This window comes from Sphingomonas sp. SORGH_AS_0879 (assembly GCF_030819175.1).
Lineage (GTDB): Bacteria > Pseudomonadota > Alphaproteobacteria > Sphingomonadales > Sphingomonadaceae > Sphingomonas.
The window spans coordinates 3,846,927-3,900,000 of sequence record NZ_JAUTBJ010000002.1; the positions used below are offsets into that span (position 1 = coordinate 3,846,927).

Annotated in this window: 40 protein-coding genes, 1 tRNA gene, 2 rRNA genes, 1 other RNA gene and 2 pseudogenes (2 of these 46 only partly in view); 24 read left to right on the top strand and 22 right to left on the bottom strand. The window is 66.6% G+C overall.

Features of this window, described 5'->3' with window-relative positions; translation table 11 throughout:
* Window positions 1-918, top strand: the 3' portion of a protein-coding gene (pyk, locus tag QE379_RS18010; protein WP_307002594.1) for a pyruvate kinase. 552 nt of this gene lie to the left of the window's left edge; the window shows 918 of its 1,470 coding nt (coding positions 553-1,470); its start codon lies off the left edge, out of view; it ends in the stop codon at window positions 916-918.
* Window positions 919-1,462: 544 nt separating this feature from the next.
* Window positions 1,463-2,014 carry a GNAT family N-acetyltransferase gene (locus QE379_RS18015; RefSeq protein ID WP_307002595.1) on the top strand — a complete coding sequence of 184 codons (552 nt, stop codon included), beginning with the start codon at window positions 1,463-1,465 and terminating at the stop codon, window positions 2,012-2,014.
* An 85-nt stretch (window positions 2,015-2,099) separates the two neighbouring features.
* Here QE379_RS18015 and QE379_RS18020 read toward each other — a convergent pair.
* Window positions 2,100-4,359: pseudogene (locus tag QE379_RS18020) on the bottom strand (NADP-dependent malic enzyme).
* A gap of 289 nt (window positions 4,360-4,648) precedes the next feature.
* Here QE379_RS18020 and mutS point away from each other — a divergent pair.
* A complete protein-coding gene (gene mutS, locus QE379_RS18025; protein ID WP_307003291.1) occupies window positions 4,649-7,219 on the top strand; it encodes a DNA mismatch repair protein MutS in 2,571 nt (856 codons plus the stop codon).
* A gap of 320 nt (window positions 7,220-7,539) precedes the next feature.
* On the opposite strand, the gene ssrA is transcribed toward mutS, so the two are convergent.
* Window positions 7,540-7,927: a transfer-messenger RNA gene (gene ssrA, locus QE379_RS18030) on the bottom strand.
* Between the two features lie 37 nt (window positions 7,928-7,964).
* On the opposite strand from ssrA, the gene QE379_RS18035 reads away from it, so the two are divergent.
* On the top strand, window positions 7,965-8,396 hold the full coding sequence (locus tag QE379_RS18035) for an Rrf2 family transcriptional regulator (protein WP_307002597.1): 432 nt from the start codon (window positions 7,965-7,967) through the stop codon (window positions 8,394-8,396).
* Between the two features lie 156 nt (window positions 8,397-8,552).
* Here the strand turns inward: QE379_RS18035 and mscL are convergent, their stop codons facing one another.
* Complete coding sequence (gene mscL, locus QE379_RS18040; RefSeq protein WP_307002598.1) at window positions 8,553-9,005, bottom strand: large conductance mechanosensitive channel protein MscL; 453 nt, start codon at window positions 9,003-9,005, stop codon at window positions 8,553-8,555.
* 107 nt (window positions 9,006-9,112) lie between these two features.
* On the opposite strand from mscL, the gene QE379_RS18045 reads away from it, so the two are divergent.
* Genes QE379_RS18045 through QE379_RS18060 form a run of 4 tightly spaced genes read left to right on the top strand, consistent with a single transcriptional unit; the run spans window position 9,113 to window position 11,804 of the window.
* Window positions 9,113-9,706 (top strand): LemA family protein, encoded by a 594-nt coding sequence (locus QE379_RS18045; RefSeq protein WP_307002600.1) that lies wholly within the window; start codon window positions 9,113-9,115, stop codon window positions 9,704-9,706.
* 10 nt (window positions 9,707-9,716) lie between these two features.
* The gene (locus QE379_RS18050) at window positions 9,717-10,607 is read left to right on the top strand and encodes a YgcG family protein (RefSeq protein ID WP_373461824.1); all 891 of its coding nucleotides are present in this window, start codon (window positions 9,717-9,719) and stop codon (window positions 10,605-10,607) included.
* 1 nt (window position 10,608) lies between these two features.
* On the top strand, window positions 10,609-11,274 hold the full coding sequence (locus QE379_RS18055) for a TPM domain-containing protein (RefSeq protein WP_307002602.1): 666 nt from the start codon (window positions 10,609-10,611) through the stop codon (window positions 11,272-11,274).
* Between the two features lie 11 nt (window positions 11,275-11,285).
* A complete protein-coding gene (locus QE379_RS18060; protein WP_307002604.1) occupies window positions 11,286-11,804 on the top strand; it encodes an NUDIX hydrolase in 519 nt (172 codons plus the stop codon).
* 270 nt (window positions 11,805-12,074) lie between these two features.
* Here QE379_RS18060 and QE379_RS18065 read toward each other — a convergent pair whose 3' ends face one another.
* The 3 genes and pseudogenes from QE379_RS18065 to QE379_RS18075 all read right to left on the bottom strand — a co-directional run bounded on the left by QE379_RS18065 (window position 12,075) and on the right by QE379_RS18075 (window position 16,153).
* Entirely contained in the window at window positions 12,075-12,356 is a 282-nt protein-coding gene (locus QE379_RS18065) for an ETC complex I subunit (protein WP_261269007.1), read from the bottom strand.
* Window positions 12,357-12,368: 12 nt separating this feature from the next.
* Window positions 12,369-14,819 (bottom strand): ATP-dependent helicase HrpB, encoded by a 2,451-nt coding sequence (gene hrpB / locus QE379_RS18070; protein WP_307002606.1) that lies wholly within the window; start codon window positions 14,817-14,819, stop codon window positions 12,369-12,371.
* Between the two features lie 322 nt (window positions 14,820-15,141).
* Window positions 15,142-16,153: pseudogene (locus QE379_RS18075) on the bottom strand (polyprenyl synthetase family protein).
* Window positions 16,154-16,263: 110 nt separating this feature from the next.
* On the opposite strand from QE379_RS18075, the gene QE379_RS18080 reads away from it, so the two are divergent.
* Window positions 16,264-16,542 (top strand): chorismate mutase, encoded by a 279-nt coding sequence (locus QE379_RS18080; protein WP_307002610.1) that lies wholly within the window; start codon window positions 16,264-16,266, stop codon window positions 16,540-16,542.
* A 1-nt stretch (window position 16,543) separates the two neighbouring features.
* Window positions 16,544-17,215 carry a thymidylate kinase gene (locus QE379_RS18085; protein WP_307002612.1) on the top strand — a complete coding sequence of 224 codons (672 nt, stop codon included), beginning with the start codon at window positions 16,544-16,546 and terminating at the stop codon, window positions 17,213-17,215.
* A 244-nt stretch (window positions 17,216-17,459) separates the two neighbouring features.
* Here QE379_RS18085 and QE379_RS18090 read toward each other — a convergent pair whose 3' ends face one another.
* Entirely contained in the window at window positions 17,460-18,053 is a 594-nt protein-coding gene (locus tag QE379_RS18090) for an NADPH-dependent FMN reductase (RefSeq protein WP_307002614.1), read from the bottom strand.
* A 77-nt stretch (window positions 18,054-18,130) separates the two neighbouring features.
* Window positions 18,131-18,979 carry a DUF4253 domain-containing protein gene (locus QE379_RS18095; protein ID WP_307002616.1) on the bottom strand — a complete coding sequence of 283 codons (849 nt, stop codon included), beginning with the start codon at window positions 18,977-18,979 and terminating at the stop codon, window positions 18,131-18,133.
* A 172-nt stretch (window positions 18,980-19,151) separates the two neighbouring features.
* On the opposite strand from QE379_RS18095, the gene QE379_RS18100 reads away from it, so the two are divergent.
* The 8 genes from QE379_RS18100 (at window position 19,152) to QE379_RS18135 (ending at window position 26,891) form a co-directional block, all read left to right on the top strand.
* Window positions 19,152-21,197 carry a carbon starvation CstA family protein gene (locus QE379_RS18100; protein ID WP_307002618.1) on the top strand — a complete coding sequence of 682 codons (2,046 nt, stop codon included), beginning with the start codon at window positions 19,152-19,154 and terminating at the stop codon, window positions 21,195-21,197.
* Window positions 21,194-21,376: a YbdD/YjiX family protein gene (locus tag QE379_RS18105; RefSeq protein ID WP_307002620.1), complete on the top strand. Its 183-nt coding sequence runs from the start codon at window positions 21,194-21,196 to the stop codon at window positions 21,374-21,376. The genes QE379_RS18100 and QE379_RS18105 overlap by 4 nt, the downstream gene beginning before the upstream one ends.
* A 488-nt stretch (window positions 21,377-21,864) precedes the next feature.
* Entirely contained in the window at window positions 21,865-22,062 is a 198-nt protein-coding gene (gene secE / locus QE379_RS18110; RefSeq protein WP_058715474.1) for a preprotein translocase subunit SecE, read from the top strand.
* Between the two features lie 10 nt (window positions 22,063-22,072).
* Complete coding sequence (gene nusG / locus QE379_RS18115; protein ID WP_261268998.1) at window positions 22,073-22,609, top strand: transcription termination/antitermination protein NusG; 537 nt, start codon at window positions 22,073-22,075, stop codon at window positions 22,607-22,609.
* Between the two features lie 381 nt (window positions 22,610-22,990).
* Window positions 22,991-23,422 (top strand): 50S ribosomal protein L11, encoded by a 432-nt coding sequence (gene rplK / locus QE379_RS18120; RefSeq protein ID WP_007407063.1) that lies wholly within the window; start codon window positions 22,991-22,993, stop codon window positions 23,420-23,422.
* Window positions 23,423-23,426: 4 nt separating this feature from the next.
* On the top strand, window positions 23,427-24,119 hold the full coding sequence (rplA, locus tag QE379_RS18125) for a 50S ribosomal protein L1 (RefSeq protein ID WP_058715478.1): 693 nt from the start codon (window positions 23,427-23,429) through the stop codon (window positions 24,117-24,119).
* A 448-nt stretch (window positions 24,120-24,567) separates the two neighbouring features.
* Window positions 24,568-25,563, top strand: a complete 996-nt coding sequence (locus QE379_RS18130) for an IS5 family transposase (protein WP_306997241.1) — start codon at window positions 24,568-24,570, stop codon at window positions 25,561-25,563.
* Window positions 25,564-25,725: 162 nt separating this feature from the next.
* A protein-coding gene (locus QE379_RS18135; protein ID WP_373461696.1) for an IS3 family transposase occupies window positions 25,726-26,891 on the top strand; the annotation gives its coding sequence in 2 pieces (ribosomal slippage) (window positions 25,726-25,987 and window positions 25,987-26,891; 1,167 coding nt in all).
* A 192-nt stretch (window positions 26,892-27,083) separates the two neighbouring features.
* Here the strand turns inward: QE379_RS18135 and QE379_RS18140 are convergent.
* Together QE379_RS18140 and QE379_RS18145 are read right to left on the bottom strand one after the other, a co-directional pair.
* Window positions 27,084-28,760 carry an alpha-L-fucosidase gene (locus QE379_RS18140; RefSeq protein WP_307002623.1) on the bottom strand — a complete coding sequence of 559 codons (1,677 nt, stop codon included), beginning with the start codon at window positions 28,758-28,760 and terminating at the stop codon, window positions 27,084-27,086.
* 175 nt (window positions 28,761-28,935) lie between these two features.
* Window positions 28,936-29,844: a sugar kinase gene (locus QE379_RS18145; protein ID WP_307002624.1), complete on the bottom strand. Its 909-nt coding sequence runs from the start codon at window positions 29,842-29,844 to the stop codon at window positions 28,936-28,938.
* A gap of 141 nt (window positions 29,845-29,985) precedes the next feature.
* On the opposite strand from QE379_RS18145, the gene uxuA reads away from it, so the two are divergent.
* Genes uxuA through QE379_RS18160 form a run of 3 tightly spaced genes read left to right on the top strand, consistent with a single transcriptional unit; the run spans window position 29,986 to window position 33,970 of the window.
* Entirely contained in the window at window positions 29,986-31,188 is a 1,203-nt protein-coding gene (gene uxuA / locus QE379_RS18150) for a mannonate dehydratase (RefSeq protein WP_307002625.1), read from the top strand.
* A complete protein-coding gene (gene uxaC / locus QE379_RS18155) occupies window positions 31,185-32,597 on the top strand; it encodes a glucuronate isomerase (RefSeq protein WP_307002627.1) in 1,413 nt (470 codons plus the stop codon). Before uxuA ends, uxaC begins: the two co-directional genes overlap by 4 nt.
* Window positions 32,594-33,970, top strand: a complete 1,377-nt coding sequence (locus QE379_RS18160; RefSeq protein ID WP_307002629.1) for a mannitol dehydrogenase family protein — start codon at window positions 32,594-32,596, stop codon at window positions 33,968-33,970. The genes uxaC and QE379_RS18160 overlap by 4 nt, the downstream gene beginning before the upstream one ends.
* Before the next feature lie 139 nt (window positions 33,971-34,109).
* Here QE379_RS18160 and QE379_RS18165 read toward each other — a convergent pair whose 3' ends face one another.
* From QE379_RS18165 to QE379_RS18185, 5 genes are all read right to left on the bottom strand, one after another.
* Complete coding sequence (locus QE379_RS18165) at window positions 34,110-34,646, bottom strand: transposase (protein ID WP_307002631.1); 537 nt, start codon at window positions 34,644-34,646, stop codon at window positions 34,110-34,112.
* Window positions 34,594-35,034 (bottom strand): transposase, encoded by a 441-nt coding sequence (locus tag QE379_RS18170; protein WP_307002633.1) that lies wholly within the window; start codon window positions 35,032-35,034, stop codon window positions 34,594-34,596. Before QE379_RS18170 ends, QE379_RS18165 begins: the two co-directional genes overlap by 53 nt.
* Before the next feature lie 162 nt (window positions 35,035-35,196).
* Entirely contained in the window at window positions 35,197-35,547 is a 351-nt protein-coding gene (locus tag QE379_RS18175) for a hypothetical protein (RefSeq protein ID WP_307002635.1), read from the bottom strand.
* Window positions 35,548-35,565: 18 nt separating this feature from the next.
* Window positions 35,566-37,095 (bottom strand): murein L,D-transpeptidase, encoded by a 1,530-nt coding sequence (locus QE379_RS18180; protein ID WP_307002637.1) that lies wholly within the window; start codon window positions 37,093-37,095, stop codon window positions 35,566-35,568.
* A 426-nt stretch (window positions 37,096-37,521) separates the two neighbouring features.
* A complete protein-coding gene (locus QE379_RS18185; protein WP_307002640.1) occupies window positions 37,522-38,541 on the bottom strand; it encodes a LacI family DNA-binding transcriptional regulator in 1,020 nt (339 codons plus the stop codon).
* A 173-nt stretch (window positions 38,542-38,714) separates the two neighbouring features.
* Here QE379_RS18185 and QE379_RS18190 point away from each other — a divergent pair, with 173 nt between their 5' ends.
* Entirely contained in the window at window positions 38,715-40,991 is a 2,277-nt protein-coding gene (locus QE379_RS18190; protein ID WP_307002642.1) for a glycoside hydrolase family 3 N-terminal domain-containing protein, read from the top strand.
* A gap of 196 nt (window positions 40,992-41,187) precedes the next feature.
* Here the strand turns inward: QE379_RS18190 and QE379_RS18195 are convergent, their stop codons facing one another.
* Window positions 41,188-41,937: a Crp/Fnr family transcriptional regulator gene (locus tag QE379_RS18195; protein ID WP_307002644.1), complete on the bottom strand. Its 750-nt coding sequence runs from the start codon at window positions 41,935-41,937 to the stop codon at window positions 41,188-41,190.
* 255 nt (window positions 41,938-42,192) lie between these two features.
* Here QE379_RS18195 and QE379_RS18200 point away from each other — a divergent pair, with 255 nt between their 5' ends.
* Window positions 42,193-42,480 (top strand): hypothetical protein, encoded by a 288-nt coding sequence (locus tag QE379_RS18200; RefSeq protein ID WP_307002646.1) that lies wholly within the window; start codon window positions 42,193-42,195, stop codon window positions 42,478-42,480.
* Between the two features lie 288 nt (window positions 42,481-42,768).
* Entirely contained in the window at window positions 42,769-44,730 is a 1,962-nt protein-coding gene (locus tag QE379_RS18205) for a bifunctional diguanylate cyclase/phosphodiesterase (RefSeq protein WP_307002648.1), read from the top strand.
* Here QE379_RS18205 and QE379_RS18210 read toward each other — a convergent pair whose 3' ends face one another.
* The 6 genes from QE379_RS18210 to QE379_RS18235 all read right to left on the bottom strand — a co-directional run.
* Window positions 44,731-45,657 (bottom strand): crotonase/enoyl-CoA hydratase family protein, encoded by a 927-nt coding sequence (locus QE379_RS18210; protein WP_307002650.1) that lies wholly within the window; start codon window positions 45,655-45,657, stop codon window positions 44,731-44,733.
* A gap of 94 nt (window positions 45,658-45,751) precedes the next feature.
* Window positions 45,752-48,304, bottom strand: coding sequence for a bifunctional diguanylate cyclase/phosphodiesterase (locus tag QE379_RS18215; protein WP_307002653.1), 2,553 nt, complete (start codon window positions 48,302-48,304; stop codon window positions 45,752-45,754).
* Window positions 48,305-48,427: 123 nt separating this feature from the next.
* Complete coding sequence (locus QE379_RS18220; RefSeq protein WP_307003295.1) at window positions 48,428-49,825, bottom strand: carboxylesterase/lipase family protein; 1,398 nt, start codon at window positions 49,823-49,825, stop codon at window positions 48,428-48,430.
* A gap of 461 nt (window positions 49,826-50,286) precedes the next feature.
* Window positions 50,287-50,363 (bottom strand) — tRNA-Met (locus tag QE379_RS18225).
* A 61-nt stretch (window positions 50,364-50,424) separates the two neighbouring features.
* A 5S ribosomal RNA gene (gene rrf, locus QE379_RS18230) occupies window positions 50,425-50,539 on the bottom strand.
* A 131-nt stretch (window positions 50,540-50,670) separates the two neighbouring features.
* Window positions 50,671-53,074: ribosomal RNA gene (locus QE379_RS18235) — 23S ribosomal RNA — on the bottom strand; it runs 419 nt beyond the window's last position.

Below are 53,074 nucleotides of genomic sequence, written 5' to 3' on the forward strand. Positions count from 1 at the left end.
GCCTTCGCGGTCGAACAGGGCGTGGACTGGATCGCGCTCTCCTTCGTCCAGCGACCCGAGGATCTGATGGAGGCGCGCGGCCTTATCAAGGGGCGCGCCGCACTGCTCGCCAAGATCGAGAAGCCGCAGGCGATCGACCGGCTGGAGGAAATCGTCGAGCAGTGCGACGGCGTGATGGTCGCGCGCGGCGACCTGGGCGTCGAACTGCCGCCCCAGGCGGTGCCGCCGCTCCAGAAGCGAATCGTCGAGGTGTCGCGCCGCATGGGCCGTCCGGTCGTCGTCGCGACGCAGATGCTCGAATCGATGATCCAGAGCCCCTCGCCCACCCGCGCCGAGGTGTCGGACGTGGCCACCGCCATCTATGACGGCGCGGACGCGATCATGCTGTCGGCCGAATCGGCGGCGGGTGCGTGGCCGGTCGAGTCGGTCGCGATGATGAACGCGATCGGCGTGTCGGTGGAGAATGATCCCGGTCACGGCGAGCGCATTCACTTCACCGCGATGACCCCCGACCCCACCACCGCCGACGCGCTGGCCGAGGCGGCGGCCCGGATCACCAACACCGTGTCGTCCAAGGCGATCATCTGCTTCACCTCCAGCGGATCGACCGCCCGCCGCGTCGCGCGTGAGCGGCCCTCGGTGCCGATCCTGGTCCTGACGCCGCAGTTGGAGACGGCACGCCGCCTGGGCCTGCTCTGGGGCTGTCACGCAGTCCACACCCGCGACGTCGAATCCTTCGAGGAAATGGTCGCCAAGTCCAAGCGCATGGCGCTGCGCCACGGCATCGCCGAGGCGGGCAACCAGGTCGTGCTGATGGCGGGCGTCCCCTTCCGCACGCCGGGGTCGACCAACGTGCTACACGTCACCCGCATCATGGGCGACGAACTCGCCAATTATGGGGATCGCAGCGAGGCGTAAGCGCCAAGTCCGCGCGGTGCGGGCGATCGGACAGACAAAGGGGCGGCGGCGCGGGGATGCGTTTGCCGCCCTTTTTAGGCTCAATCGACATTGCCCCTCTCCTCCTCTGGAAAGCGAGATGGAAGGCCGAAGGCCTGATGGAGGGGCGTCGCCCTTCCGATAGGGAAGTACCCCCCACCATTCTGCACATGGTCGCCTCTCCCGAAGCGGGCGTGGTGAAACGGCCTCAGGGCCGATCGGAAATCATTTTCACGCGAAGACGCGAAGGCGCGAAGATTATGTTCGCGCGGAGGCGCGGAGGACGCAGAGATGTCGTGCGCGGGGCGACAGGGGTTCATTCTTCATCTGACGATCAGTGAGGGGCACCGCCGCGCGAACTTGAATTCTCTGCGTTCTCCGCGCCTCCGCGCGCAAAAAGGCGTCTTCGCTTGAACTCTTGATTTGATAAAGGTCGATCCGCCCCAAAGCGCTCGGTAAGAACGCCCCTCGGCAAATGCGAACCGCGAAGGCATGATCCGGACCGATGCCTTGCAGAGAGCCTGTCATGCCAAGATTTCTCGATCACCGCCCCGACCTGCAAACGGAGCGACTGTCGCTACGCCGGCCAGCGGATCGTGACGTCGACGCCATCGTGAACGCGGTGGGAGACTGGGACGTCGCCCGTCGGCTGGCGCGCGTGCCCTATCCCTATACTCCGGACGACGCCCGATTCTTTCTCGAGCGGATCGTGCCTGCGGAATGGGTATGGGCCATCACCCTTCGCGGTTCCGATCATCTGGTGGGCGTGGTCGGACTGACGCCGCAAGAACATGCCGATATGGCCGAACTCGGCTATTGGCTGGCGCCCGCGCATTGGGGACACGGTCTGATGACCGAGGCCGCGCGGGCGGTCATCGCCTTCGGCTTCGACCATCTCGGCCTTCCCGCGCTGACCTCGGGATATTTCGAGGACAATCCCGCCTCGGGCCGGGTGCTTGCCAAGCTGGGCTTTGTCGAAACGGACCGCGCCCTGCGACCCTGTGTGGCGATCGGTGGGGATGTTCGCGCGGTGCGGGTGATCCTGGAGCGTCCCGCGGCTTGGACAGGGGCCGCCTGATCGCTTCGGCAAGCGACCGAACCTCGCACAAAAAGGGCCGGGCAAAACGCGCTGCCCGGCCCCTTTCCGTACCGTCCGATGAAAATCAGCGCGCGATGCCGCCCGCTGCCAGCACCGCCAGCGTCACCAGATCGCCCGCCGTCGAGGTCATCGGCGCGATCTGCACCGGCTTTTCCATACCGATCAGCATCGGGCCGATCATGGAATCGCCGCCCAGTTCGCGCAGCAGCTTGGCGGAGATGTTCGCCGACTGGAGCCCCGGCATGATGAGGACGTTCGCCGGGCCCGACAGGCGCGAGAAGGGGAAGTTCGCCATCTGCTTGGGGTTCAGCGCGACGTCGGGCGCCATGTCACCCTCATATTCGAAACCGACCTGCCGCTGGTCGAGCACCGCCACGCCGTCGCGGATATTGTCGATCCACTGGCCTTCCGGGTTGCCGAAGGTCGAATAGGACAGGAAGGCGACGCGCGGCTCATGCCCCATGCGGCGCGCGACGGCGGCGGTGCGCTCGGCGATGTCGGCCAGTTCCTCGGCGGAGGGACGCTCGTTGACCGTGGTGTCGGCGATGAACACCGTGTGGCTCTGCCCGACCAGCAGGTGGATGCCGAACGGCACCTTGCCATCGACGGGGTCGATCACACGCCGGATCTCGCGGAAGCTCTGCGCATAGGTGCGGGTGATGCCGGTGATCATCGCATCGGCCTGGCCCAGTTGCAGCATGACCGAGCCGAAGATGTTGCGGTCCTGGTTGATCAGCCGCTCGGCATCGCGGCGGAGATAGCCGCGCCGCTGGAGCCGCTCGTACAGGAAGTCGACCATCTGCGGCACCATCTCGGAGGTGCGGCTGTTATGGACTTCATATTCCTGCGGGTTGGTGACGCCCAGCGCCTTCAACCGGTCATAGACATCGTCGCGCCCGACCAGCACCGGAATGCCGTAACCACCTTCCTTGAAGGCGATGGCGGCGCGCAGCACGACTTCCTCTTCGCCTTCCGCGAACAGCACGCGCTTGGGATGCGCGCGCGCGCCCTCATAGGCGAGCGTCAGGACCGAGGTGGTCGGGTTCAGACGCGCACGCAGCTTCTGGCGATAGGCATCCATGTCGAGGATCGGCCGCGTCGCCACGCCCGAATCCATCGCCGCCTTGGCCACCGCCGAGGGGACCAGCTCCATCAGGCGCGGGTCGAACGGTGCAGGGATGATATATTCGGGGCCGAAGCTGTGCTGCGTGCCGTAGGCCAGCGCCACCTCTTCCGGCACGCGCTGGCGCGCCAGTTCGGCGATCGCGTTGGCGGCGGCGATCTTCATCTCGTCATTGATGCCGGTCGCGCGCACGTCGAGCGCACCGCGGAAGATGAAGGGGAAGCCGATGACGTTGTTGACCTGGTTCGGATAGTCCGAACGCCCGGTGGCGACGATCGCGTCGGGGCGCGCGGCCTTGGCGAGTTCGGGGCGGATCTCCGGCTCCGGGTTGGCCATGGCGAAGATGATCGGCGAGGGGGCCATGTCCTTGACCATCTCGGGCTTCAGCGCGCCCGCCGCCGACAGGCCCAGGAACACGTCCGCCCCCGACAGGGCTTCGGTCAGGGTGCGGCGGTCGGTGACGGCGGCATGCGCCGACTGCCACTGGTTGATATCCTCGCGGCCCTGATAGATCACGCCGGTCCGGTCGCACATGATGACGTTCTCGTGCCGGACGCCCATCGCCTTCATCAGCTCGGTGCAGGCGATCGCCGCCGCGCCCGCGCCGTTGACCACGACCTTGATCTCGTCCAGCCGACGCTTGGTCAGCAGGCAGGCGTTGATGAGGCCCGCCGCACAGATGATCGCGGTGCCGTGCTGGTCGTCATGGAACACCGGGATGTTCATCCGCTCGCGCAGGGTCTGCTCGATGATGAAGCATTCGGGGGCCTTGATATCCTCGAGGTTGATGCCGCCGAAGCTCGGCTCCATCAATTCGACCGCGTCGATGATCCGGTCGACATCCTCGGTCTTGAGTTCGATATCGATCGAGTCGACATCGGCGAAGCGCTTGAAGAGCACCGCCTTGCCCTCCATCACCGGCTTGAGAGGCGAGAGCGCCGAGATTGCCGAGGCCCAGGATCGCGGTGCCGTTGGAGATGACGGCGACCAGATTGCCCTTGGCGGTATAGTCATAGGCGGTGGCGGGGTCTTCGGCGATGGCGAGCACGGGCACCGCGACGCCGGGCGAATAGGCCAGCGCCAGGTCGCGCTGCGTCGCCATCGGCTTGGACGCGATGATCTCGATCTTGCCGGGGCGTCCCTCGGAATGGAACAGCAGGGCCTCGCGCTCGGAGAACTGGTCGGTGGGTTCGTCGGACATGCGCGCGGCCTTCGATGCTGTGAATACTAAGGACGTTAAGGCTCTTGAAGCTTTCGCGTACGGCTGACAACCCTGTCACGCGGCACTTTTGCCGCCCGGCCGGTCATGCCGCATCGCACCATCGGCCGGTCGCGGTGTGGAGCCACGGCTCCAAGCCTCGCCAGCCGATTGTCGGCCCGCTATAGCCCGACATCCCGCTCCACCTTGGGTCGTCGCCAACGGCTCGGCCTCTTTCGCCCTCGACGTTTTCGAATCTGGAACCGACGCCCCGATGACCACCCCCACCCCGATGATGGCGCAATATCTGACGCTGAAGGCCGAGGCCGAGGATTGCCTGCTCTTCTATCGCATGGGCGACTTTTTCGAACTGTTCTTCGACGATGCACGGATCGCGTCGGGCGTGCTCGACATCGCGCTGACCTCGCGCGGGGAGCATGGCGGCGAGAAGATTCCGATGTGCGGCGTGCCGATCCATGCCGCGACCGCCTATCTGCAACGGCTGATCAAGGCCGGGCACCGCGTCGCCATCGCCGAGCAGACCGAAACCCCCGCCGAGGCCAAGGCGCGCGGCGGGTCCAAGGCGCTGGTCGCGCGCGGGATCGTCCGCGTGGTGACGGCGGGTACGCTGACCGAGGAGGCGCTGCTCGACGCGAGGTCCGATAACTGGTGCGTCGCGATCGGCGAGGCGGGCGGCGCGGTGGCGCTGGCCGCCGCCGATATCTCGACCGGGCGGTTCGTGGTGATCGACGTGAAGGCCGATGCGCTGGGGGCCGAACTCGCCCGCCTCGCCGCCGCCGAGGTGGTCGCCGCCGAGAATGCGGCCCACGTCGATGCGGCCACCACGCTGCGTCCTTCCTCCACCTTCGACAGCGGGAGCGGCGAGGATCGCTTGAAGCGGCTCTATGGCGTGGCGACGCTGGACGGGTTCGGCCAGTTCAGCCGGGCGGGGCTGTCGGCGGCGGGGGGCTTGGTCGCCTATCTCGACCATACGGCCAAGGGTGCCCTGCCCTTCCTGCGCCCGCCCGTCCTGAGCCAAGCGGCCGGAGCCATGGCGATCGACGCGGCGACGCGCGAGAGCCTGGAACTGACCCAGACCGCCCATGGCCAGCGCAAGGGCTCGCTGCTCGACGCGGTCGACCGGACGGTGACGGGCGCGGGCGCGCGGGCGCTGGCGGGGGACATCGGCGCGCCGCTGATGGACCGCGATACGATCGAGGCACGGCTCGACCTCGTCCAGCATTTCCATGACGATGCCGCGCTTCGCGAACGGTTGCGGGCGGCGCTCAGGGCGTTGCCGGACATCGGCCGGGCGATCGGGCGGATCGCGGCGGGGCGTGGGTCCCCGCGCGATCTGGGGCAGTTGCGCGACGGGCTCGACGGGGCCTGGGCGCTGTCCGAGCAGCTGACCGACGGCCCGCCCCTGCTGCGCGAGACGACGCCTCGCTTGCGCGGGCATGGCGCGCTGATCGACCTGCTTCGCCGCGCGCTGGTCCCCTCGCCCCCGATCGAGGCGAGTGAGGGCGGCTATATCGCGGCGGGCTATGACGTGGCGCTCGACGATCTGCGCGATGCGGGCGCGGGAGGCCGCCGAGCCATCGCCGCGCTGGAGGCCGAGTTCCGCCAGAAGACCGGCATCACCGCGCTGAAGATCCGCCACAACGGCGTGCTGGGCTATCATGTCGAGGTGCCCGCGCGCTCGGCCGATGCGCTGATGAAGCCGGACTCGGGCTTCACCCATCGCCAGACGCTGGCGGGGGTGGTCCGCTTCAACACGCCGGAACTGCACGAGGTCGCGAGCAAGGTCGCGCAGGCCGGGGCCCATGCGCTCGCCGCCGAAGCCGCGCATCTGGAGGAACTGACCGCCGCCGCGCTCGCCTCGCGCGAGGGGATCGCCGCGACGGCGGACGCGCTCGCCCGGCTGGACGTGGCGAGCGGGCTGGCCGAACGCGCGGTCGAGGGTGGCTGGGTGCGGCCCGAACTGGTCGATCATGCGTGCTTCGACGTGACCGGGGGCCGCCATCCCGTGGTCGAGGCCGCCGTGGCGCGCTCGGGCGAGCGGTTCGTCGCCAATGACTGTTCGCTGTCGGAGACCTCGCGGCTCTGGCTGGTGACGGGGCCGAACATGGGCGGCAAGTCGACCTTCCTCCGCCAGAACGCGCTGATCGCGGTGCTGGCGCAAGCGGGGTCCTATGTGCCTGCGACGCACGCGAAGATCGGCCTGATCGACCGGCTGTTCAGCCGGGTCGGCGCGTCGGACAACCTCGCGCGCGGACGCTCGACCTTCATGGTCGAGATGGTCGAGACCGCCGCGATCCTGGCGCAGGCGACGCCGCGCAGCTTCGTGATCCTGGACGAAGTGGGGCGCGGCACCTCCACCTATGACGGCCTCGCCATCGCCTGGGCGGTGGTGGAGGCGATCCATGAGGATAATCGCTGCCGCTGCTTGTTCGCCACCCATTATCACGAACTGACCCGGCTGGCCGAACGGTGCGAGGCGCTGTCGCTTCACCATGTCCGTGCGCGCGAATGGAAGGGCGAACTGGTCCTGCTGCACGAGGTGTCGGAGGGGCCTGCGGATCGCTCCTACGGCCTGGCCGTGGCACGGCTGGCGGGCATGCCGCCCGCGACGGTGGCGCGCGCCAAGGCGGTGCTGGCCAAGCTGGAGGCGGGACGCGCCAAGACCGGCGGGCTGGCGGCGGGTCTGGACGACCTGCCCCTGTTCGCGGCCGCCGCACAGATCGAGGAGGAACAGTGCGACGCGATCCGGGCGGAGGTGGAGCGACTCGACGTCGATGCCCTGTCCCCACGTGAGGCGCTGGATGCGCTCTACCGGCTGAAGGCGCTGGCACGGGAGGTGTAAGCATCCCCCTCCCCCTTACCCTCTTTACCGCCCCCGGAGAAGGCCGGGGTCCAGGTTCGGCGCAGCCGATGGCGCGCTACGATGGTGAGGGGGAGGCAATTGGCATCCCGCCTTCGATGACTCACCGCAACGGGGCCCCGGCCTTCGCCGGGGTCGAAGAGTAGATGAGGCAAATCCCCCCACCCCGTTCAGCCTGAGCGAAGTCGAAGGCCACGCGTCTCCCCTCGCAAGCGCACCCCATGCACTTCGACTTCGCTCAGTGCGAGCGGACGATGGGGCCAGACCCGAGCTGACACCGATCCGCCTCTCAATAACAGGAAAGTGGGGAGCTTCTGTTGCCCGGTGCTCCCCGTACCGCTGGATTCCCCTTCTGTTGCCCGGTGGGGTCCGACCGCGCTATTTTGGTGTAATGTCAGGCCGTGAGGCCCTCAATTACGCCGCAATCGCGAGTGCTTCGTTATCGTTGGCACTTGTGAGTATGGGCCGTTGCGGTGGTCCCATTCCGAACGAAAACAGCGCTTTTCAACACACGTCGATCCTGGTTCGGCCCCGTCAGAAACGGTGTCCAAGTACACCACCTTTTATGGTGGAGCCGCCGGGTACTGCCCCCGGGTCCGCTGCGTCTATTACTCGCCGCAGTTTATCGTCATAGCCGGGTGAAACCCGGCACGGATGGATATAGGAAGCCGAACGACTTTACGCAAATGCCTTTCGCTCGCCCCATTTTGGGTCCATGGAGGCCTGCATGTTGACTCAGCGGTCCCGTTATGCGTTGCGCGCGATGCTGTTCCTGGCGGAGATGCCTGTCGCAGGGCCGCCGACCTCGATGACGCGAATCGCGACCGAGGCGAACGTGCCGCGCAAGTTCCTGGAGTTGATCCTCGCCGATCTGAAGGGCGCGCAACTGCTCGACAGCCAGCGGGGCAAGATGGGCGGCTATCGCCTCGCCCGGCCCGCGCATATGATCTCGCTGGGCGACATCATCCGCACGATCGAGGGCCCGCTGGCGCTCGTCCCCTGCGTCAGCCGCACCGCCTATCGCCCCTGCAACGACTGCAAGAGCGAAGCAGACTGCGCCATCCGCCATGCGATGATGCGGGTGCGCGACGAGACGGCGCGAATCCTGGACGGCACCAGCCTGGCCGATGCCACCGCCAAGAAGCTGGCGGCGGCGTAAATCCCCCTTACCTCATCCAACTCCGCGCCACCCCGGCGAAGGCCGGGGTCCAGTTGCGGTGAAGGATGACATTGCCTCCCACGCAACGTCATGGCGCGCCACGATCTTGGTGGCATCTGGGCCCCGGCCTTCGCCGGGGTGATTCAGGAAATTCAATCAAGAACGCCGCGCGCGCAGTTCGTCGCGGATTTCCCGGAGCAGCGCGATATCGGTCGGCTCGGCCTTGGGCTCTGCCGCCGCCTGCGCCTTTTCCTTCTCGAACAGCGTCGTCGCGCGATTCACGGTGCGGACCAGCAGGAAGATGATGAAGGCGACGATCACGAAGTTGACCGCCTGCGTCACGAACGCGCCATAACCGAGCAGCGGCACCCCCGCCTTCTTCAGCGCCGCATAGTCGCTCAGCGACCCCGCATAATTGGCCGGGACCGGCCCCATGCGCAGGAAATAGCTGGAGAAATCCAGCCCGCCGAAAACCTTGCCGATCACCGGCATCAGCACATCGTCGGTCAGCGAGGTGACGATCTTGCTGAACGCCGCCCCGATGATGACCGCCACCGCCAGGTCCAGCACATTGCCCCGCGCGATGAAGGCGCGAAATTCCTTGAGCATCGCCAAATCCCTCTGTTTGCTTTGCTTTAGGTTATCGTCGCTTTTCCCCTTCGCCAAGCGGTTGTGGCGTCTTATATGTGTCGGACAGTTGACGGAGGAATATTCGAATGCGTCGTCCCGTTCTTGCCCTGACCCCGGTCGTGATGGCCGTCGCTTTGTCCGGCTGCGGCATGAACAGCGTGCCCACGGCGGAGGAAAATGCGAAGGCGAAATGGGCCGATGTCCAGGCCGCCTATCAGCGCCGCGCCAACCTCATCCCCAATCTGGAAGCGACCGTGAAGGGCGCCGCCGCCTCGGAAAAGTCGATCCTGACCGAGGTGATCAACGCCCGCGCCAGGGCGACCTCGGTACAGGTCAGCGCCGACGATATTTCCGACCCCGCCAAGATGCAGCAATTCGCACAGGCGCAAGGGCAACTCAGCGGTTCGCTCGGCCGGTTGCTGGCGAATGTCGAGGCCTATCCGAACCTGAAGAGCCAGGACAATTTCCAGACCTTCATGAGCCAGCTCGAAGGCACGGAGAACCGCATCAACATCGCGATCGGCGATTACAACAAGGCGGTGCAGGACTATAACACCCGCATCCGCACCTTCCCCGATGCGATCGGCGCGAAGGTCTTCTATGGTGCAAAGCCGATCACCCCCTATCAGGCGACCACGCCGGGGGCCGAGAATGCGCCCAAGGTGAATTTCGGCGGCTGATCGGTCGCCCATGACCCGGTTGTTCCGCCCATTTCTCGGGTTCTGGCTGATCCTCTGCGCCATGCCGGTCATGGCGCAGACCTTTCCCAAGTTCGAGGGGCTGGTCGTCGATGCGGCGAACAAGATCGACCCCGCGACCAAGGCACAGCTCGAACAGAAGCTGGAGGCCCTGCAAAAGGATACCGGCCGCCAGTTGGTGGTCGCGACCATCCCCGACCTGCAAGGCTATCCCATCGAGGATTATGGCTATCGGCTGGGGCGTGCCTGGGGCGTCGGGCTGAAGGACGCGGACAATGGTGCGATCCTGTTCGTCGCGCCCAATGAGGGCAAGGGCCAGCGCGGTCCCCGGCTAGAGGTGGGTCGCGGACTGGAGCCGATCCTGACCGACGCCTGGTCGTCGCAGATGATCCGCACCCTGATGCTGCCTCGCCTTCGCGAGTCGAGCGACATTTCGGGCGCGCTGGGCGCCGGGGCGGACGCCGTCATCGCCCAACTCCGCGCTTCCCCCGAAGAGGCGCAGGCCAAAGTGGCCGAGGCCGCCAAGGAGTTCGACCGTCAGCATCGGCGCGGCGGCGGTGACGCCAACGGCTTTCCGATCCTCATCGTGCTGGTGGTGTTCGTCGGCGCTTTCGTGGTCCTGGCCTTGGTCCGCCGCAAACAGGGCCAGCGCTTCCACGACGATGACGACGACGATCGCGGTGGTGGCGGCGGACGGCGCGGCGGTGGCGGCTGGCCGATCATCCTGTGGGGCCCCGGCTGGGGCAGCGGCGGATCGGGCGGCGGCTGGAGTTCGGGCGGCGGATCGTCGGGCGGGGGCAGCGACGGATCGTGGTTCGGCGGCGGCTTCACCGGCGGTGGCGGGGGCGATTTCGGCGGCGGCGGCGCCTCGGGGGACTGGTGATATGCTGAGCGATACCGATAGCGATCTGGTCACTGCCGCCGTCGCGCGGGCGGAGGCGAGCACCGACGCCGAGATCGTGACCATCGTCGCCCGCCGGTCGGACGAGTATCGCGACGTCGCGCTCTGCTATGGCGCAGGCGCGATGCTGCTGGTGCCGTTGTTCGCGGCGCTCTTTCCCGGCCTGGGGTTGAAGCTGCTGGCGCTGGTCCATGACGGCTGGAGCGCGCCCGGCGAGGACCTGATCCTGGGGGTGTTGATGATCGCGCAGATTCTGGTCTTCGCCCTCGTCGTCGCCCTGCTCGGCCCGGTGAAGCGCCGCATCGCACTGGTGCCCCGGAGCATCCGCCATGCCCGCGTCCGGGCGCGCGCCGTCCTCCTCTTCCGCGTCTCGGCGGAGCGGCGGACCGACAGCCGCTATGGGGTGCTGCTCTACCTCTCGCAGGACGAGCATATGGCGGAGATCGTCGCCGACTCCGGCCTGACCGGGAAGGTCGGGCCGGAAACCTGGGGCCGGGCGATGGCGGTAATGCTGCCGCATGTCGCAAAGGGGAATGTCGGCGAAGGCTTGAGCGCGGCGGTCGAGCGGATCGGGCTTGTGCTGGCCGAGCATTTCCCCAAGACGGCGGCCGACACCAACGAACTGCCGGACAGACCCATTTCGCTATGACCGATCCCCGTATGGACGCCCCCCTCGAAACGCTGGCCGAGGGGCGCTTCCTCGCTTTGTGCAAGCGCGGCACCTGGGAATATGCCCACCGTCCGCGCGACATCCGCGCCGCCGTCATTCTGGCGGTGGAGGACGGCCATATCCTGCTGGTCGAGCAATTCCGCGTGCCGCTGGGCGCGCCATGCCTGGAAATGCCCGCCGGGCTGATCGGTGACCAAAGCGAGGGCGAGGCGGTGCTGGACGGGGCCGCGCGCGAACTGGAGGAGGAAACCGGCTATCGTCCTTCGCGGATCGAGGCTTTGGGCGAATTTTGTTCGTCGCCGGGCATGACGTCGGAGCGCTTCACCTTGGTTCGCGCGACCGGTCTGGTGAAGGTCGGCGAAGGCGGCGGCGATTCGGACGAGCGGATCACCGTCCACCGGGTGAAGCTGTCCGATGTCCCCGCCTTCATCGCCGAACGCCGTGCGGCGGGGGTGGCGGTGGATGCCAAGATGCTGTTGCTGCTGGGTGGCGGCATCCTGGGTCTTTGAGTTCACGCGAAGGCGCGAAGAGAAGAAGTTTGTTCGCGCGGAGGCGCGGAGAACGCAGAGGTGTCTGGCTCGCGACAGCGAAACCCTCTCTTCAACGACCGATGATGACAGGATGGCGGCGCCGCCGGATACGACATCTCCGCGCCTCCGCGTCTCCGCGCGAAATTCATTTCCAACTCTTCGCGCCATCGCGGCTTCGCGCGAACAAAAGAAACCGGACCCCGGCCTTCGCCGGGGGTTAGTCCCCATCACAAAGGGTTAAAGCGCCGCTCAGCGGAAATTGTCGGCGTAGCTTTGCAGCTTGAGCGTCTTTTGCGGCGTCGGGACGACATGGTGGTCGAGCCCCTCGCGCTGGCAATAGGCGATCGCCTCCTCCAGCGTCGCGAAGGTCAGGCGAACCTGTTCCCGCGTGTCGCCGCTACCGGCCCAGCCGGTCAGGGGATCGGGCTTTTTCGCCTCGGTCGATTCGAATTCGAGTTGCCAGCGATCGGTCCGGTACTTGCCGGATTGCATCGCGTTCTTGGGGCGCTGGAAGATGCGAGCAGTGGCCATAATCATAGTCCCTTATCGCGAACCGGCGGTTCTTGCATCCGCCTTTTTCGTGCGAAGCGTCGCGGAGGCCGCCGCCGGGTCGTCGGGCCAGGGATGGCGGGGGTAGCGGCCGCGCATTTCCTTGGCCACCGCGCTCCAGCTTCCCGCCCAGAAACCGGGCAGGTCGCGCGTCGTCTGGATCGGGCGACCGGCGGGTGAGGTCAGGCTGAGGACCAGCGGCACCCGCTCGGTCCCGATCACCGGATGCGTCGCGAGGCCAAACAGCGCCTGCACGCGAAGCTCGACGCGCGGGCCGCCTTCCGCCGCATAATCAATCGCATGGCTGCTCCCTGCCGGGCTGGTGAAATGCGACGGGGCCATCGAATCGATCCGCCTTTGTTCGTTCCAGTCGACCAGATGGCGGACCGCCTCGATCAGCGCGCCGGGCGCGATGGCATCCAGCCGCCTTTTGCCCGCCACCAGCGCGGGCAGCCAGTCGTCCAGCCGTTCGATCAGCGTTTCGTCGTCCAGCGCCACCCCGGCATAGGCCGCCCGCGCCCGATACGCCCCTGCGCCGTCGCTCCATGGCAGGAGCGACAGGCCATGCGTCCGCACCCCCTCGACCAGCGCTTCGGCAATGGCGTCGGGGGATGCGCCCGAATCGGGCCCGCTCGACAGGCGCAAGCCGCCCAGCCGCCGTTCGCGCAACGCCTCGACCCCGCCGGTCGCGGGATTGAAGGTCACGGTGCGCCGCGTCTCGATCCGGTCGGCAAACAATGCCTCGACCGTGGCGAGGTCGAGCGGCGCGGCGGACAGGATACGCGCGCCCGAGGCGGCCCCTTGCGTCTCGCCCACGGCCAGCCATTCCGAACTCGCGAGCCCCGAGGTCGGATCGAGTCGAAAGCCGCGCCCGCCGACGCTGGCCCAATTCTCGCCGGTGGCATCCCGCCGCCGTGCCACCCGGTCGGGATAGGCGAGCGCAAGACACACCCCCGCCGGATGGTCCCAGGCTTCCTGCTCGACCGGCTTGGGGGCAAGTGATGCCCAGCGCTTCGCCATCGCCCGCGCGGCCTCGGCCTTGGGACCGCGTTCGGTCCGCCAGCGGCGCAAGCGTTGTTCCAGATCGACATCTTGCCCGCCAATGCCGCGCTCGCCCAGCAGCACGGCCACCTCGGCGGCGGTAGCGGCCAGGCCGCGTTCCCCGCTGCGGATCAGCATATGGGCCAAGCGCGGCGGCATGGGCAGCCGGGCGATGGCCTTGCCATGCGCGGTCGGGCGGCCGCTCTCGTCCAGCGCCTCCAGAACTGTGAGGCGCGCCCGCGCCTCGGCGACGGCGGCCTCGGGCGGCGGGTCGAGCCAAGGGAGCGCGCGCGGATCGCCGACACCCCATAATGCCGTGCCGAGCAGCAGCGCCGACAGGTCCGCCTCCAATATCTCGGGCGGGTCGAAGCGGGGCAGGCCCGCCGTCGCCGCCTCTTCCCACAGGCGATAGGCGACCCCCGGTGACTGGCGGGCGGCGCGGCCCGCGCGCTGGGTGACGGCGGCCTGGCTGGCGCGTTCGGTGACGAGCCGGGTCATACCCGCCGCGCGGTCATAGCGCGGGCGGCGCGCCAGCCCCGAGTCGACCACGATCCGCACCCCGTCGAGCGTCAGGCTGGTCTCCGCGATCGAGGTCGCCAGCACGATCCGCCGCCGCCCCCCCGGGTCACGCCGGATCGCCGCGCGCTGCGCCGCCGGGTCGAGCGAGCCGTGGAGTTCGTGGATCGCGATGCTGTCGGGCAGATTCGCGAGTCGCTCGGCGGTGCGCGCGATCTCTGCGGTGCCGGGCAGGAAGGCGAGGATGTCGCCCTCTGCTTCGTCCTGAAGCGCGCGGCGGATGGCGGCGGCGACCGAATCCTCGATGCGGGCCTCGGCGGCGCGACCGAGATGGCGTAGGGTCAGCGGATGGCTGCGTCCCTCGCTCTCGATCACCGGCGCATCACCCATCAGGCTGGAGAAGCGGCGGCCGTCGAGCGTCGCGGACATGACGACCAGCCGCAGGTCGGGGCGCAAACCTGCCTGCGCGTCGAGCGCCAGCGCGAGGCCGAAATCGCCGTCGAGGCTGCGCTCATGCACTTCGTCGAACAGCACCGCCGAGACGCCCGCCAGTTCGGGATCGGCCTGAATGCGCGCGACGAAGATGCCTTCGGTGACGACGGTCACGCGGGTCGCGGCGCTGACCTTCCTATCCATGCGGGTGGCATAGCCGAAGGTGCGGCCGACCGGCTCCTCGGCCAGTACGGCCATCCGCTCGGCAGCGGCGCGGGCAGCGAGGCGACGGGGGGAGAGGAGCAAGACTTCGCCGGTGCACCAAGACTGGTCGAGCAGCGCGGGGGCGACGGCCGTGGTCTTGCCCGCGCCGGGAGGGGCGACGAGGACGGCATTGGGGGCGTTCGCGAGCGCGGCCAGCAGATCGGGCAGGACGGCGGTGACGGGCAGGGTCATGCGGCTTGCGATAGGGGGTTTGGGGGGCGGGGTGAAGAACCCGTGCCCCCGTCCGGCCCCCGTTCAGCCTGAGCGAAGTCGAAGGCCAAGGGAAAACCTGTCCGCTTGGCGAATGATGGGGCGCGGGCTTCGACTTCGCTCAGCCTGAACGGGGGTTGGGTGACGGAACGATCGCCGTCGACGACCATCGACCCCGGCGAAGGCCGGGGCCCAGTTGCGGTGAGATATCGAAGGCGCAGGGCGATTGCCTCCCCCGCTTTGTCCGGCGCGCTGCAAAGTTCGCGGAACCTGGGCCGGGGCCTTCGCCGGGGTCAAAGTGGGTTCAGTACGCCCGCGCCACTGCGAACTCGACCGCTTCGATCATCGCGCTCTTCGCCGGACCATCGGCAAAGCCCCGGATCGCCTCGATCGCCAGCCCGCCATAATGGCGCGCGCGCGCCATCGTGTCGTCGACCGCCCGGCTCTTGCGGACCAGCGCGATGGCGTGGGCAAAGTCCTCGTCCGATGTGCGCCGCCCCTCGACCGCGTCCTTCCAGAAGGTCCGCTCTTCGTCATTGGCGCGCGCATAGGCCAGGATCACCGGCAGGGTCATCTTGCCCTCGCGGAAATCATCGCCCGCATCCTTGCCCATGGTCCCGGCGTCCGAGACATAGTCGATCGCATCGTCGATCAACTGGAAGGCGATGCCCAGGTTGCGGCCATAGGCCTCCAGCGCCAGTTCCTCCGCCTCGGGCCGCTCGGCCACGACCGCGGCGATGCGGCAGGCGGCGGCGAACAGCGCGGCGGTCTTGGCGTCGATGATCGACAGATACCGCTCTTCGGGCAGGCCCACCTGCCGCACCGCGGTCAGCTGGTTCACCTCGCCCTCGGCGATCACCGCCGACGCGCCCGACAGGATGTTCAGCACCTTCAGGCTGCCCGCATCGACCATCAACTGGAAGGAGCGGCTGAACAGGAAGTCGCCGACCAGCACGCTCGCCGGATTGCCCCAAATGATGTTGGCGGTCCGCCGCCCGCGCCGCAGGTCCGATCCGTCGACGACATCGTCGTGCAGGAGCGTCGCGGTGTGGATGAACTCGACCGCCGCCGCCAGCACATGGTGGCTGGTCCCCTGATAGCCCAGCAGTTGCGCGCTCGCGAGCGTCAGCATCGGGCGCATCCGTTTGCCCCCGCCCGAGATCAGATGCCCGGCCAGTTGCGGGATCAGCGGGATCTCCGACCGCATCCGGTCGATGATCACCTGGTTCACGGCGTTCATGTCGTCGGGCCACCAGCCGGATCATCGGGTCCAGCGAGGGCGCGGGCTTGGCGAGGCGGGTGGCGGTTACGGTCATGGGCAGGTAAGAGCCTCTGGCGACAACGCTTGCCGAACGCAAGCCTAAGCGCGAAAGGACAGCCGCGAAATTGCGCGGAGCCCTGCGCGCCAGAGGGAGACACGTCCACCATGTCCGACACCGTGCTGACCGGCTATCGCCAGTCGATCGACAATATCGACGCCGCACTCGTCTTCATGCTGGCCGAACGGTTCAAGGTCACCCAGGCGGTCGGCGAGTATAAGGCGAAGAACGGCCTGCCCCCCGCCGATCCGGGGCGCGAGGAAGCGCAGATCGCACGGCTTCGCCAACTGGCCAGCGATGCGCAGCTCGACCCGGAATTTTCCGAGAAATTCCTGCGCTTCATCATCGATGAAGTGATCCGCCATCACGAACGCCTGCGCGGCTGACATGGCCTTTCTTCTGGCGATCGAGGGTGCGGACGGCGCAGGCAAGGCGACCGCGACGGCGGCGGTGACCGAGCGGTTGAACGCCGCCGGGCTGTCGGCGGCGGCTTTGTCCTTCCCGCGTTACGGCGATACGATCGGCGGCTGGGCGCTGGGCGAGTATCTGGCCGGTCGCCTGCCCCATGCCGCCGCGCCGGAGACGGCGGCGACGCTCTATGCGCTCGACCGATTCGAATCGCGTCCGCATCTGGTCGAACTGGCGGCGGCGCACGACGTCATCGTGTTCGACCGCTATATCGCGTCCAACATGGCCTATCAGGCCGCCCAGGTGCCGCCCGACCAGGCCGAAGCCCTGCTGCAATGGATCGAGCGGCTGGAGACGGTCCAGTTTCGCCTGCCCGCACCCCATTTGTCGGTCTATCTCGACACGCCGCTGGACGTTGCGCGCGACCTGATCGCACGCAAGCGCAAGCGGAGCTACACCGACGACACCTATGACGCATACGAGGCCGATCTGGGGCTTCAAGCGCGGGTGCGGGCCAATTATGTCGCGATGGCGGACGGCGCGATGCTGGGCGAATGGGCAACGGTGTCGACCGTGGCGCATGGCGCGTTGCGCGATCGGGCGGAGATCGCCGACGAGATCACCGCGCTGGTCACGGAACGGTTGGGGTAGTTTCCTTTATTTCGCGCGAAGACGCGAAGACGCGAATAGAAAGAGGATGGTTCGCGCGGAGGCGCGGAGAACACGGAGGCGTCGTACCTTGTGGACAACGCATCCCTTCTTCCTCCAGCGACCGAAGAAGGGGGACTGCGCGCTATCGCGCGCAAGACATCTCCGCGTCTCCGCGCGAACTTCATCTGGAAAACTTCGCGCCATCGCGGCTTCGCGTGAACCAAAATCCGCGCGACGCCCCACCTCAATTCGACGCGCGGATGGTCCCCGCCAGCGGAGCGAAGCGGGCGACCTGCTGGCCGACCAGCCGCAACTGCCCCTCCACCGTGGCGTCGCTGATCTTCCCGGCTTCATCGAACCGCGTCTGCTGCGTATTCACCGCCGCCGCGAAGGGCGTGGGCCAGCCGCGAAGCGCATGGACGATCGAGCGCAGGGCCGCGATGGTCGACCCCGTCGCCTGCCAGCCATAGGCCGTGGCAATCAATCCCACCGGCAGGTCGGCCAGATAGGGCCGGTCGTCCTTCGCCGTTTCCTCCAGCAGGTCGAGCGCGTTCTTCACCAGCCCGGAAATGCTGCCATGATAGCCGGGGCTGGCGATGATGATCGCCGACGCCTGGCGCACCGTTTCGACAAAGATGCGCTCCGCCTCGGTCCGCTCGACGGCGCGCGGATTGTAGAGCGGCAGGCGCGCCAGATCCTCGCCGCCGAAGACATGGGTGCGAAACCCCTCATCGGCCGCCGCCGTCATCGCGATGCGAAGCGCGCGCTCGGTCGAGGAGACACTGCCGATCGTGCCGCCGATGCCGACGACCAGCGGGGAAGAGGAAGGATGGGCCATGCCAGCCTTTCACCCCGGACCGGGCGACTGGGCAAGCGCTAAGTTGCGGGGACCGTTTCGGCAGGGAGGTTACGCCGTCAGTCCCACCAGAGGAACCACCAGTCCGTCGTCATCAATCCGGCGGCGAGATTGGACAGGGTTTCCGCCCCCTGCTCCACGGCGTCGGGGCAATATTCGTACATTTCACGCGCCAGCCGCAGCGCGTCCGCCCGGTCCTGGGGGCGCGTCCTGACCCGGATGTTCATCGTATCGCCGTTGATCCCGATCAGTTCGGCACCATAGCGGCGATTCCAGTCGCGCAGCGCCGCGACATGATATTCGGATGGCGGGCAGGCATTCCAATTGCCCCAGCGCAGATAGGCGGGCGCCTCCCAGCCATGTCGCGCGGGCAGCATCACTATGTGCACCCGGTCAAGGACCTTGCCGGATGTTATGTCCTCCGCCACGGCGAGCCCCGGCGCTTCGGGACCGGCATCGATATCCGTGGGCCATTGGCCGATCGGAGCACGCAAATCCTCCCCGCCATTCGCCGCCGACCATGTCCGAAAATCCGCCGGAAAGCGCAGAGCGTCCGCCGCCGCGATGATCTGTGCCGGGGAACGCGGCCCCGCACGGTTCGAGGGAACCCCCGAGACGGCCGGATCATCGATCGTGAACTGGTCCGCGATCCGCTCCAGATCCGCATCGCCGCCGATCACCACCGGCCAGCCTCGCTCCGAAGCCCTCAGCCGCTCCCATGCCGCCAGCGCATCCTTGCCGGGAACAGTCACCCGCTCATAGGGCAGCGCCGCCATCATGCGCTTGTGCATCGCCTCATCGGCGGTGCGCTGATCGGGTCGAAGATGGGACAGGTCGCGCGTCGCCTGTTCGCTTTCCGCCGATCGTGCCGCGCCGAGCAAGCCGCTCAGCGTCAGGCCCCCGATCATCCATCGCCGTGTCGGTTTCATAGGGACAGCCTCGCACGACACCCCCCACCGGCGCAATCGATTCAGGGGTGGATCGGGGGCGGGCCGATAAGCGATGACTTTCGGTGGCTGGCACGCTCGCCAGCGGGGAGTAGAAGGTTCGCCAAGAGCATATAGGAGGACCGGACGGGGCATGACGAAACACCTTCCCTGGATCGCGCTGGCGATCGTCGGAGCGGGCGCGTTGGGCGTCGTTGCAACGGTACGCGGCGAGCCGATCAACGCACTGTGGATCGTGGCCGCCGCCGTCTCGGTCTATCTGATCGCATATCGTTATTATGCGCTGTTCATCGCCAAGGTGATCGGCATCGACCCCAGCCGCCCCACCCCGGCCATTCGTCGCGCCGACGGCCTGGATTATGTCGCGACCGACCGGACCGTGCTGTTCGGCCACCACTTCGCGGCGATCGCGGGGGCCGGGCCTCTGGTCGGTCCGGTGCTGGCGGCGCAGATGGGCTATCTGCCCGGAACCTTGTGGATATTGGCGGGCGTGGTGCTGGCCGGGGCGGTGCAGGATTTCCTCGTGCTGTTCCTGTCGATGCGCCGTGACGGACGGTCGCTGGGCGAGTTGATCCGCATGGAGATGGGCCCCGTGGCGGGCACCATCGCGCTGTTCGGCGCCTTCATGATCATGGTCATCATCCTGGCGGTGCTGGCGCTGATCGTCGTGCGGGCGCTCGCCGAGAGTCCCTGGGGGCTGTTCACCGTGGCCGCCACCGTGCCGCTCGCGATGCTGATGGGCGGCTATACCCGCTGGGTCCGGCCGGGGAAGATCGGCGAGGTGTCGATCATCGGCTTCATCGGCCTGATCCTCGCCATCGTGTACGGCCAGTCGATCGCGCAGTCCGCCGTGCTCGCGCCGCTCTTCACCTTCACGCCCGTGCAGCTCTGCTTCCTGCTGATCGGGTATGGCGCGGTCGCCTCGGTCCTGCCCGTCTGGCTGCTGCTCGCGCCGCGCGACTATCTGTCGACCTTCCTCAAGATCGGCGCGATCGTGGCGCTGGCCATCGGCATCGTCATCATGGCCCCGCCGCTCAAGATGCCCGCGCTCACCAAGTTCATCGACGGCAGCGGGCCCGTCTGGGCAGGGCCGCTCTTCCCCTTCCTGTTCATCACCATCGCGTGCGGCGCGGTGTCGGGTTTCCACGCGCTGATCGCCAGCGGCACCACGCCGAAGCTGATCGCCAGCGAGAAGGACGCGCCCTTCATCGGATACGGCGCGATGCTGATGGAAAGCGCGGTGGCGATCATGGCGCTGGTCGCGGCCTCGATCCTCGATCCGGGCGTCTATTTCGCGATGAACGCGCCCGCCGCCGTGCTGGGCACCGATCCCGCCAGCGCCGCCGCCGCCGTCACCGCGATGGGCTTCCCGATCTCGCCCGAAACGCTCACGCAGGTCGCCAAGGACGTGGGCGAGCATACGATCATCAGCCGCGCAGGGGGCGCGCCGACGCTGGCGGTGGCGATGGCGGAAATCTTCAGCCACCTGTTCGGCGGACAGGCGATGAAGGCCTTCTGGTATCACTTCGCCATATTGTTCGAGGCGCTGTTCATCCTGACCGCCGTGGATGCGGGCACCCGCGCCGGGAGGTTCATGTTGCAGGATCTGATCGGGCTGGTCGTCCCCAGCTTTCGCGGATCGAGCAAGGTCGCGCCGGGCCTGATCGCGACCGGGCTTTGCGTCGCGGCCTGGGGCTTCTTCCTCTATCAGGGTGTCACCGATCCGCTGGGCGGCGTGAACACGTTGTGGCCGCTATTCGGCATCTCCAACCAGATGCTGGCCGCCGTCGCGCTGATGCTGTCGACCGTCGTGCTGTTCCGCATGAAGAAGGACCGCTTCGCCTGGATCACGGTGATCCCGACGGTCTGGCTGCTCGCCTGCACGCTGACCGCCGGGTGGCTGAAGATTTTCTCCGCCGATCCGCGCGTCGGCTTCCTCGCCCATGCCGACAAGTTTTCCAGAGCGGCGGCGGAGGGCAAGGTTCTGCCCCCCGCCAAGACCATGGCGGAGATGGGGCGGATCGTGTTCAACGACCGGATCGACGCGGGACTGTGCGCGATCTTCCTGGGCGTGGTGCTGGCGATCCTGGTCTATGCGGTGCGCACCTGCCTGATCGCGCGGTCCATCGACCGGCCGAGCGTGACCGAGGTTCCGCCCGAACTGGTGGCGGCCGAATGAACTGGCTCGCCCGCCTGCGCGAGATCGGCAACGCCATGGTCGGGATGCCCAGCTATGACGCCTATGTGGCGCACATGGCGACGAAGCATCCCGACCGCGAGCCGATGGACGAGGTGACCTTCTTCCGTGAGCGGCAACAGGCGCGGTATGGCGGGAAGAATGGTGGGCGTTGCTGCTGATTGTTCACGCGAAGCCGCGAGGGCGCGAAGAAGGTTTGTTCGCGCGGAGGCGCGGAGACGCGGAGAGAAGAAGAGGCCAACACTCCCACCGCCGTTCAGCCTGAGCGCAGTCGAAGGCCACGGGCTGACGCTCGCCAGGCCCCAGCGCCAATAGAGCCTGCGGCTCGAAGACCTTTTGGGCGATGTCTTGTCCTTGGCCTTCGACTACGCTCAGGCTGAACCGCGGTTTGGGATGCCGGTCTCCGGGCTCCCCCCTCCTCCGCGCCTCCGCGCCTCCGCGCGAACCCACCTTCTTCGCGCCGTCGCGGCTTCGCGCGAACGAAAAAGCCCCACCCCGCCCCACCCTTGCCTTTTGACCAAGCCACAGCTACATCGCGTTCCCATCCGAACAGCGCGGACGGTGTTTTCGTCGCATGACCCTTCAGTCAGGCGACGGCGGACCCATGCCCCGCTGACAGTATTTCAACGCAGGTGCGGGAACGGCACGAGTGGCGAAGACGACCCCCATCGAATTCATCAACCAGGTCAAGACCGAGACCAAGAAGGTCGTCTGGCCGACGCGGCGGGAAACGGTGATGACCGGCGTGATGGTGGTCGTGATGACCACGATCCTGGCCATCTTCTTCCTGGCGGTGGACTCGTTCTTCGAGACGCTGGTCCGCACCCTGCTGTCGCTCGCGAAGTAAAAGGGTTCTCATGGCGCGCTGGTACATCATCCACGCTTATTCCGGTTTCGAGGGCAAGGTCCGCGACTCGATCATGGCCGAGGCGACCCGTCTGGGCCTCGACCATCTGGTCGACCAGATCGAGGTGCCGACCGAAACCGTGACCGAGGCCCGCCGCGGCAAGAAGATCGCGGTCGAGCGCAAGTTCATGCCCGGTTACGTGCTGGCCAAGCTCGACATGACCGATCAGGTCTATCACCTGGTCAAGAACACGCCGAAGGTGACCGGCTTCCTGGGCGCGATGGGCAAGCCGCAGGCGATCAGCGAAGGCGAAGCCACGCGGATGCTGAACTCCAAGGAAGAGGCCGCCGCCGCCCCGAAGCACAAGGTCAAGGTCGATTACGAGATCGGCGACGCGGTCAAGGTGCTGGAAGGCCCCTTCGCCAGCTTCAACGGCGTGGTCGAGGAACTGGATTTCGACAAGTCCAAGGTCAAGGTGTCGGTGTCGATCTTCGGCCGCGCGACCCCGGTGGAACTGGACTTCGAGCAGGTCGAACGCTCGAAGTAAGTTCGAGCCATTGGATGAAAAACGGGCCGGGGCGGCAACGCCACCGGCCCTTTTTTTACCGTCGCCCCAGCGCAGGCTGGGGCCTTCATCGGCGAGCGTGTCGGCCCGTGGCAAGAGATCCCAGCCTGCGCTGGGATGACGGCGCGTTCAGGCTGAGCGAAGTCGAAGCCCACGCCCCACGCCTCGCCGCGCGCGAATCCCGTGCACTTCGACTTCGCTCAGTGCGAACGGAGGTTGGGGGCAGACTCACCTTGCCATTTCACCCACAATCCGCTATCGGCCCGCGCTTCCCTAGCATCATGCGACGGAACCCTTGCGGGAGGGTGCGCAGGCCTATGCCTGTGTGCCCGTCACGACCGCTAGACTCGAAAAGAGAGTGACATGGCAAAGAAGATTACCGGCTATATCAAGCTGCAGGTCCCTGCAGGCGCCGCCAACCCCTCGCCGCCGATCGGCCCGGCGCTGGGTCAGCGCGGTGTGAACATCATGGAATTCTGCAAGGCGTTCAACGCGCAGACCGGCGAAGTCGAGAAGGGCACCCCGCTGCCGACCGTCATCACCGTCTATGCCGACCGTTCGTTCTCGTTCGAGACGAAGACCGCGCCTGCGACCTACCTCATCAAGAAGGCCGCCAACCTGAAGTCGGGCTCGAAGGAGCCGGGCAAGGTGTCGGCGGGCAAGATCGCGCGCTCGAAGCTCGCGGAAATCGCCCAGGTCAAGATGAAGGACCTGAACGCCAACGACATCGAGGCTGCGACCAAGATCATCGAAGGCTCCGCCCGCGCGATGGGCCTCGAAGTGGTGGAGGGCTGATATCATGGCGAAGCTGACCAAGAAGCAGAAGTCGGTCCAGATCGACTCCGAGAAGCTGCACGGCATCGACGAAGCGATCTCGCTGGCGCGCACCCATGCGACCTCGAAGTTCGACGAGACGATCGAAGTCGCCGTCAACCTGGGCGTTGACCCGCGTCACGCCGACCAGATGGTCCGCGGCGTCGTCACCCTGCCCAAGGGCACCGGCAAGACCGTCCGCGTCGGCGTGTTCGCCAAGGGCGCGAAGGCCGACGAAGCACGCGCCGCCGGTGCGGACGTCGTGGGCGCCGAGGACCTGATGGAAACCATCCAGGGCGGCACCATCGATTTCGATCGCTGCATCGCGACCCCGGACATGATGGGCGTCGTCGGTCGCCTCGGCAAGGTGCTGGGCCCCAAGGGCCTGATGCCGAACCCGAAGCTGGGCACCGTGACCATGAACGTCGCCGAAGCCGTCAAGGCGGCCAAGGGCGGCCAGGTCGAGTACCGTGTCGAAAAGGCGGGCATCATCCACTCGGGCATCGGCAAGGCGTCGTTCCCGGCGGAAGACCTGCGCGCGAACTTCGACGCGCTGGTCGATGCGCTGATCAAGGCCAAGCCGTCGGGCGCGAAGGGCAAGTATGTCCGCAAGGTCGCCGTCTCGTCGACGATGGGCCGCGGCATCAAGGTGAACGTCTCGGAAATTCCGGGCGCGTAATCCGCCGCTGCCGAAAGGCTGAGGAATTGGGGGTCGGAACCATGGTTCCGGCCCCTTTTTCTTTGGGGTTCGGCTCGGGCCTTTGTCCCTCCACCGCCGGACTGCGCCCAGCGGCCCCCAAGTACAGCTTGGGGAAGATTTCGACAGATCCATTCCTCCCCATCTCCGATGGGGAGGGGGGACCGCGCCCGTCAGGGCGTGGTGGAGGGGCATTGCCCTGCCCTCGATCCATGCCCCGCGTGAGGCGATGTTCCGCCTTGCCCCGGCCAAGACGAAACCAGGGCCGATCGACATTGATCCATTCCTCCCCTTGCAGGGGAGGTGGCAGGCCGTCAGGCCTGACGGAGGGGTGTCGCGCTCTCGATACGGGGACACCCCTCCACCATGCTACGCATGGTCCCCCTCCCCTTGCAGGATTCCTCTGCGAAACGTCTGGCAATGAGGATGGTTGAGTGATTCACTGTGCGGGCAGGAGGGCATGGTGATGGTCGAGCAGCGATCGCTGGTGGAAGCGTTGATGGATCCGCGCTTGGGATCGAATGCGAAGCTGTCGGGGATCGAGCGGCTGATCGACTGGAGCCGGCTGGAGCCGCTGGTGTCGCCGCTGCGGCAGGGTCGGACGGGTCGACCGCCCTATGCGCCGCTGGCGATGGTCAAGGCGCTGTATCTGCAGGCGTTGTATGATCTGTCGGACCCCGGGCTGGAGGAGGCGCTGCTCGACCGGCTGTCGTTCCGGCGGTTCTGCGGCTTTGCGCTGGATGGCGGCACGCCGGACGAGACGACGCTGTGCCGGTTTCGCGCGGCGGCGGCGGCGGGGGACGTGCTGGAGCGCTGCTTTGCCGAGATCAACCGGCAGCTGGATGCGCAGGGGCTGGTGCTGCGGCGGGGGACGATCCTTGATGCCTCGGTGGTCAAGGCGACCCGCAAGCCCCCGCGCGGGGACTGGATCGCGCCGGGTGATCCGCACCCCCAGGAGCCGGGTGCCGACTGGACGCGCAAGGACGGCAAGCCGGTGTTCGGCTACCGCTTCCATATCGGCATGGACGAGGGCTCGGGCCTGATCCGCAAGCTGGCCTTCACCTCGGCCAGGGTCCAGGATGTCGAACGGGCCGACGCGCTGGTCTGCGGCGACGAAGGCGCGGTCTATGCCGACCGGGCCTATGAGGGCCAGGCGCGTCGCAAGGCCCTGAAGGCGGCCGGGATCAAGGATCGCATCATGCATCGCCGGCACCGCTACATGCCAAAGCTGCCGCGCTGGCAGGCCCGGCGCAACCACCTCATCGCCAGACGGCGCGCCCCTGTCGAGGCGGTCTTCAGCGCCATGAAGCGCCTCTACGGCAAGGCGCGCACCAGATGCCTGTCGATCGAGCGGAACGCCGCAGACTTCCTCGCCTTTGCCACCATCTACAATCTCAGACGCGCCGCCATCCTTGCCGCTGGCTGAGCCGGAGCGATCCTGCCCCTCCAAACCGGCCAGCCAAAGCTGACCAAGGCCCGTACCGGATCCCTGCAGCGAAAGCCTCGCCCAGATCCTCTGTCACTGACGTGACCCCCGTTTCTTCATCCAACTGGAAGTAGAGACCGTCTCCTTAAAGGGACGGACGGAATGAAGCGGAAGCAGTTTTCGGAAGAGCAGATCATCGGCATCCTGAAGGAGGCCGAGGCGGGTGCGGTGGTGACGGAGCTGTGCCGCAAGCACGGGATGTCGAGCGCGACTTACTATGCGTGGAAGGCGAAGTTCGGCGGCCTGGAGGTATCCGACGCAAAGCGCCTGCGGTCGCTCGAAGAGGAGAACGCCCGGCTCAAACGGCTACTGGCGGACACGATGCTGGACAATGCGGGGTTGAAAGACCTGCTGTCAAAAAAGTGGTGACGCCCGCCGCGAAGCGGCAAGCGGTCGCGCATCTCCAGGCGACGTTGGGGATGAGCGAGCGGCGGGCATGCACGGTCGTTGGGGCAGACCGCACGAGCATGCGGTATCGCTCGTGCCGGGCGGATGATGGCGACCTGCGGTCGCGGCTGCGCGAGCTGGCGCAGCAACGCCGACGGTTCGGCTATCGGCGTCTGCACATCCTGCTGCGCCGGGACGGCATCACGATCAACCGCAAGAAGACCCAGCGGCTCTATCGTGAGGAGGGTTTGACGGTCAGGCGCCGGAAGGGACGAAGGCGCGCCACAGGCAGCCGTGCGCCCGCGTCAGTGCTGGCGCTTCCCAACCAGCGCTGGAGTCTGGACTTCGTCCACGACCAGCTCGTGACCGGCCGTCGGTTCCGCGTGCTCAACATCGTCGATGACGTCACGCGCGAATGCCTTCGGGCGGTGGTGGACACGTCGATCTCGGGCCGGCGGGTCGTGCGCGAGCTGGCCGATCTGATCGCCGAGCGTGGCAGGCCGAAGATGATCGTCAGCGACAACGGGACCGAACTGACGTCGAACGCGGTGCTCGCCTGGTCCGGCGATGCCCGCATCGAGTGGCATTACATCGCGCCGGGCAAGCCCACGCAGAACGGGTTCGTCGAGAGCTTTAACGGTCGCATGCGCGACGAGCTGCTCAACGAGACGCTGTTCTTCACCATCGGTCAGGCCCGCTCGATTCTGGCCCGCTGGGTCGACGACTACAACAACGAGCGTCCGCACTCCTCGCTCGGCTACGCCACTCCGGCAGCCTTCGCTGCCGGGCTCGAACAGCAACGGGCGGGGTTAACCCCGCCCGTTGCTTCACCTGCGCTTATGCGCGAAAACCACGGTCGGTCTCTGGTTGCCGCTGGATGAAAGACCGGGGTCACGTCATCACAAATGAGCCGTTTCGCAGAGGAATCCTTACAGGGGAGGAAAGATGGTCCTTCCGCCCGAATGTCGATCGGCTCACGAATTGACTACTTCGTCGGTCCGGCAAGCCCCTCCACCACCGAGCTATGCCCAGCAGTCCCCCTCCCCAAGCGAGCTTGGGGAGGATTGTGGCGATCACGCCGGGTCGGGCAAACTCCCCTCGACCAGCCCACGTCCGGACAGGACCAGCGGCACCCCGATCGTCTCGCGCGCACCGGCGGGGAGCGTCACCTCCAGCGCGTCGCCGGTACGGCGGAAGGACAGCGGGGTCGCATCACCGAACAGTGTCACCCGCGACACCTCGCCGCGTCCGATCGTGTTGCCCGTCGCGAACAGCGTCAGCCGCGCCACGCCGTCCTCGGGCCAGCCGAGCAGCAGCGCATGGAGTTGATCGCCCTTGCGGACATAGCGGATGTCCCTGGCACCATATTTGGACTTTTGCGACTCGCTGAACATGCCGCCGCCGCCCATGCCCGGCCCTTCGCCGAAGACGCGCCAGGGCCGCGAGCCATGGATCGCCCCGCCATAGCCGCCCATCCAGGCGGCGATGCCCTCGACGATCGCTTCTTCCTTTTCGTCGATCGTACCGTCGCCGCGCATCGGCACGTTGAGCAGCAGATTGCCGTTCTTCGACACGACATCGCACAGCGTATGGATCACCGTGGCCGCGCTCTTGTAACCGTCACGCTCATAGAGCGCCCGGTCATAATGCCAGTTGCCGATGCAGGTATCGGTCTGCCACGGATAGGTCTCGATATAGGTCTTGCCGCCGCGCTCCACATCGTCGACCAGCGCCATGCGGCGGTGCGCGGGCGTGGTCTTGGCGGTCAACACGCCCTCCAGCCGCCCGCCATGCCAGCGACGATTGGCGTTATAATAATAGGCTGCCATGTCGAGCCCGGTCTGCTCCAGCGGCAGGTCGATATCGTCGAAATAGAGCAGGTCGGGCTGGTAATTGTCGATCAGCTCGCGACAGCGCCGCGCCCAGCTTTCGACATAGTCGGGGCGGTTGGGCGGACGCCCCTCGGTCCACATGCTGTCGTTGCGCTCGTGAAAGGCCTGTGCCTCGGTCCGGTTGGTAATGCCGTCGGGCATGGGCATGATCGGACCGTTATAGAGAAGCTGCGGGTCCAGCCCCTCCCACCAGGCGCCCCGCCCGTCCGCCGTCCGCCGCCACGCCGCGTCATAGCGCCTGCCCTGCATCGGTCCTTCGGGATCGTAACCATAAGCGGGCTGGTACCAGTGCCAGCTATGCGCGCCGTGGTTCGACACGCCGAAGCGCAGCCCCCGCGCCCGCGCGAGTTTCGCCCAGGTGCCGACGATATCGCGCCTGGGGCCGATCCGGGTGGTGTTCCACGGATGGGAGGAGGCGAAGGTGTCGATATTGTCGTGGTGATTGGCGAGCGCGACGAAATATCTGGCGCCGGCGCGGGTATAGAGATCGAGCAGGTGTTCGGGGTTCCAGCGCTCCGCCTTCCACTGGCCCGCCACGTCGAGAAAACCGACCTTGCTGGGATGGCCGTACTTCCTGACGTGGGCGTTATAAGCACGCGAGCCCTGGATATACATGTCGCGGGCATACCAGTCGCCCTCCTCCGGCACGCATTGCGGTCCCCAATGCGCCCACATCCCGAATTTGGCATCGCGATACCAGTCGGGCGCGCGGTAACCGGCGGACAGCGATGCCCAGTCCGGCGTGAAGGGACGGTCCTGCGCCGTCGCCATGCCGACGGCTCCCGCCGGAGAGGACAGCGCCGTCGACGCGCCCGCCATTCCGACCGCCCCCAACAGATCGCGCCGATTGACCTTCATCCCGCCCTCCCGTCACACCCGCAGCACTGCCGGTCTTGTCGGAGTTAAGCTGTCATTCCGTTCGATACCATGCAAGCGCTTTCATCAGCGATATGGAAAATTCGCCTGTGATATCACCAATGGCCAACCAAAGCCAAAGGATACGACCGGAGATAGAGTTTTGGTTAGTCCAAATTCACGCCTGCAAAGCGGCCAGTGCCTCGTCGCGCACCGGGATCGCGCCGGACCGCATTACCGTCCAGCCCGCCAGCATATGCCCCCGAACCGCTGCCTCCTCCGGCGACGCCCCGTCGAGCCGCGCACCCAGATATCCCGCGTTGAAGGCGTCGCCCGCCCCGCTGGTATCGCGTGGCGACAGGCGCTCGTGCGGGGGAACGACACCGACGCCGCCGAGCAGACAGCCCTCGGCACCAAGCTTCACCACGACTTCCCGCGCACCGAGCCCCTGCCAATGCGCCTGCACCTCCGCCGCCGAGGTCGCGCCGTTCAGCATCGCCTCGTCCTCCAGCGTGGGCAGGCCGATATCGCAGACCGCGATGGCGCGGCGGCAGAGATGCTGCGCCTCCTGCTGGTCGCGGAACAGGCGTGGACGGTAATTGCCGTCGAACGCGACCCGACCACCTCGCGCCCGCACGCGACCGGCCAGCGCGATCAACCGATCGCGTCCCTCGTCATCGAGAATGGCCATCGTGATCAGCGAGAAAAGCAGCAGATCGGCCTGTTCCGCCGCCGCCATCACCGCGTCCGCACCGGGCAGGGACAGGGTCCGCCGCGCTGCGCTCTCACCACGCCAATAGGCGAAGCTGCGCTCGCCATTCGCATCGGTCGCGATGGCGTACAGCCCCGGCATCCGGCTCGGATCACGCTGGATCAGCGAGGTGTCGATCCCCTCGACCGCCCAGTCGCGCAGCAATCCGGCGCTGAACGCATCCTCGCCCAGCGCCGTGACATAGCGCACGTGCCGCCCCATCCGCGCCAGATGGATCGCGGTGTTCAGCGTGTCGCCGCCATGGCTGAGCCGCCACAGATCGCCCTCCGCGCGCGACAACTCGACCATTCCTTCGCCGACGATCACGATCCGCATCGATATTCTCTCCTACAGGCCCATGGCGCCATAGCCGCCCTATAGTGGCAAGGCCAAAATTTGTAACTGGTCAACCAGACCGGGCGATGCTACCGCGAACGCGGAAAAACCAGGGTTCGGGACGGGGATGACGGCGTGTTGATGATCCAGTCTATGCGGTGGTTCGGCCCCGCCGATCCCATCCCCTTGTCCCATATCCGCCAGGCGGGTGCCACGGAAGTCGTGACCGCGCTGCACGAAATTCCCAACGGCATGGTCTGGCCGCGCGAGGCGATCGCGGAGCGGCGCGCGATGATCGAGGCGGCGGGACTCGGCTGGTCGACCGTCGAGAGCCTGCCCGTCCATGACGCGATCAAGCGGGGCGAACTGACCGACGAACTGGTCCGGGCCTATGGCGACAGCCTGCGCAATCTCGCGGCCGAGGGCATCCGCACCGTCACCTATAATTTCATGCCGCTGCTCGACTGGACCCGGACCGATCTGGACTGGCGACTGCCCGACGGCGCGACCGCCTTGCGGTTCGAATGGGCGGCGGTGGCGGCCTATGACATCCATATGCTGCGCCGTCCGGGGGCAGAGGCGGATTATTCGGACCGCGTCCGCGCCGCCGCCGCCCGGCGCTTCGCCACGATGAGCCCGGAAGAGCGCCATAAGCTGGAACGCACGATCATCGCCGGCCTGCCAGGCAGCGAGGAGAGCTTCGACTCGCCCGCCTTCCAGCGCGCGATCGACACCTATGCCGGGATCGATGCCGAGGCGCTGCGCGCCAACCATATCGCCTTCCTGCGCGCGGTCTGCCCGATCGCCGAGGAAGTCGGCATAAAGCTGGTCGTCCATCCCGACGATCCCCCCTTCCCCATTTTCGGCCTGCCCCGCGTCGTCAGCACCGCCGAGGATCTGGACCATCTCTATGCCGCCGTGCCGTCACTGGCGAATGGGTTGTGCTTCTGTACGGGCTCGTTCGGGGCGCGGCCCGATAACGACCTGCCCGCGATGGTCCGCCGCTTTGCCGATCGAATCGACTTTCTCCACCTCCGCTCGGTCGGCTGGGAAGAGGGCGAGCGCAACTTCCATGAGGCCGAGCATCTGGGCGGCCATGCCCGGATGACCGAGGTCATGCGGGCGATCGTCGAAATTTCGCATGTTCAGGGTCGTTCGATCGTGATGCGGCCCGACCATGGCCATCGGATGATGGACGACCTTCATCGCACCTCCAATCCGGGCTATTCGTTGCTGGGCCGGATGCGGGGTATGGCCGAACTGCGCGGGCTGGAGCGAGGAATCGTGCATATGTTGGGTCTTGGCGACACACGGGCGAAGGCCGAACCGGAGTTGACCGCATGACCCGTCCGCTGGCGCTGCACCCCGACCGGCTGTTCCCCGCCGACCCGACGATACGCGGGATCGCCCGCACGCTGTACGCCGAAGTCGCCGTCCTGCCGATCATCAGCCCGCACGGCCATACCGATCCGCGCTGGTTCGCGACCGACGAGCCGTGGCGCGATGCCAGCGACCTGCTGCTCGCGCCCGATCACTATGTCTTCCGCATGCTCTACAGCCAGGGCATCGCGCTGGACGATCTGGGCATTCCCCATCGCGGCGGCCGCCCCTCCACTGATCCGCGCGTCGCGTGGAAGCTGTTCGCGGCGAACTATCACCTGTTCCGGGGCACGCCGTCCCGCATGTGGCTAGACCATGTCTTTGCGGAGGTGTTCGGCTTCGACGTGGCGCTGGAGGCGGCGACCGCCGACCGCTATTTCGACGCGATCGGCGAGGCGCTGGCCACGCCCGCCTTCCGCCCGCGCGCGCTGTTCGAGCGGTTCCGTATCGAATGCCTCGCCACGACCGAGGGCGCCGACGATCCGCTGATCCATCACCAGGCGATCAGGGAGTCGGGCTGGCAGGGCCGCGTCATCACCACCTATCGCCCCGACAGCGTGATCGATGTCGAGCATGAGCAGTTCGCCGGCGCGATGCAGCGTTTCGCCGAGTTGACCGGCGAGGATGTCCATAGCTGGTCGGGCTATCTCGCCGCCCATGCCAAGCGCCGCGCCGCCTTCCGCGCTTTGGGCGCGACCGCGACCGATCATGGCCATCCGACAGCGGCGACCGCGAACCTGTCGACGGTGGAATGCGAGGCGCTGTTCGCGCGCATCGTCGGCGGCGGCTGGACGCCTGCGGACGCCGAACTCTTCCGCGCGCAGATGCTGACCGAGATGGCGAAGATGAGCGTCGCGGACGGCATGACGATGCAGATACACCCCGGATCCTATCGCAACCACAATGCGGGGCTGTTCGCCAGCCATGGTCGCGACAAGGGCGCGGACATGCCGATGCGCACCGATTATGTCCATGCGCTCAAGCCCATGCTCGACGTGGTCGGCAATGAGCGCGACCTGACCATCATCCTCTTCACGCTGGACGAAAGCGTCTATGCGCGCGAACTGGCGCCGCTGGCCGGACATTATCCCTGCCTGAAGCTCGGTCCCGCCTGGTGGTTCCATGACAGCCCGGAAGGGATGCGCCGCTTCCGCGAGATGACGACCGAGACGGCGGGCTTCTACAACACGGTCGGGTTCAACGACGACACCCGCGCCTTCCTGTCGATCCCGGCGCGGCACGACGTCGCGCGGCGGGTCGATTGCGGCTTTCTGGCGCGGCTGGTTGCCGAGCATCGGCTGGAGGAGGACGAGGCGGTCGACCTGGCCCATGCGCTGACCAACGGGCTGGTCCGTTCGGCGTACCGCTTGTGACCCGGCTGAGCGAGGCGACCACCGCCGCCCTGCCCGCCACCGTCGCGCGGCCCGGTTACGACCGGGCGAGCCAGCGGATCGGGATCGTGCATATCGGGCTGGGCGCGTTCCACCGGGCGCATCAGGCGGTCTATACCGACGACGCGATGGCGGCGGGCGACCGTGACTGGGCCATTGCGGCGGCATCGCTCCGTTCGTCGGCGGTCTGCGATGCCCTGGCCCCGCAGGACGGGCTCTATACCGTCACCGAACGGTCGGGCGCGGGCGAGGCCGTTCGCCTGATCGGCGCGATCCGCGAGGTGACGGTCGCGGCCAAGGCGCCCGAGCGGCTGGCGGCATTGCTGGTCTCGGCGGATACGCGCGTCGTGACGCTGACCGTGACCGAGAAGGGCTATTGGCGGCGTCCAGACGGCGCGACCGATCTGGCGGGGATCGTCGCGGACGGGAACAGCATCTACCATTACCTAGCGCGGGCCGTGGTTGCGCGTCGGGCGGCGGGATTGGGACCGCTGACACTGGTGAACTGCGACAATCTGCCCGACAATGGCCGGGTGCTGCGCGCCGGTGTGAGTGCGTTCCTCGACCATCGGGGTCAGGGTGCCGCGCGCGACTGGTTCGAGCGGGACTGGCGCTGCCCCAATACCATGGTCGACAGGATCGTCCCCGCCGTCACCGATGCCGACCGTGCGAAGGTCGAGGCGGCACTGGGGATGCGCGACGAAGCGGCGGTCATCACCGAACCCTATCGCCAATGGGTGATCGAGGACGATTTCGCCGGGGACCGTCCCCGCTGGGACGTGGGCGGCGCGCAGTTCGTCGCCGATGTCGCGCCCTATGAGACCGCGAAGCTGCGTATGCTCAACGGCGCGCATTCGGCGCTGGCCTATCTGGGGCTGGAGCGCGGGCATGAATTCGTCCACCAGGCGGTCGCCGATCCCACCATCCGCCCGGTCGTGAAAGCATTGATGCGCGACGAGGCAGCCACCAGCTTCACCTCCGCCAAAGGCCAGGCACTCGGCCCCTATGCCGATGCTCTGCTAGCCCGTTTCGCCAATACCACGCTGGAACACCGCCTGTCGCAGATCGCCAGCGACGGGTCGCAGAAGGTGGGGCCACGCTGGCTGTCATCGCTGGCGGCGCATGGCGGCGACGCGCCCGCAACGCTGACCGCGCTGGCCGCGTGGCTGCGCTTCATCCGCACGGGTCATGATGCGTCGCCCGATCCTCGCCGGGCGGAACTGGCCGGACTATGGGCCAAAGGCGATGCGGCATCGGTGGTCGATGCGCTGTTCGGGCCGGGCGGCTCGATGGCGAGTCAATGGCAGCCGACCGAGGCGCAGCGTGCGGCCCTCGTCCGCCAGGTCGCCCCATAAATTCCTCCCCTGCAAAGGATTCCTCTGCGAAACGGCTCATTTGTGACCGAGGATCTGGGCGAGGCTTTCGCTGCAGGGATCCGGTACGGGCCTTGGTCAGCTTTGGCTGGCCGGTTTGGAGGGGCAGGATCGCTCCGGCTCAGCCAGCGGCAAGGATGGCGGCGCGTCTGAGATTGTAGATGGTGGCAAAGGCGAGGAAGTCTGCGGCGTTCCGCTCGATCGACAGGCATCTGGTGCGCGCCTTGCCGTAGAGGCGCTTCATGGCGCTGAAGACCGCCTCGACAGGGGCGCGCCGTCTGGCGATGAGGTGGTTGCGCCGGGCCTGCCAGCGCGGCAGCTTTGGCATGTAGCGGTGCCGGCGATGCATGATGCGATCCTTGATCCCGGCCGCCTTCAGGGCCTTGCGACGCGCCTGGCCCTCATAGGCCCGGTCGGCATAGACCGCGCCTTCGTCGCCGCAGACCAGCGCGTCGGCCCGTTCGACATCCTGGACCCTGGCCGAGGTGAAGGCCAGCTTGCGGATCAGGCCCGAGCCCTCGTCCATGCCGATATGGAAGCGGTAGCCGAACACCGGCTTGCCGTCCTTGCGCGTCCAGTCGGCACCCGGCTCCTGGGGGTGCGGATCACCCGGCGCGATCCCGTCCCCGCGCGGGGGCTTGCGGGTCGCCTTGACCACCGAGGCATCGAGGATCGTCCCCCGCCGCCGCCGCCGCGCGAAACCGGCACAGCGTCGTCTCGTCCGGCGTGCCGCCATCCAGCGCAAAGCCGCAGAACCGCCGGAACGACAGCCGGTCGAGCAGCGCCTCCTCCAGCCCGGGGTCCGACGGATCATACAACGCCTGCAGATACAGCGCCTTGACCATCGCCAGCGGCGCATAGGGCGGTCGACCCGTCCGACCCTGCCGCAGCGGCGACACCAGCGGCTCCAGCCGGCTCCAGTCGATCAGCCGCTCGATCCCCGACAGCTTCGCATTCGATCCCAAGCGCGGATCCATCAACGCTTCCACCAGCGATCGCTGCTCGACCATCACCATGCCCTCCTGCCCGCACAGTGAATCACTCAACCATCCTCATTGCCAGACGTTTCGCAGAGGAATCCTGCAAGGGGAGGTGGCAGGCCGTCAGGCCTGACGGAGGGGTGTCGCGCTCTCGATAAGGGGACACCCCTCCACCATGCTGCGCATGGTCCCCCTCCCCAAGCATGGCTTGGGGAGGAATTGGCGGGATTACTGTCCGTCCTTGGGCGCGTCTTCCGCAGGAGCGTCGCCCGGCGTGCGCTCGACGCGGGAGGTCATGCCGGTGGCCGATGCGTCGTCCATCATCTGCTGATCGGCGGTTCGCTCGGGCGGTGGGGGCGGTGCGGCCTCGGCCATGTTGGCGGGGGCGGCGGCGGGTTCCGCCTCATTCTCCGTCGCGGCCATGTTCTCCTCGGGCATCGCCTCTTCGACCCCGGCGTCATTCTCCACCGTGGTGACCGGCTGTTCCTCGGGCTCGGAACGCGAGCAACCGGCCAGCGCGGGCAGCAACAACCCCGCCGCCAGCAACGCCATGGTGCGCTTGTTCGTGATCGTCCTCATAGTCCTGCCTGAGCCCTTTTAGTTCGTGTTGGCCTGCGCACGCTCGGCGGAGCGCGCCTCGATCTTGGTCGCCAGTTGCGCGTCCCAGCCATAGGGGTCCTCGCGGAAGCCCACCTGGCCATCGGCATTGGCGAAGGCGGTCCAGTAGAGCAGATAGACCGCCACCGGCTCCGCCATGGTCGCGCGCACCGTCTTGCCCGACGCCAGCACCGCGTCGACCTGCGCCGGTTGCCATTCGGGCGTGGTCTTCAGCATCAGCGCGGCGAGGTCGGCGGGCTTTTCCAGCCGGACGCAGCCATGGCTGGCCAGCCGGTCGAACTTCGAAAAGCCCGATTGCGCGGGCGTGTCGTGCAGATAGACCGCGAAATCGTTGGGGAAATCGAACTTGAACCGCCCCAGCGCGCTTTTCTCCGACGATTGCTGCAACCGCTTGCTGCCGTCGCCATTGTCGATCACGCGAAAGCCCGCGCGCTTCAGATAGCCGGGATTGGCACGCTCCTTGGGCCACAATTCCTTGTTCGCGATCGAGCTGGGCACGTTCCAGGGCGGGTTCAGCACGATGCTGCGGATCGTCGAGACCAGCATCGGCGTCTCGTTGCCCGGGCGGCCCGTCACCGCCTTCATCGACATGACCGGATTGTCGCCATCGAACACGGTCAGCACGGCGGCGGCGATGTTCACCTGGACGCGCTTGGCTTCCAACTGCTGCGGCAGCCAGCGCCAGCGCTCCATGTTCGCCATGATCTGGCGGATGCGCTGCGACACCGGCACGTTGAGCACGGCGATGGTCTGCGACCCCACGGTGCCGACCGGGTTCAGCCCATAGCGCCGCTGCGCTCGGCGCACCGCCGCCAGCAGATCCTCGTCGAATGTCTCGCCGCTGGTGCTGACCCCGGAATCCTCCATCGCCAGCCGCTTGCGCAGCGCCAGCACCTGCGGCCCGCTCGCCCCGAAATTGATCGTGGTCGCCGGCAACGCGGTCCAGCCGCCCGCCGCCGCCATCGCGCGATAGCGGGCCAGCCCCTTCACCAGCGCGTCATAGCCCGCATAGGGCGGCGGCAGCGAGGCGATCCACGCCGCCAGCCGGTCGCGACGCACCGCATCGGCAAAGCCCGGCAGCGGGTCATAGGCCTGGGGACGGATGCCCCAATCCTTGGTGAAATCGGCGGTATCCAGCCGACCGGCATGAACCGCATGGGCATAATCGAGCGCGACGCGGGTCAGCACGGCTGGCGACAGGCCGGACAGGTCGCGCGGCGGCCCCTGTCGCAGCCCCTGGGACACCTCACTCTGTGCCACCAGGGTGGCGAGTTGGCGAAGCTGTGCGTCGGACAGGGTCGGCACGGCGACGCTGGGCACGGCGGTCTGCGGCAGGGGCTGGACGATGGGGCCGCCCGGCATCTGCGCCTGGGCGGGCGGGCCCGGCAGCATCACCGGCGGCGGCGCGACCTGCGCCATCAGGGGCGTGGCCACCAGCGACCCCGCCGCCAGCGAGCCGAGAAGCCGGGCGATGGAGGGGCCTAAAACGGGGAAATGCGATGCGGTCATGTCGGTATGATAGCCCCTATTCATCGGAATGTCGTCGCAGGAGCGCGCGCTTATAACACGCAATCCTACGCCAAGCTGAACCGATCGCGGGATCGACGGGGAATTTCATGCCCGACCGTTGTGCCAGAGCCGATCGGCATTCAGATATGCTCTTCTTCTCCCTCGCCCCTCGTAGAGGGGAGAGGGTTGCGCAGACTTGGTCTTTGCGCAGCAAAGGCTTAGTCGGAGCTGGGTGAGGGGTGGAGCGCGCAAAGCGCGCGCGAGCCTGCGGCTCGCTCAACCCCTCACCCAAGCTGCGCTAGCCAGCACACTGGCAAGCTCCGCTAACCCTCTCCCCTATCCAGGGGAGAGGGAAGATGGAGTAGCATGAATGTTGATTGGCCCTGGATCGCCATCGTTCGACGAAGCGAGGGAAGGCCCTTCTCATCACACGCTTCCACCGCTTCCGACAACGCTGCCCGGCGTCGTGCTGCGGATCACCAGCTCGGTCGCGATGGTTTCCGCCTCGGGGCGCAGTTCGCCGCCCTCCAGCGCGTCGATCAGCCGCGCCACCGCCCGCGCGCCCATCTCGGCCATCGGCGCGCGGACGGTGGTCAGCCTGAGATAGCGGGCCAGAGGAATATCGTCGAAGCCCGTCACCGCGACCGCGCCGGGCACGTCCACCCCCGCCTCGCGCAATGCCGCCATCACGCCCAGCGCCATCATGTCGTTCGCCGCAACGATGCCGTCACAGGCGATGTCCCGCGCACGCAGTTCCGCGACCGCCGCGCCGCCCGATTCCTCGTGGAAATCGCCCTCGATCACGATCGGCTCGGCCTCGGGGACCAGGCGCGCCATCGCGTCGAGAAAGCCCCTGCGCCGCTCCTCCGCATCGATATTGGCGGGCGGTCCCGAGACATGGACCAGCGCGCGCCGCCCCTGCGCCACCAGATGCGCGACGCTCGCCGCGATCCCGGCGGCATTGTCGATGCGCAGTGCGGCACGGGCCGCGCCGGGCGACGAATTGACCAGCATGGCGGGCATGTCGGGCGGCAACGCCTCGTCCAGCGCTTGGGTGTCCAATTGCGGGGCCATGACGATCATTCCGTCGACCCGTCCCCGCATCGACCGCACCGCCTGTGCCGCCAGCACGGCATCGGCGTGCATGTTGGACAGGAGCAGGTGATAGCCCCGCGCCGTCACTTCCCGGTCCATGCCGCGCACGATCTCCGAGAAGAATTCGCCGTGCAGGTCGGGCAGGACGACACCGATCGCATGGCTGCGCGACAAGGACAGGCTTCGCGCGCCGGCATGGGGGACATAGCCGAGCGACTGCGCCACCGCCATGATCCGCGCCCGCGTCTCCGGATGGACGCTGACATGCCCGTTCATCACGCGCGAGACCGACGCGACGGAGACCGCCGCTTCGCGTGCCACATCGCGGATCGTGGCCGATCCCTGCCTCACACCCCACCCCTTTCCCGGACATGACCGGGTCGATCCGGCTGGGCCCAACGCGGCTTGTGCGAGGGGCCCAGCCTGTGTAACCGGTTACAAAAGGCTGTCACTGCAAAAGTCCATGCGACCGGTGAAGCGCAGGACGTTCGCCCGATCGTGGCATGTTAGGAGAGAGATTGTCCATGTCCGACATTCGAATTTCGCGCCGTGCGGCGCTGCTGGGCGCAGGCGCGGTGGCGGCATGGGCGGCCAGCCCGGCCCGTGCGCTGCTGGCGCGGGGCGACGGCACCACCCTGTCCCCGGCGATCGAGGCGATTCTGGCGAAGATGACGCTGGAGGAGAAGGCCGGTCAGTTGCAGCTCAATGCCGCGGCCTGGGGCGGCGGGATCGCCACCGCGCTCAATCCGCCCTCCAACGGCCCCAGCTTCGAGGGGCAGATTGCCGATGCGGTCGCGGGCAAGCTGACCGGCGTTTTCAACGGCAATGGCGCGGAGATGGCGCGGCGGATGCAGGGCGCGGTGATGCGCGATTCGCGCCTGAAGATCCCGCTGATCTTCGCCGCCGATGTGATCCACGGCCATCGCACCATCTTCCCGGTGCCGGTGGCGGAAGCCGCCAGCTTCGAGCCCAATCTCGCCATGCGGACCGCGCGAATGGCGGCGTTCGAGGCGGCGGCGGCGGGCATCGACTGGACCTTCTGTCCGATGGTTGACATCGCGCGCGACCAGCGCTGGGGCCGTACCGTGGAGGGCGCGGGGGAAGACGTGCTGCTCGGCAATCTGTTCGCCGCCGCGCGGGTGAAGGGTTTCCAGGGCGAGGATCTGTCCGCCGACGATGCGGTCATGGCCTGCATCAAGCATATCGCCGCTTACGGCGCGGGCGAGAGCGGGTTGGACTATAATATCGTCGACCTGTCCGAACGGACTCTGCGCGAAGTCTATCTGCCGCCCTACAAGGCCGGGTTCGAGGCGGGCGCGATGAGCGGCATGGCCTCGTTCAACGAGATCGACGGCATCCCCTCGACAGCCAATCCCTGGCTGATGAAGCAGTTGCTGCGCGACGAGTGGAAGTTCCCCGGCATCGTCGTGTCCGACTATACCGGCGATGAAGAGATGATCGCGGCGGGCTTCGCCAAGGACGGCAAGGATGCGGCGCGCCTCGCCTTTCTGGCGGGCGTCGACATGAGCATGCAGTCCAACCTCTATGCCGAGCACCTCCCCGCCCTGGTGCGCGAGGGGGCCGTGCCGCAGGAGGTGCTCGATCGCTCGGTACGGCGGGTGCTGGCGGTCAAGCAGATGCTCGGCCTGTTCGACGATCCCTTCCGCCGGATCGATCGCAAGCGCGAAAAGGCGCGCTCGCGGACCAAGGCCGCGATCGCCCTGTCGCGCGAGGCGGCGCAGAAGGCGATGGTGCTGCTCAAGAATGACGGCGACCTGCTGCCGCTCGACAAGAGCCGCCGGATCGCGCTGATCGGCCCCTTCGCCAGCGGGCAGCACGACCTGAACGGGCCCTGGGTGGTCTATGGCGACAACAACCAGGCGATCGACCTGGCCACTGGCCTGCGCGACGCGGGCGCGCGGAACGTCACCGTCACGCCGGGCTCGGGCGTCGAGCAGCCGCTGCCCGGCGGGATCGAGGCGGCGATCGCGGCGGCGCTGGCTGCGGACGTGGTCGTGCTGGCGATCGGCGAGAGCGAGAGCATGTCGGGCGAGGCGCAGTCGCGCACCTCCATCACCGTCCCCGCGCCACAAATGGAACTGGCCGAGGCGGTGGCGAAGACCGGCAAGCCGGTGGTTGTCCTGCTGAAGAACGGACGGGGCCTCGCGCTGGAGGGGGCGGTGCGCGACGCGCCCGCGATCCTCATCACCTGGTTCCTGGGGTCCGAGACCGGCCATGCCATCGCCGACATCCTGTTCGGCGCGGTCGGCCCCTCGGGCCGCCTGCCGCTGAGCTTTCCGCACGAAAGCGGGCAGGAGCCCTATTATTACGCGCACAAGGCGACGGGCCGCCCCGCGCCCGAGGGCCCGCGCGTCCCCTACAAGACGCAGTGGCGGACCGCGCCCAATGCCGCGCTCTATCCCTTCGGGCACGGCCTGACCTATGGCGCGGTCCGCTATGGGGCGGCGGAGGTGCCCGCGACCCTGGCATGGGACGAGCGGATCACCATATCGGCGACCGTGACCAACACCGGCAAGCGTGCCTGCGAGGAGCTGGTCCAGCTCTATATCCGCGACCGCGTCGCCAGCATCACCCGCCCGGTCCGTGAACTGAAAGCGTTCCGCAAGGTTGCGCTCGCCCCCGGTCAGAGCGAGAAGGTCAGTTTCACCCTGACCCGCGCGCAACTGGAATTTCTGGGCAGGGACCTTCGCCCCACGGTCGAGCCGGGCCTGTTCGACGCCTGGATCGCACCATCGGCCCAGGCCGAGGGCGCGCATGGCACGTTCGAGCTGACAGCATAGCTTGCCAGTAAAGGTCGACATTCATGCCATTCCTCCCCTGGCAGGGGAGGTGACAGGCCGTCAGGCCTGACGGAGGGGTGTCACCCTCTCGATAGCACGACACCCCTCCCCTGAAGGGGAGGGGCTCGGCTCGGATCACTCTATTGCATCCTCTTTGCCGGACCGAATCAATCGTCGGGAAAGCCCCCGAATCCGCTCATAGCGCGGGGGGAAGCCAGGCGGGCTCGAACTGGGGTTGCCGGGGCGACAGCGGCGACAGGCGACGCAGCGCGCCCAGGTCGAGGAGCCGGACCCGGTGCCCCGACCGCGCGACCAGCCCCTCCACTTCCAGCGCGCGGATCGTCCGGTTCACATGCACGGCGGTCAGCCCCAACAGGTCGCCGATGATCTCCTGCGTCAGCGGCATAACGAAGCCATCCTCCTGCACAGCGCCGATCGGGGTCAGCCGGGCGTGGAGATCGAGCAGCAGCCGCGCCAGTTGCTCGCGCGCCGACGCCTTGCCGGTGACGGCCAGCGCATCCATCAGCGCCAGCCGCTCCATCTGCACCGCCATGGTGAACACCGCCGCCAGACGCGGCAGGTCATGACAGAGCCGGCCCAGCCGCTCATAGGGCACGAACGCCGTCACCGCCTCCGTGATCGCGGTCAGGGTATCCGCCGCCTGGGGCAGGACCATGCTGGGCGTCGCCAACATGTCCCCGGGCAGATGCACCTTCTGCACCAGCCGGTTGCCGCTGCGCAGCAGGATCGAGGAACTAACCCAGCCCTTGTTCAGCATGTGGATGCCGCGAACGCTGTCGCCTTCGCGCTGGAACGTCTCGCCGCGCCGCCGGACGACCTCGTCATCACCGAGCGCGAGAAGGGCCTGTTCCTCCCGCGCGGTCAGGGCGGCGAAGGCGCGGAAACGGTGGATCGGGTACGCTATGCCGGTTTCCTTTCGTGTCACTCGCGCGGTCGCGAAAGGACGAATCACACGACCGCAAGCGTAACGATAGCCGCCCCGCCGCCGGTCGTCCTGCGTCTACATCAAGCTCAGGGCGGTAAATCGTCATCGGGCCCGACGCTACCCTGCGCCCGGAAACGGTACCGCTCTGGTGACGGACACGGCCCCCACTATGCCGATGCTATGCGAAAGCCGGAAATCCGTCTCGAAATGCTATGCCGGGCTCGATAGCTGGAGGGCCGCAACGAGGATTGTGGCATGGCGGCTTGGCATCGAACGCGGCGCGCGGATGGGGCGCTGCGGGGCGGCGGACTGGTCTTGTGGGGAATCGCCTATGCGGCGATCACGCATCTCTATGCCGAGCACCCCTCGCCTGTGTCACCGGGCGCGACGGCGTTGGCGCTGGCGGCGATCGGCTTTCTGGGCGCCAGCATCGGCAGCGCCCTGGTGATGCTCGGGCGGCACGTGTTCGACGAGGTGGAGGTCAGCAGCCGCTGGCGGATGCGATCCACCGCCACCCCGCCGGGAGGTATCGATCGCGACTGACCGTTCGTTACGGGCCGGTGTCCTCCGAACGCCCGGCATCTTTTTACGCAACTGTAACGACGGCATGAGCCTTTCCCGGCGATTGCGTCGTTCAGTGCCCCATGACTGCCGCCATGCCATGGCCCCGCCATCCGGGGCGCCGTTCCGTCGTGCCCAGGCTCGACGGGGCACAGCCATGTCGCCTGGGCCCGACGGCTTCGGCCCTGTCCCCTGCCCTGCCCACTCCTGCCCCGATACGCCATTTGGGTCCGGCGGGCGAATGCGATAGGCAGCGCCCAGGAGATTGAAATGCGACGATTAATCAACCGGGTGAGGCGATTGCGGCAGGCCGATGATCAGGTCTCGTCACGGGTCCGCGCCGTGCTGGTCGAGTCGCTCTATGCCTCGCCGCGCTCGCTGATCATCGGCGCGCTGACCAGCAGTGCGATCGCCGCCGTTGTCGCCATCGCCAGCGGGGACGACTGGCTGATGGCCTGCGCACTCGGCATCGCGCTGGTGGGGCTGGTCCGCATCGTCGACACTTTATGGACCCGCCGCACCGCGACCGTCCGCCAGCAGGAGCGCGGCTATCGGCTCGGCGCGCTCAGCTATGCCGCGCTGCTGGGCCTCTTCGGGCTGCTGACGCTGACCCGGACCGAGGACGGCACGCTGCATCTCCTGTCGGTCACCACCGCGATCGGTTATGCGGCGGGGATTGCGGGGCGCAATGCCGGGCGGCCGCTGATCGCCCTGTCGCAGTTGTGCTGCGCCTCGCTGCCGCTCGCCCTCGGGCTGCTCATGCCGCTGGAGCCGCTCAAGGCGCTGATGGCGGCGGTGATCCTGTTGTTCGTCGTCGCGATGATGGACATCACGCAACAGACCTATGCCGCGATCCTGCGCGCGACCGTCGCGTCGCAGGAAAAGGCCGCGCTGGCGGAGCATCACGCGCGGATGGCGCGTCGCGACGACCTGACCGGCGTGGCCAACCGCACCGCCTTTCGCGAGCATTTCGAGGAAAGGCTGCGTACCCTGTCCACCAACGGGGAAAAGCTGGCGCTGCTCTGGCTGGATCTCGACCGGTTCAAGGAGGTGAACGATTCCTTCGGCCATCTGGCGGGCAATGCCCTGCTGGTCCAGATCGCCCGGCGGCTCAACGCGCATTTCGGCGAGGCCGGGCTCGTCGCCCGACTGGGCGGGGACGAGTTCGCGGTTCTGTGCCATATCTCCCATGCCGAGGCGGCGGGCGGCATCGGCGCGACCATCCTCGACCTGGTCCGCGAACCGGTGGCGTTCAGCGGCCATGTCCTGCGCACCTCCGCGTCGATCGGCGTCGCCATCGCGCCCGAAGATGGCGGAGACGCCGACACGCTGCTGAAGAATGCCGATCTGGCGCTCTACCGCGCGAAGGAGAATGGGCGGGGCCGCTTCTTCCTCTACGAACCCGTGATGGACGAGAAGATCGAGCGCCGCCGCCAACTGGCCGCCGCGATGGACGGCGCACTGGAACGGGGGGAGTTCCATCTGCTCTTCCAGCCGATCTTCCGCCTGACCCAGGCCAGCATCACCTCGTGCGAGACGCTGCTGCGATGGCACAGCCCGCAATTCGGGCCGGTATCGCCCGGCGAGTTCATCCCCATCGCCGAGGAGAACGGGCTGATCGTCCCGATCGGCGACTGGGTGCTGCGCCAGGCATGCATGACGGCCAGCGCCTGGCCATCCGAGGTCACCGTCGCGGTCAACCTGTCGCCCGTGCAACTGCGCACGCCCGATCTGGCCGAAGCGGTGAAGGCGGCGCTGGCGGCGAGCGGCCTGCCGCCGCAGCGGCTGACCCTGGAGGTCACGGAGACGGTGCTGCTCGACGATGTCGGACGCTCGATCGACGCGCTGACCGCACTCAACCGCATCCATGTCTGCACCACGCTGGACGATTTCGGGACCGGCTATTCCTCGCTCAGCTATCTGACCCAGTTCCCGTTCCAGACGCTGAAGATCGATCGGTCCTTCGTCATCGATCTGGAGCACAACCCCGCCTCGGTGGCGATCGTGCAGACCATCGTCGAGCTCGCCGCCAAGCTGGGGATGCGGACGGTGGCCGAGGGGGTGGAGACGTCCGCACAACTCGAACAGCTACGGCGGACGCGGTGCGACGCGGTACAGGGCTTTCTGCTCGCCAAGCCGATGACGGCGGATCGGCTGTCCGCCTTGTTCGCCGGACTGGGGCTGGAGGAAGATGGCCCCGGAGAGGCGATCGCGATCCCCGGGGCCGGTTGATCAGGCGTCGGCCTTTTCGCGCAGACGGGTCTGTGCGGCGACCAGCCGCTCCATCCGTTTCAGATCCCCCTCGGTCAGTCGCAACGCGGCATCGGCCCAGAGGTCGACCACCGCCTCCAATTCCTCCAGCGGCAGCGGATTGACCGCGCGAGACGCCTCATAGATGGCGCAATGCGCGCTGTGCCGCCGATGATTCTGGCGGATATAGTCGGCGACCATGCGCCGCCCCTCGCCCGGCTCGGCCAGGTTGTGGACCAGGCCCATGTCGTACAGTTCCTCCGCGCTGTAGGTCCGGCCGCTCATGATCATCCGCTCCGCGCGCGCCGCGCCCAGCCGCCGCGACAGGAAGCAATGCGCCCCCATGCCGGGGAAGAGACCGAACAGCGTCTCGGGCAGGCCGAAGCTGGTGCCCCGCTCGGCGATGACGACATGGAAGGACAACAGCGCCTCGAACCCGCCGCCCAGCGCGTCGCCCTCGACCAGGCCGATGGTGATGATCGGCCGCTCCAGCCCGCGCATGTTGCGATGGAGGATCTGCACACAGGTCCGCCCATAACGGACCAGCATCGCGTGATCGCGGTCGCGGATCGCCTGTGCGAACAGGTTCAGGTCGCCGCCCAGCGAGAAGACGCCGGGAAAGCCGGAGCCCAGCACAACATAGCGGATGGGCATGTCCCCGCCATCGGCGGCCGTGACGATCGCCTCCTGCCAACGGACGAAATCGCGCAACAGGTCCGGGTTGAAACTGGGCCGCGTCCGGGCCCGCATATCGGTCCACAACGTCCGGGTATCGGGATCGTAGCGGGTATCAAGCTGTTCGAGGCGAAACGATGCCGCGATCCCCTCATCCCCGGCACGCGACGGGTGGCTTTCGACGGGGCGCGGGCCACGAATGTCCGTCGCCATCTTGGAATCATAAGCGGTCATGGGTTTTACTCTCGACATGCAGCACCATGCTGCCCATCGAAGATAGGCCGGCGACCTGCCGAGACGTCGGTCAAAGCGACGTATTTGGAACGACTTACGCCGCCGTCACCCTGGGGATGGCCGGGATATCCGGTCGGCGTCCATGCTCCTGTACGACCGACCGCCGTCGAGCCCGGTCGGCCTCCCCCGATGCCGGTGGCGGCGCGGGGCGCCCATAGAGATAGCCCTGCCCCAACTGGCACCCCAATTGCCTTAGACGATGCGCCTGCACCTCGGTCTCGATCCCCTCGGCAACAACGACCTTGCCCAGCCCGCGGCCCAGACCGACGATCGCATGGACGATCGCCAGCGTCCCGCCATCGGACTCGTCGATGCCCGCGACGAAGGACCGGTCGATCTTGATCCGGTCGACCGGCAACTGGCGGAGATGGACGAGCGAGGCATAGCCGGTGCCGAAATCGTCGAGCGCGATGCACACCCCGGCATCGTGCAGGGTGCGCAGATTGGCGAGGATACTGTCCGCCGCCCGGTCGAGCATCACGCCCTCGGTCACCTCGACGCACAGCCGGTCGGGCGCGACGCCATGATGGGCCAGCCGGTCGAGCACTTCCCGCGCACCGCGCGGGCCCGCCAGTTGCGCCGAGGTGAAGTTGACGCTGAGCACGCCCAGCCGCTCGCCCTGTTCGCGCAGCGCGCTCAGGGCCAGTTCCAGCACATGCTCCTGGATCATCAGCCCGATCCGCTCCGCGACCAGCACATCGGCGAAGCGATCCGGCGGCAACAGGCCGTGGCGCGGGTGATCCCAGCGGAGCAACGCTTCGTGACCGCCCGCCGTCCCGGTATCCAGCGACACGATCGGCTGCATATAGAGCAGGAATTCGCCGCGTTCGATCGCCAGTTCGGCATCATCGATAAAGGCGACCTGAAGGTCGCGCAGAGAGCGCTGCAACGGATCGTAGCGGGTGTAGCGCCCCCGGCCGAGCCGCTTGGCGGTGTACAGCGCCAGATCGGCATTCTGGTAGAGCAGGTCGACCGCCCGCGCGTCTTCGGGGAAGCGCGCCGACCCGATGCTGAGCGACAGGGGACGGCCGCGATCCTCGGCATGCCAGACATCGCCCTGAAGCCCGATCGCCGCGTTGGCGAGCGCAGCCTCGTCGCCCTGCGTGCCGGGACATAATATGGCGAACTCGTCCCCGCCGATCCTCGCGATGCGCGTACCCGGCCACCCCCGCGCCGTCTCGGCCAGGACCGTGCCGACATGCTGCAACAGCGTGTCGCCGACCGCGTGGCCCAGACGGTCGTTGACGTCCTTCATGAAGTCGACATCGACCAGGAACAGGCTGAACGCCCTGTCCGCGACCATCCATTCATGGGCCTGTTGCTGGAACGCAAAGCGATTGCCCAACCCGGTCAGGAAATCGGTATGCGCCGCCAGCCGCAACGTCTTGGTTTCGGCTAGGTCGATCTCGCGGCGCTGGCGGGCAAGCTCCAGTTCCTGACGGATCAGGCGGAACCGATCGGCGATCGCCAGTGACAGGACCAGCGCCTCGAACGCCAATGCGGCGAAGGTCGCCATATCGACGATGTCGTTCTGCGGCGCGAAGCCCAGGTTGCGGCTCAGCCGGGCCAGGAAGACACCGATGACCGGGCCCCAACCGATGAGATAGAACCAGATCACCCGGCTGCCGCGCCGCGCCGCGATTCCCGAAGACAGGGCAACCAGCAGCGCCGTGGCCGCGATCACGTAATTGAGCAGCCGGTCGGTGATCCCCGGCGGCAACCATCCATCCGCCGCCGCCAGGAACCCCAGCACAGCCCCCGCGACCGACAGCATTCGACCCACCATGGCGAAGCGGCGCGGCAAGACACCCTCCTCGATCACCGCGAAGAAGAACATGTTACCCGCCGCGACCATCAGGCCGACCAGCACCAGGTTCAACCGGACCGCGAGCGGCCCGATCAGCCACGGCACCAGAAACGCCGCGGTGTTCGTCCAGACCAGTCCATAGGCCAGCGCGACGCTGACCCACAGCAGGTACCAGCGCTGGAACGCGGGACGCTGGCCGGTGTGGATCACCAGATTATAGAGGAGCGCGGACAACAGCGTTCCCGTGAACAACCCCATCAGCAACAGCCAGCGAATGTCGCCATCGGTCATCCGGCCGCCCGGTCGCGCCTCCAGCTTGCGCATCAAATAGAGTTCGTCGATGTTGCGAAAGCCCAGATAAAGGCCGCGCACATCACGCCCAGCCAAGGGAATGACGAAGCGCAGAAGCCCGCCGGGGGCGCCATGTCCCTGTAATTCGTCGGACGAACGCTCGATCCGCATGCTGCCGTCACGACCGACGACCAGCAGGGCGATACGGCCGAACCGGGTCTGGTCGATCAATATGTCCCAGCGCGGCGGCAGCGCGCCGAGATTCGACGGGTCGAGACGCAACCAAAGCCAGGGCGCGCCCCGGTTCGACTCATGGGCGTTGCACTGGTAACGGGCGCCCATCACCATAGCCGCATCCGACCCATCGGGCAGCGCGGCGCTACACGCCGCTTTGCGCAGGTCGATGGCCGTGGCCGACGCCGTTCCCGGCATCACCCCCGCCAGCAGCATGAGCAGCGCAAGCGCCACCGCCTTGATGTCCGATGCCACTTTCGCGGCCCCCATTTTACCTACCCGCCCTCAACCTGCTCTAAGCAGGTCATATTAACGATAAGGCAAGTGTAAATTCGGTTAGCACATTTAACCGCGGAAGGGGATTGGTCGAGATTGCCCCTATGGCGCACCCGCCGTTGCCGCGCGCGCCGCCTCGATTTCCCCGCCCCAGGGATCGACTTGCGCGACAGCCTTGCCTTCGGGGGTGAAGTCCATGATGAGGTCACCGGCCTTCGCATAGCGCGGCCATTCCGGCAGGCCGGGCGCATTGGGATCACCGGTCTTGGCGAACCGGATCAGGTAACGGCTCATCACCTGCCCGATGGCGCGATCGCGCGACGTGGTCGCATCGCCATATTTGATGGCGGTGGTGTCGAAGAAAAAGGGAATGTCGGTCGCATGCTGCGCGCCCGGCTGGTCCACCGAGTTGGCGACATAGGAAAAGCGATATTCCCACACCGGCACGCCCTTCCCGGCCATATGGGCGGCCACGTCGCGCGCCCCGGCAATCATGAAGCCGGTCTTGCCGCCGATATCGGCGCTGGTCGCCCCCACGACCATCGGCGCACGGGCAAAGCGGTTCTCGGCATAGGCCCGCCCCATATCGACCACGACCTTGCCATCGGCGAAGGGCGCCATATGGGTGGGGGGACCGGGCTGGGGCCGGAACAGCGCCATCATGTTGAGCCCGTCGGTCACCGCCTCGGCGCTCAACGCGCGAAGCCGGGCCAGCGCATCGGGGCGGTCGGGATCGATAGCCTGGGACCGGGCGAAATTCTCACCGATCCGCTCGGCATCGGCCAGCGTCTTGCCGTCGGACCGGCCATTGCCGCCCGACATGATGAAGACCTTGTGGAACAGGCCTTTGGCCAGCGGCGAGGTGTTGAGCATGTGCACCGACATGCCGCCCGCGCTTTCCCCGACGATGGTGATGTTGGACGGATCGCCCCCGAACGCCGCCGCGTTGCGCCGCACCCACTGCAGCGCGGCGATCTGGTCCATGATCCCGTAATTGCCCAATCGCCCGCTATCTTCACCCGCCCTGGTCAGTTGCGGCAGCGCAAAGGTCCCGAACCGGCCGACCCGGTAATTGAAGCTGACGAACAGCACGCCCTGCCTGGCCAGCTCCGTCCCCGAATAGGTCGGCGGAGACGCGCCGCCATTCACGAAACCGCCGCCATAGATCCAGACTAGGATCGGCAGTTTGCCGCGACTCGCCATCGGCTTCCAGACATTGGCATAAAGGCAATCCTCCGCCGGGGTCGTACCCAGAGGCGCGGCATCGCTGGGAAACGGCACCTGCATGCAGTCATGCGCATAGGCCGTGGCATCGCGCACGTCCGTCCATGCGGCGGCGGGCTGGGGGGCCCGCCAGCGAAGCGGCCCGACCGGCGGGGCGGCGAACGGGATTCCCTTCCAACTGGCGACCCCGTCGGTCACGCTGCCCCGCACCACCCCCCGATCGGTGGCGATGACAGGGGCGTCGGACGCCGTCTGCGCGGCCAGGGGAGCGGCCATCACGATGGTCGCCGCCACGACGCCCTTCAGGGTAATGCTCACGGGCCCCTCTCCTCACGATGAGTCGCAACCACGATGTTTTCGCGGCCATTTTCATCAGGATAGTGGCGAAGCCCCTCGATTGGGAAGGGGGTGTCGTATCATTCCGCGAGCGGGTCGACGTGTCGATCCCGTTTGTCGCTGGCATGGCGGGCGTGCTGGGTAGCGCGGTGCAAATATGCCGCGCAATCCCGTTTGTCAGCGGGATATGCGCCCGGCGTCTTTTGGACGGCGGGCCAGAGCGCGGCTATGCTGTGCGCGTTGGCGAACACAGCAGGCGGCTTTCATGCCGAATGCCATCGTTTTACGAGAATGACTGGCGACGCGCGGTCCGATGCCGTGCAGATCGCCAGCGCTGTTGGCGTGAACGCGGGGAAGCCCGCGAGGTGGTGTGACCTGGCGAGCGTATGTGTGTGGTGGGATGGTTGCGGGGGCAGGATTTGAACCTGCGGCCTTCAGGTTATGAGCCTGACGAGCTACCGGGCTGCTCCACCCCGCGCCGAATTTGGGATACGGTGGAAATTGTGAATGGGTTTTTTTGTGTATACGCGGACTATAATGCCTGGCGGCGCCCTACTCTTCCACTGCTTGAGCAGTAGTACCATTGGCGCAGTCGGGTTTCACGGCCGAGTTCGGGATGGGATCGGGTGGGACACCGACGCTATGGCCACCAGGCAATAGAGTCCGCGAATACGTCCCCATCTGTTTGGATGGGGAGTTGGGTATAAAATCGATGCGTGCACTGGCTGTATTGATGACCGCACTCTCAGTCATCAGCCCAGGGCTGATGGTGGGGGTGTGGAGCTCTCAAGCGCGAATAGGACAATTAGTATCGGTTAGCTCCATGCGTTACCGCACTTCCACATCCGATCTATCAAGGTCGTGGTCTTCGACCGTCCTGAGAAATCTTATCTTGAGGGAGGCTTCCCGCTTAGATGCTTTCAGCGGTTATCCCGTCCGTACATAGCTACCCTGCTGCGCCGTTGGCACGACGACAGGTACACCAGAGGTACGTTCAACCCGGTCCTCTCGTACTAGGGTCAACTCCTCTCAAATTTCGACGCCCACGGCAGATAGGGACCAAACTGTCTCGCGACGTTCTGAACCCAGCTCACGTACCACTTTAATTGGCGAACAGCCAAACCCTTGGGACCTGCTCCAGCCCCAGGATGTGATGAGCCGACATCGAGGTGCCAAACAACCCCGTCGATATGAGCTCTTGGGGGTTATCAGCCTGTTATCCCCGGCGTACCTTTTATCCGTTGAGCGATGGCCCTTCCACGAGGGACCACCGGATCACTATGACCGACTTTCGTCTCTGCTCGACTTGTCAGTCTCGCAGTCAGGCTGGCTTATGCCATTGCACTCTAACAGCCGGTTTCCAACCGGCCTGAGCCAACCTTCGCGCGCCTCCGTTACTCTTTAGGAGGCGACCGCCCCAGTCAAACTACCCGCCACAGAGGGTCCCTGTACCGGTTTCACGGTACGAGGTTAGACATTAAACAACAACAGGGTGGTATTTCACCTATGGCTCCACATCGGCTGGCGCCAATGCTTCAAAGCCTCCCACCTATGCTACACAGTTCTTGTCCAATGCCACTCTGAAGCTGCAGTAAAGGTGCACGGGGTCTTTCCGTCTAACCGCGGGTACTCCGCATCTTCACGGAGAATTCAATTTCGCTGAGCATGTCCTGGAGACAGTGGGGAAGTCGTTACGCCATTCGTGCAGGTCGGAACTTACCCGACAAGGAATTTCGCTACCTTAGGACCGTTATAGTTACGGCCGCCGTTTACCTGGGCTTCATTTCAGAGCTTGCACTCCTCCACTTAACCTTCAGGCACCGGGCAGGCGTCAGGCCCTATACGTCGTCTTGAAGCCGACTTAGCAGAGCCCTGTGTTTTTGCTAAACAGTCGCTACCCCCTGGCCTGTGCCCCCCATGAGAGCTTGCGCTTACATGGGGCCTCCTTCTTCCGAAGGTACGGAGGCAATTTGCCGAGTTCCTTCAGGACACTTCTCTCAAGCGCCTTGGTATACTCTACCTGACCACCTGTGTCGGTTTCGGGTACGGTCTATACGGTGGGGCTATTTCCCGGGACCTCTTCGAGGCACGTCCAATCCGATAAGGACGTACAACACACGAGATCCGTCACACACCACCAGGCCCACGAATATTAACGTGGTTCCCATCGACTACCCCCTTCGGGCTCGTCTTAGGGGCCGGCTCACCCTGCGCGGATTAGCCTTGCGCAGGAACCCTTGGTCTTTCGGCGAGAGGGCATCTCACCCTCTTTATCGCTACTCATGTCTGCATTCGCACTTCCGATACCTCCACGACCCATTACCAGATCGCTTCGCAGGCTTACGGAACGCTCCGCTACCGCGTGTACTTGCGTACACACCCTAAGCTTCGGTGCGTGTCTTGAGCCCCGTTACATCTTCGCCGCAGAAACCCTTGTTTAGACCAGTGAGCTGTTACGCTTTCTTTAAAGGATGGCTGCTTCTAAGCCAACCTCCTGGTTGTTTTGGGATTTCCACATGCTTTCCCACTTAGACACGACTTGGGGACCTTAGCTGTAGGTCAGGGCTGTTTCCCTTTTGACGACGGACCTTAGCACCCGCCGTCTGTCTCCCGAGTATCACTCATAGGTATTCGGAGTTTGGTTAGTATTGGTAGATCTCGCGACCCCCGCAACCATCCAGTGCTCTACCCCCTATGGTGTCCGCTCGAGGCACTACCTCAATAGTTTTCGCGGAGAACCAGCTATTTCCCGGCTTGATTGGCCTTTCACCCCTAAGCACAACTCATCCGGTAACTTTTCAACGTTAATCGGTTCGGACCTCCAGTGCGTGTTACCGCACCTTCATCCTGGTCATGCATAGATCGCCGGGTTTCGGGTCTAATACTTCAAACTAAAGCGCCCTATTCAGACTCGCTTTCGCTGCGCCTACACCTATCGGCTTAAGCTTGCTTGAAACATTAAGTCACAGACCCATTATGCAAGAGGTACGCTGTCAGGCCATAAAGACCCTCCAACTGCTTGTAGGCAATCCGTTTCAGGTACTGTTTCACTCCCCTCATCGGGGTGCTTTTCACCTTTCCCTCACGGTACTAGTTCGCTATCGGTCATGTACGAGTATTTAGGCTTGGAGGGTGGTCCCCCCATGTTCAGACAGGATTTCACGTGTCCCGCCCTACTCGAGTCCCATC

Coding starts and splice junctions, on each gene's coding strand:
- QE379_RS18015 (WP_307002595.1), top strand. CDS start 1,463: ATGCCAAGATTTCTCGATCACCGCCCCGACCTGCAAACGGAGCGACTG.
- mutS (WP_307003291.1), top strand. CDS start 4,649: ATGATGGCGCAATATCTGACGCTGAAGGCCGAGGCCGAGGATTGCCTG.
- QE379_RS18035 (WP_307002597.1), top strand. CDS start 7,965: ATGTTGACTCAGCGGTCCCGTTATGCGTTGCGCGCGATGCTGTTCCTG.
- mscL (WP_307002598.1), bottom strand. CDS start 9,005: ATGCTCAAGGAATTTCGCGCCTTCATCGCGCGGGGCAATGTGCTGGAC.
- QE379_RS18045 (WP_307002600.1), top strand. CDS start 9,113: ATGCGTCGTCCCGTTCTTGCCCTGACCCCGGTCGTGATGGCCGTCGCT.
- QE379_RS18050 (WP_373461824.1), top strand. CDS start 9,717: ATGACCCGGTTGTTCCGCCCATTTCTCGGGTTCTGGCTGATCCTCTGC.
- QE379_RS18055 (WP_307002602.1), top strand. CDS start 10,609: ATGCTGAGCGATACCGATAGCGATCTGGTCACTGCCGCCGTCGCGCGG.
- QE379_RS18060 (WP_307002604.1), top strand. CDS start 11,286: ATGGACGCCCCCCTCGAAACGCTGGCCGAGGGGCGCTTCCTCGCTTTG.
- QE379_RS18065 (WP_261269007.1), bottom strand. CDS start 12,356: ATGGCCACTGCTCGCATCTTCCAGCGCCCCAAGAACGCGATGCAATCC.
- hrpB (WP_307002606.1), bottom strand. CDS start 14,819: ATGACCCTGCCCGTCACCGCCGTCCTGCCCGATCTGCTGGCCGCGCTC.
- QE379_RS18080 (WP_307002610.1), top strand. CDS start 16,264: ATGTCCGACACCGTGCTGACCGGCTATCGCCAGTCGATCGACAATATC.
- QE379_RS18085 (WP_307002612.1), top strand. CDS start 16,544: ATGGCCTTTCTTCTGGCGATCGAGGGTGCGGACGGCGCAGGCAAGGCG.
- QE379_RS18090 (WP_307002614.1), bottom strand. CDS start 18,053: ATGGCCCATCCTTCCTCTTCCCCGCTGGTCGTCGGCATCGGCGGCACG.
- QE379_RS18095 (WP_307002616.1), bottom strand. CDS start 18,979: ATGATCGGGGGCCTGACGCTGAGCGGCTTGCTCGGCGCGGCACGATCG.
- QE379_RS18100 (WP_307002618.1), top strand. CDS start 19,152: ATGACGAAACACCTTCCCTGGATCGCGCTGGCGATCGTCGGAGCGGGC.
- QE379_RS18105 (WP_307002620.1), top strand. CDS start 21,194: ATGAACTGGCTCGCCCGCCTGCGCGAGATCGGCAACGCCATGGTCGGG.
- nusG (WP_261268998.1), top strand. CDS start 22,073: ATGGCGCGCTGGTACATCATCCACGCTTATTCCGGTTTCGAGGGCAAG.
- rplK (WP_007407063.1), top strand. CDS start 22,991: ATGGCAAAGAAGATTACCGGCTATATCAAGCTGCAGGTCCCTGCAGGC.
- rplA (WP_058715478.1), top strand. CDS start 23,427: ATGGCGAAGCTGACCAAGAAGCAGAAGTCGGTCCAGATCGACTCCGAG.
- QE379_RS18140 (WP_307002623.1), bottom strand. CDS start 28,760: ATGAAGGTCAATCGGCGCGATCTGTTGGGGGCGGTCGGAATGGCGGGC.
- QE379_RS18145 (WP_307002624.1), bottom strand. CDS start 29,844: ATGCGGATCGTGATCGTCGGCGAAGGAATGGTCGAGTTGTCGCGCGCG.
- uxuA (WP_307002625.1), top strand. CDS start 29,986: ATGATCCAGTCTATGCGGTGGTTCGGCCCCGCCGATCCCATCCCCTTG.
- uxaC (WP_307002627.1), top strand. CDS start 31,185: ATGACCCGTCCGCTGGCGCTGCACCCCGACCGGCTGTTCCCCGCCGAC.
- QE379_RS18175 (WP_307002635.1), bottom strand. CDS start 35,547: ATGAGGACGATCACGAACAAGCGCACCATGGCGTTGCTGGCGGCGGGG.
- QE379_RS18180 (WP_307002637.1), bottom strand. CDS start 37,095: ATGACCGCATCGCATTTCCCCGTTTTAGGCCCCTCCATCGCCCGGCTT.
- QE379_RS18190 (WP_307002642.1), top strand. CDS start 38,715: ATGTCCGACATTCGAATTTCGCGCCGTGCGGCGCTGCTGGGCGCAGGC.
- QE379_RS18200 (WP_307002646.1), top strand. CDS start 42,193: ATGGCGGCTTGGCATCGAACGCGGCGCGCGGATGGGGCGCTGCGGGGC.
- QE379_RS18205 (WP_307002648.1), top strand. CDS start 42,769: ATGCGACGATTAATCAACCGGGTGAGGCGATTGCGGCAGGCCGATGAT.
- QE379_RS18210 (WP_307002650.1), bottom strand. CDS start 45,657: ATGACCGCTTATGATTCCAAGATGGCGACGGACATTCGTGGCCCGCGC.
- QE379_RS18220 (WP_307003295.1), bottom strand. CDS start 49,825: ATGGCCGCTCCCCTGGCCGCGCAGACGGCGTCCGACGCCCCTGTCATC.